Origin of the sequence: Cytobacillus sp. Hz8 (genome assembly GCF_042263505.1) — a bacterium.
In the GTDB taxonomy this organism is placed as follows: Bacteria; Bacillota; Bacilli; order Bacillales; family Cytobacillaceae; genus Bacillus_BE.
This window is the reverse complement of the sequence record NZ_JBHKFI010000019.1, coordinates 1-57,671: the sequence shown is the minus strand read 5'-3', so window position 1 is coordinate 57,671 and position 57,671 is coordinate 1. Positions and strand designations below refer to the sequence as shown.

56 protein-coding genes, 3 pseudogenes and 1 riboswitch (1 of these 60 running past the window's edge) are annotated in these 57,671 nt (G+C 37.5%); of the genes and pseudogenes, 46 read left to right on the top strand and 13 right to left on the bottom strand.

Annotation, left to right across the window (positions count from 1 at the left end; translation table 11 throughout):
* The 6 genes from ACE38V_RS18815 to ACE38V_RS18790 all read left to right on the top strand — a co-directional run.
* A protein-coding gene (locus tag ACE38V_RS18815) for an AAA family ATPase (RefSeq protein WP_375843668.1) crosses the window boundary here: on the top strand, positions 1-947 show its final stretch. 2,188 nt of this gene lie to the left of the window's left edge; only the last 947 of its 3,135 coding nucleotides appear in the window; its start codon lies beyond the left edge, outside the window; it ends in the stop codon at positions 945-947.
* 420 nt (positions 948-1,367) lie between these two features.
* Positions 1,368-1,715, top strand: a complete 348-nt coding sequence (locus tag ACE38V_RS18810; protein WP_375843666.1) for a PadR family transcriptional regulator — start codon at positions 1,368-1,370, stop codon at positions 1,713-1,715.
* Positions 1,702-2,697, top strand: coding sequence for an HAAS signaling domain-containing protein (locus tag ACE38V_RS18805; protein WP_375843664.1), 996 nt, complete (start codon positions 1,702-1,704; stop codon positions 2,695-2,697). The genes ACE38V_RS18810 and ACE38V_RS18805 overlap by 14 nt, the downstream gene beginning before the upstream one ends.
* A 1,458-nt stretch (positions 2,698-4,155) precedes the next feature.
* Complete coding sequence (locus tag ACE38V_RS18800; RefSeq protein ID WP_375843662.1) at positions 4,156-4,917, top strand: threonine/serine exporter family protein; 762 nt, start codon at positions 4,156-4,158, stop codon at positions 4,915-4,917.
* 15 nt (positions 4,918-4,932) lie between these two features.
* Positions 4,933-5,400, top strand: a complete 468-nt coding sequence (locus ACE38V_RS18795; protein WP_375843660.1) for a threonine/serine exporter family protein — start codon at positions 4,933-4,935, stop codon at positions 5,398-5,400.
* Between the two features lie 104 nt (positions 5,401-5,504).
* Positions 5,505-6,104: an undecaprenyl-diphosphatase gene (locus tag ACE38V_RS18790; protein WP_375843716.1), complete on the top strand. Its 600-nt coding sequence runs from the start codon at positions 5,505-5,507 to the stop codon at positions 6,102-6,104.
* 61 nt (positions 6,105-6,165) lie between these two features.
* Here ACE38V_RS18790 and ACE38V_RS18785 read toward each other — a convergent pair whose 3' ends face one another.
* A complete protein-coding gene (locus ACE38V_RS18785) occupies positions 6,166-6,417 on the bottom strand; it encodes a DUF3949 domain-containing protein (RefSeq protein WP_375843658.1) in 252 nt (83 codons plus the stop codon).
* An 89-nt stretch (positions 6,418-6,506) separates the two neighbouring features.
* Complete coding sequence (locus ACE38V_RS18780; protein ID WP_375843656.1) at positions 6,507-7,112, bottom strand: hypothetical protein; 606 nt, start codon at positions 7,110-7,112, stop codon at positions 6,507-6,509.
* Between the two features lie 104 nt (positions 7,113-7,216).
* On the opposite strand from ACE38V_RS18780, the gene ACE38V_RS18775 reads away from it, so the two are divergent.
* Positions 7,217-8,032, top strand: a complete 816-nt coding sequence (locus ACE38V_RS18775) for a lipid II flippase Amj family protein (RefSeq protein ID WP_375843655.1) — start codon at positions 7,217-7,219, stop codon at positions 8,030-8,032.
* A gap of 37 nt (positions 8,033-8,069) precedes the next feature.
* Here the strand turns inward: ACE38V_RS18775 and ACE38V_RS18770 are convergent, their stop codons facing one another.
* The gene (locus ACE38V_RS18770; RefSeq protein WP_375843653.1) at positions 8,070-8,342 is read right to left on the bottom strand and encodes a hypothetical protein; all 273 of its coding nucleotides are present in this window, start codon (positions 8,340-8,342) and stop codon (positions 8,070-8,072) included.
* A gap of 91 nt (positions 8,343-8,433) precedes the next feature.
* Entirely contained in the window at positions 8,434-8,706 is a 273-nt protein-coding gene (locus ACE38V_RS18765; protein ID WP_375843651.1) for a hypothetical protein, read from the bottom strand.
* 112 nt (positions 8,707-8,818) lie between these two features.
* On the opposite strand from ACE38V_RS18765, the gene ACE38V_RS18760 reads away from it, so the two are divergent.
* The 8 genes and pseudogenes from ACE38V_RS18760 to ACE38V_RS18725 all read left to right on the top strand — a co-directional run bounded on the left by ACE38V_RS18760 (position 8,819) and on the right by ACE38V_RS18725 (position 14,676).
* Positions 8,819-9,289, top strand: a complete 471-nt coding sequence (locus ACE38V_RS18760; protein WP_375843649.1) for a GNAT family N-acetyltransferase — start codon at positions 8,819-8,821, stop codon at positions 9,287-9,289.
* An 18-nt stretch (positions 9,290-9,307) separates the two neighbouring features.
* Entirely contained in the window at positions 9,308-9,850 is a 543-nt protein-coding gene (locus ACE38V_RS18755; protein WP_375843648.1) for a GNAT family N-acetyltransferase, read from the top strand.
* A gap of 388 nt (positions 9,851-10,238) precedes the next feature.
* A pseudogene (locus tag ACE38V_RS18750) lies at positions 10,239-10,694 on the top strand (AAA family ATPase).
* Positions 10,695-10,961: 267 nt separating this feature from the next.
* Positions 10,962-12,005, top strand: coding sequence for a LytTR family transcriptional regulator DNA-binding domain-containing protein (locus ACE38V_RS18745; RefSeq protein ID WP_375843646.1), 1,044 nt, complete (start codon positions 10,962-10,964; stop codon positions 12,003-12,005).
* Positions 12,006-12,146: 141 nt separating this feature from the next.
* Entirely contained in the window at positions 12,147-12,995 is an 849-nt protein-coding gene (locus ACE38V_RS18740; protein ID WP_375843644.1) for an ABC transporter ATP-binding protein, read from the top strand.
* Positions 12,992-13,702: an ABC transporter permease gene (locus ACE38V_RS18735; protein ID WP_375843642.1), complete on the top strand. Its 711-nt coding sequence runs from the start codon at positions 12,992-12,994 to the stop codon at positions 13,700-13,702. Before ACE38V_RS18740 ends, ACE38V_RS18735 begins: the two co-directional genes overlap by 4 nt.
* A gap of 186 nt (positions 13,703-13,888) precedes the next feature.
* Entirely contained in the window at positions 13,889-14,329 is a 441-nt protein-coding gene (locus ACE38V_RS18730; RefSeq protein WP_375843715.1) for a GNAT family N-acetyltransferase, read from the top strand.
* Between the two features lie 203 nt (positions 14,330-14,532).
* Positions 14,533-14,676: a hypothetical protein gene (locus ACE38V_RS18725; protein WP_375843640.1), complete on the top strand. Its 144-nt coding sequence runs from the start codon at positions 14,533-14,535 to the stop codon at positions 14,674-14,676.
* A 72-nt stretch (positions 14,677-14,748) separates the two neighbouring features.
* On the opposite strand, the pseudogene ACE38V_RS18720 reads toward ACE38V_RS18725, so the two are convergent.
* A pseudogene (locus tag ACE38V_RS18720) lies at positions 14,749-15,269 on the bottom strand (IS1595 family transposase); the annotation flags it as partial.
* Between the two features lie 450 nt (positions 15,270-15,719).
* Between ACE38V_RS18720 and ACE38V_RS18715 the strand changes: the two are divergent.
* From ACE38V_RS18715 to ACE38V_RS18670, 10 genes are all read left to right on the top strand, one after another.
* A complete protein-coding gene (locus ACE38V_RS18715) occupies positions 15,720-16,502 on the top strand; it encodes an ABC transporter ATP-binding protein (protein WP_375843638.1) in 783 nt (260 codons plus the stop codon).
* A 3-nt stretch (positions 16,503-16,505) separates the two neighbouring features.
* Positions 16,506-17,306 carry an ABC transporter permease gene (locus ACE38V_RS18710; protein ID WP_375843635.1) on the top strand — a complete coding sequence of 267 codons (801 nt, stop codon included), beginning with the start codon at positions 16,506-16,508 and terminating at the stop codon, positions 17,304-17,306.
* Positions 17,307-17,312: 6 nt separating this feature from the next.
* Positions 17,313-18,209 (top strand): ABC transporter permease, encoded by an 897-nt coding sequence (locus tag ACE38V_RS18705; RefSeq protein WP_375843634.1) that lies wholly within the window; start codon positions 17,313-17,315, stop codon positions 18,207-18,209.
* 84 nt (positions 18,210-18,293) lie between these two features.
* Positions 18,294-19,349: an ABC transporter substrate-binding protein gene (locus ACE38V_RS18700; RefSeq protein WP_375843633.1), complete on the top strand. Its 1,056-nt coding sequence runs from the start codon at positions 18,294-18,296 to the stop codon at positions 19,347-19,349.
* 250 nt (positions 19,350-19,599) lie between these two features.
* Positions 19,600-21,255, top strand: a complete 1,656-nt coding sequence (locus ACE38V_RS18695) for a PucR family transcriptional regulator (protein ID WP_375843632.1) — start codon at positions 19,600-19,602, stop codon at positions 21,253-21,255.
* A 283-nt stretch (positions 21,256-21,538) separates the two neighbouring features.
* Positions 21,539-22,915 carry an NAD(P)-dependent oxidoreductase gene (locus ACE38V_RS18690; RefSeq protein WP_375843630.1) on the top strand — a complete coding sequence of 459 codons (1,377 nt, stop codon included), beginning with the start codon at positions 21,539-21,541 and terminating at the stop codon, positions 22,913-22,915.
* 18 nt (positions 22,916-22,933) lie between these two features.
* Positions 22,934-24,214 (top strand): NAD-dependent dihydropyrimidine dehydrogenase subunit PreA, encoded by a 1,281-nt coding sequence (gene preA / locus ACE38V_RS18685; protein WP_375843628.1) that lies wholly within the window; start codon positions 22,934-22,936, stop codon positions 24,212-24,214.
* Positions 24,215-24,252: 38 nt separating this feature from the next.
* On the top strand, positions 24,253-25,671 hold the full coding sequence (gene hydA / locus ACE38V_RS18680; protein ID WP_375843626.1) for a dihydropyrimidinase: 1,419 nt from the start codon (positions 24,253-24,255) through the stop codon (positions 25,669-25,671).
* Positions 25,672-25,726: 55 nt separating this feature from the next.
* Positions 25,727-25,951, top strand: a complete 225-nt coding sequence (locus tag ACE38V_RS18675) for a hypothetical protein (RefSeq protein ID WP_375843624.1) — start codon at positions 25,727-25,729, stop codon at positions 25,949-25,951.
* Positions 25,952-26,018: 67 nt separating this feature from the next.
* Positions 26,019-27,242 carry a Zn-dependent hydrolase gene (locus ACE38V_RS18670; protein WP_375843622.1) on the top strand — a complete coding sequence of 408 codons (1,224 nt, stop codon included), beginning with the start codon at positions 26,019-26,021 and terminating at the stop codon, positions 27,240-27,242.
* A 136-nt stretch (positions 27,243-27,378) separates the two neighbouring features.
* On the opposite strand, the gene ACE38V_RS18665 is transcribed toward ACE38V_RS18670, so the two are convergent.
* Positions 27,379-27,936 (bottom strand): cysteine hydrolase family protein, encoded by a 558-nt coding sequence (locus ACE38V_RS18665; RefSeq protein WP_375843621.1) that lies wholly within the window; start codon positions 27,934-27,936, stop codon positions 27,379-27,381.
* Positions 27,937-28,054: 118 nt separating this feature from the next.
* On the opposite strand from ACE38V_RS18665, the gene ACE38V_RS18660 reads away from it, so the two are divergent.
* The 6 genes from ACE38V_RS18660 (at position 28,055) to ACE38V_RS18635 (ending at position 31,909) form a co-directional block, all read left to right on the top strand.
* Positions 28,055-28,495: an Lrp/AsnC family transcriptional regulator gene (locus ACE38V_RS18660; protein WP_375843619.1), complete on the top strand. Its 441-nt coding sequence runs from the start codon at positions 28,055-28,057 to the stop codon at positions 28,493-28,495.
* Positions 28,496-28,704: 209 nt separating this feature from the next.
* On the top strand, positions 28,705-29,151 hold the full coding sequence (locus tag ACE38V_RS18655; RefSeq protein ID WP_375843617.1) for a universal stress protein: 447 nt from the start codon (positions 28,705-28,707) through the stop codon (positions 29,149-29,151).
* Between the two features lie 216 nt (positions 29,152-29,367).
* A riboswitch (SAM riboswitch) is annotated at positions 29,368-29,459 on the top strand.
* Positions 29,460-29,555: 96 nt separating this feature from the next.
* A complete protein-coding gene (locus ACE38V_RS18650) occupies positions 29,556-29,819 on the top strand; it encodes a hypothetical protein (RefSeq protein ID WP_375843616.1) in 264 nt (87 codons plus the stop codon).
* Positions 29,820-29,955: 136 nt separating this feature from the next.
* The gene (locus tag ACE38V_RS18645; RefSeq protein WP_375843614.1) at positions 29,956-30,237 is read left to right on the top strand and encodes a hypothetical protein; all 282 of its coding nucleotides are present in this window, start codon (positions 29,956-29,958) and stop codon (positions 30,235-30,237) included.
* Positions 30,238-30,253: 16 nt separating this feature from the next.
* Positions 30,254-30,586, top strand: a complete 333-nt coding sequence (locus ACE38V_RS18640) for a phosphoribosyl-ATP pyrophosphohydrolase (RefSeq protein WP_375843613.1) — start codon at positions 30,254-30,256, stop codon at positions 30,584-30,586.
* A gap of 804 nt (positions 30,587-31,390) precedes the next feature.
* On the top strand, positions 31,391-31,909 hold the full coding sequence (locus ACE38V_RS18635) for a GNAT family N-acetyltransferase (protein ID WP_375843611.1): 519 nt from the start codon (positions 31,391-31,393) through the stop codon (positions 31,907-31,909).
* Between the two features lie 121 nt (positions 31,910-32,030).
* On the opposite strand, the gene ACE38V_RS18630 is transcribed toward ACE38V_RS18635, so the two are convergent.
* Positions 32,031-32,495, bottom strand: coding sequence for a rhomboid family intramembrane serine protease (locus ACE38V_RS18630; protein ID WP_375843609.1), 465 nt, complete (start codon positions 32,493-32,495; stop codon positions 32,031-32,033).
* 416 nt (positions 32,496-32,911) lie between these two features.
* Between ACE38V_RS18630 and ACE38V_RS18625 the strand changes: the two genes are divergently transcribed.
* On the top strand, positions 32,912-33,667 hold the full coding sequence (locus ACE38V_RS18625) for a class I SAM-dependent methyltransferase (protein ID WP_375843608.1): 756 nt from the start codon (positions 32,912-32,914) through the stop codon (positions 33,665-33,667).
* 1,926 nt (positions 33,668-35,593) lie between these two features.
* On the opposite strand, the pseudogene tnpA reads toward ACE38V_RS18625, so the two are convergent.
* A pseudogene (gene tnpA, locus ACE38V_RS18620) lies at positions 35,594-35,962 on the bottom strand (IS200/IS605 family transposase); the annotation flags it as partial.
* A gap of 274 nt (positions 35,963-36,236) precedes the next feature.
* Here tnpA and ACE38V_RS18615 point away from each other — a divergent pair.
* The 13 genes from ACE38V_RS18615 (at position 36,237) to ACE38V_RS18555 (ending at position 52,026) form a co-directional block, all read left to right on the top strand.
* Positions 36,237-37,346 (top strand): carbohydrate kinase, encoded by a 1,110-nt coding sequence (locus ACE38V_RS18615; RefSeq protein WP_375843607.1) that lies wholly within the window; start codon positions 36,237-36,239, stop codon positions 37,344-37,346.
* Positions 37,343-38,257: a pseudouridine-5'-phosphate glycosidase gene (locus ACE38V_RS18610; protein ID WP_375843606.1), complete on the top strand. Its 915-nt coding sequence runs from the start codon at positions 37,343-37,345 to the stop codon at positions 38,255-38,257. Before ACE38V_RS18615 ends, ACE38V_RS18610 begins: the two co-directional genes overlap by 4 nt.
* Positions 38,258-38,920: 663 nt before the next feature.
* Entirely contained in the window at positions 38,921-40,066 is a 1,146-nt protein-coding gene (locus ACE38V_RS18605; RefSeq protein ID WP_375843604.1) for an acyl-CoA dehydrogenase family protein, read from the top strand.
* Between the two features lie 141 nt (positions 40,067-40,207).
* On the top strand, positions 40,208-41,770 hold the full coding sequence (locus ACE38V_RS18600; protein ID WP_375843603.1) for a fatty acid--CoA ligase: 1,563 nt from the start codon (positions 40,208-40,210) through the stop codon (positions 41,768-41,770).
* 51 nt (positions 41,771-41,821) lie between these two features.
* The gene (locus ACE38V_RS18595; protein ID WP_375843601.1) at positions 41,822-43,441 is read left to right on the top strand and encodes a long-chain fatty acid--CoA ligase; all 1,620 of its coding nucleotides are present in this window, start codon (positions 41,822-41,824) and stop codon (positions 43,439-43,441) included.
* 606 nt (positions 43,442-44,047) lie between these two features.
* A complete protein-coding gene (locus tag ACE38V_RS18590) occupies positions 44,048-44,479 on the top strand; it encodes a MarR family winged helix-turn-helix transcriptional regulator (protein ID WP_375843598.1) in 432 nt (143 codons plus the stop codon).
* Complete coding sequence (locus ACE38V_RS18585) at positions 44,476-45,687, top strand: MFS transporter (RefSeq protein ID WP_375843597.1); 1,212 nt, start codon at positions 44,476-44,478, stop codon at positions 45,685-45,687. Before ACE38V_RS18590 ends, ACE38V_RS18585 begins: the two co-directional genes overlap by 4 nt.
* A 361-nt stretch (positions 45,688-46,048) precedes the next feature.
* Positions 46,049-48,481, top strand: a complete 2,433-nt coding sequence (gene nirB, locus ACE38V_RS18580; protein ID WP_375843595.1) for a nitrite reductase large subunit NirB — start codon at positions 46,049-46,051, stop codon at positions 48,479-48,481.
* Positions 48,482-48,500: 19 nt separating this feature from the next.
* Positions 48,501-48,821, top strand: coding sequence for a nitrite reductase (NAD(P)H) small subunit (locus tag ACE38V_RS18575; protein ID WP_375843593.1), 321 nt, complete (start codon positions 48,501-48,503; stop codon positions 48,819-48,821).
* A gap of 79 nt (positions 48,822-48,900) precedes the next feature.
* Positions 48,901-50,355 (top strand): uroporphyrinogen-III C-methyltransferase, encoded by a 1,455-nt coding sequence (gene cobA, locus ACE38V_RS18570; protein WP_375843591.1) that lies wholly within the window; start codon positions 48,901-48,903, stop codon positions 50,353-50,355.
* Positions 50,356-50,388: 33 nt separating this feature from the next.
* The gene (locus ACE38V_RS18565) at positions 50,389-51,180 is read left to right on the top strand and encodes a sirohydrochlorin chelatase (protein WP_375843589.1); all 792 of its coding nucleotides are present in this window, start codon (positions 50,389-50,391) and stop codon (positions 51,178-51,180) included.
* A complete protein-coding gene (locus ACE38V_RS18560) occupies positions 51,152-51,772 on the top strand; it encodes an NAD(P)-binding protein (protein WP_375843587.1) in 621 nt (206 codons plus the stop codon). Before ACE38V_RS18565 ends, ACE38V_RS18560 begins: the two co-directional genes overlap by 29 nt.
* Before the next feature lie 155 nt (positions 51,773-51,927).
* Positions 51,928-52,026: a putative holin-like toxin gene (locus ACE38V_RS18555; protein ID WP_375843586.1), complete on the top strand. Its 99-nt coding sequence runs from the start codon at positions 51,928-51,930 to the stop codon at positions 52,024-52,026.
* A 286-nt stretch (positions 52,027-52,312) separates the two neighbouring features.
* On the opposite strand, the gene ACE38V_RS18550 is transcribed toward ACE38V_RS18555, so the two are convergent.
* The 5 genes from ACE38V_RS18550 to ACE38V_RS18530 all read right to left on the bottom strand — a co-directional run bounded on the left by ACE38V_RS18550 (position 52,313) and on the right by ACE38V_RS18530 (position 55,852).
* Positions 52,313-52,600 carry a hypothetical protein gene (locus ACE38V_RS18550; protein WP_375843584.1) on the bottom strand — a complete coding sequence of 96 codons (288 nt, stop codon included), beginning with the start codon at positions 52,598-52,600 and terminating at the stop codon, positions 52,313-52,315.
* Between the two features lie 474 nt (positions 52,601-53,074).
* Positions 53,075-54,124, bottom strand: coding sequence for a M42 family metallopeptidase (locus ACE38V_RS18545; RefSeq protein WP_375843583.1), 1,050 nt, complete (start codon positions 54,122-54,124; stop codon positions 53,075-53,077).
* 156 nt (positions 54,125-54,280) lie between these two features.
* Positions 54,281-54,472, bottom strand: a complete 192-nt coding sequence (locus tag ACE38V_RS18540) for a hypothetical protein (RefSeq protein WP_375843581.1) — start codon at positions 54,470-54,472, stop codon at positions 54,281-54,283.
* A gap of 110 nt (positions 54,473-54,582) precedes the next feature.
* Positions 54,583-55,371, bottom strand: coding sequence for a GNAT family N-acetyltransferase (locus tag ACE38V_RS18535; RefSeq protein WP_375843579.1), 789 nt, complete (start codon positions 55,369-55,371; stop codon positions 54,583-54,585).
* Between the two features lie 52 nt (positions 55,372-55,423).
* On the bottom strand, positions 55,424-55,852 hold the full coding sequence (locus ACE38V_RS18530) for a GNAT family N-acetyltransferase (RefSeq protein WP_375843577.1): 429 nt from the start codon (positions 55,850-55,852) through the stop codon (positions 55,424-55,426).
* 131 nt (positions 55,853-55,983) lie between these two features.
* Here ACE38V_RS18530 and pdxR point away from each other — a divergent pair, with 131 nt between their 5' ends.
* On the top strand, positions 55,984-57,384 hold the full coding sequence (pdxR, locus tag ACE38V_RS18525) for a MocR-like pyridoxine biosynthesis transcription factor PdxR (RefSeq protein WP_375843575.1): 1,401 nt from the start codon (positions 55,984-55,986) through the stop codon (positions 57,382-57,384).
* Positions 57,385-57,671 lie beyond the last annotated feature (287 nt).

Genomic DNA, 57,671 nt, shown 5'->3' with positions numbered 1-57,671 from the left:
TCCAAACAGTGGAAATGCATACAGCAAATAAGAAAGAGGAACTCAAAAAGGAAAGAGAGATTTTTGTGAAAAATATGGCAGAACAAGGGTTTGCCAATTACAGTTCCTATGATCAAGCGAAAAAGTCGCGGGAAGCAATTGAGGGATTAGAACGTGTTACTCGTACTTATCGGGAGGAATTTCGTTCTGTCTCCGATCGCTTTAATGAGCATTCTGAAGCCATGAAAAATGTGAAAGTACCTAATATGGAAGAAATCAATCTTGAATACGAAAAGGTCAACGATCAATTCCGCACATTGATGGATAAAACTACGAATCTAAAAATGAAGAAACGAGATAATGAAGATATTCTTGATACCATCAATCGCATCAATTTGGAAATGAAGGCTGCGGAAGAGCGATATAAGATTCTGGGGCATTTAGCTGAGATGGCAAAGGGACAAAATACCCATCGGATTACCTTTGAACGATATGTACTGGCGGCATTCCTCGATGATATTCTTCAGGTTTCCAATGAAAGACTTGCCAAAATGACAAGTGGACGTTATCAATTGCTAAGAAAAACCGATCGATCTAAGGGCAATGTTCAGAGTGGATTAGAACTGCTTGTCTATGACCAGTACACGGGTGGAGAACGCCATGTCAAAACCTTATCAGGTGGAGAAAGCTTCAAGGCGGCTTTATCCCTTGCATTAGGTTTGGCAGACGTCGTACAGGAGTATGCAGGCGGTGTATCGCTTGAAACGATGTTTATTGATGAAGGGTTTGGCACACTTGACCCAGAATCATTAGATCAAGCGATCGAGTCCTTAATTGATATTCAAAGCAGCGGCCGTTTAGTTGGCATCATATCTCATGTTCCGGAATTAAAGGAACGAATGGATGCTCGGTTAGAAGTAATCGCCACCCAAACAGGTAGCGTTACCGAATTTCAGTTTTTGAATTAATCGAATATTGGACTGGACGGTGCGAAGATTGGCCTCTTTTGTGGCTTTGAAATAAAGTTGAACAGTTTATAAAAAATCGCACCGTTTTGAAAAAAAGAGGAACCGGAATTTCCCATCTCTTTAAAGAAGGGATTTCGGTTTTTCTTGTAAATTAAGAACCTGTGAAGTGATAATAAAGTTATTCCATTAAAGGGGAAGTTAATAGAACAAGTAAAAAAGAAATAAATAAACAAAATAATGAAATGACAGGAAAAACAACGTATGAAAACGTTGTTTTTTCTATGTACTTTACTTACTAATTTTCTTGTTATTTCTAAAAAGGCAGTTTAATTTCAATTGATGTTGTAACAATCATAGTGTATGATACATAGTATAAATCATATACTGTATGTCGTATAGTAATAAAAATGAGGTGGGTGAATGAATACTTTATTGAATTCATTAACGACAGAGCTTAGGAGAGGAACGCTAACATTAGCCGTTTTAAGTCAATTACGAACACCACAGTATGGATATTCACTTGTTCAATTATTGGAGGAATCGGGAATTTCCATTGACCAAAGTACCTTATATCCATTGCTTCGACGATTAGAAAAACAAGAATTGGTGTCGAGTAGTTGGGATACATCTGAGAGTAGACCCCGTAAGTACTATGTTTTAAGTGAATATGGGATAGAGATCTTTTTGCAGTTAAAAAAGGAATGGATGAAGAATTCGAAAGAGCTCTATGGCTTATTAAAGGGGGAGGAAGATGATGAATCTAATTGAGATTTATATCCATGAAGTTACTCGGAGGCTGCCTGAAAAAAATCGTGAGGACATTGCTCTCGAGTTACGGTCAACCATTGAGGATATGCTGCCGGATGATTATAACGAGGACGCTGTAAAGGCGGTTCTTGAAAAATTGGGGAATCCTGTAACATTAGCTAGTAGGTATCGGGATCAGCCAATGCACCTCATTGGTCCACGTTATTTTGATGTTTATATTGGGTTATTAAAAATGATTTTACCGATCGCCACGGTTATTTCTTTGATCTCAGTAATTGCTGTATATGTTACTGGTTTTAGTGGAGAGGATACGGTAATAAAGTTTTCGACGATTATTGGCAAAGGGATTGGGAGCATCTTTGAAGTAGGGATCCAAACATTTTTTTGGCTAACCATTGTTTTCGCCATATTGGAACGTTCAGATTTAAGGAAAGATAATCAGCCACTTACAACCAGGTTCACTAAGTGGACACCTGATGATTTGAAAAAAATTCCTAATATCCCTAAGAAAAAAGCTATTTCAAAGGTTGAAGTATTTGGAAGTTTAATGTGGACTGCGATTTGGGCAACTCTATATTTTAATGCGAATCATCTTGTAGGTATATATAAAGGCACTGTAGACGGAATTAAATTCGTGAATCCATCTTTAAATCAGGAAGTTTTACTGCGGTATTGGCCAATCGTTCTTGTTGTTATTGGTTTTGAAATAGCATTAGCTCTTTATAAATTTATCAAGGGACAGTGGACAAAAAGAATGGCTATTTTTAATGCTGTTCTCCAACTTATTGGAACGATTGTATTCATTGTTATTTTAAGAAATTCGAATTTAATGACCCAAGATTTTATAACGTATATGTCTGATATATTTACCATTACAGCTAATCAATTTAAAACATGGATAATTGGCAGTGGGATTTTCATCTTTATTTTATCTGCAGCAATCAGTGTATTTGATGGCTACCGCAAGGCTAAAATTCGTTAAGACGTATTTGCTTGGTTGAAAATTTAACAGGTTGTGTAATGCCAACACGTTTTGTATTGTTTTCGTTTAAGTAGAATTAAGTGATCTCAGGATTGAGATTATATTTTAATTATTCTATTAAAGGGTGCTAAATTTGAACAAGATCGTCTATGAGACTAACGGGTTCCGTAACTATCGCAAAACGTCAATTTACACAGGAAAATGCAAACCAAAATGTAATCCTTTTTGCACTAGAAAATGTAGGACAACTGGTAAGGTTAGAGAGATTAAAAAACATTAGAAATAGCAAGGGTTTATACCTTTGCTATTTCTGCTTTTAATGGCTAATTCTTCGGATTGCGAATTATGCTCATTAAGAAGTTTACAAACCATTTTCGCCTTCTCCTTATCGATTTCGTGTAGGTATGAATACTCATAGGCGGAGAATTTCCGGCTAATGTATATAAAGGAAGCTTAAGAAGCCAATATAAGCGGAGATATTCCGCTTAACTGCTCTAAATAAGACAAAATACAAAGATTTGGATCATATAAACGGAAAAACTCCCCTTATTTTTAAGGAAATATGGGTATTTCCCAATTTAGACGGAATTTCTCCGCTTATCCCACTCTTAACGAACAGTAAGACTCCCACCTTAAGATTCTGAGAATACGAAGAAGATAAGTGGGAGATCAACTGTCCGTAAAGGTCCGATAAGTTCAGCTAACCATCAGTGGGGGATGAACGAAAACCCCACTGATGGAAGTTTCACTTTATTTTTCATACACAGTAAAATCAACATTCAGTTTTAACAGAGGCTAACCTTAAATTTAAAATAAACAATATTTTTCTGTAGATCCATTTGCAAGTAAAAATGTCGTGTATTTTGGCGCGGTACACAGGATTGTACCCCTACATTTTCTTATACAAATTGCCCTATAAATTCTCCAAAAATAATGATCGTACTCCCCTTATATCAACAAAAATAGCCCTATAATTTGAAGGCGATTTTTCATTACCCGAATTCAAAAACTACAAATCGAATAGTTGTCAAAAATACCTTATAATAGGAAATTAAAAAACAGGCTTCCAAGGTGTTCTTATTAAAAAGAGCCGCTGATTTGAAATAAATAAGCCTATCATTTTCCGCTAAATTCTAAAAAGTCATTTTTTTTTTTGGTTAGAATCTTGATATCAGATATTTTTGTGAATAATTCAGGATTAAGTTAATTTAATCAAATTTTATTCCAAGGCTACATCTGTCCTTTTCTTTTTTCACTCAACTTTTTGGCTTTATCTTCCTTATTAATGGATATGAGAAAATAGTTGAAAATTTCTTTTATTTAACAAAATTCTCTTAAGTCATTGAAAGCAAATAATTTATCAACTACAATGACTTCAGCATGGTTGTTTGTTGGAACATTGTTTTTTTCATATATGTAGGGAAAAGTAATAGCAGTATTTTGTATGGAGAGATGTAAATGGAAGATCAAGAGAAATATACATATGATGTGATGGAGGTCTGCCTTTTAGCTGGAAAGATTATGTTACAGAGTGGGGCGGAAACCTATCGCGTGGAAGATACAATGATGTGGATGGCAAGGGCCTTTGGCATAGCCCAGTCTCATAGTTATGTAACACCAACAGCGATTATTTTTTCAATCGAAGGGATCGGACAAACAAAAACGAGACTAGTTCGAATTACGAATCGAACGACGGATTTAGAAAAGGTAACGATTGTTAATAGCATCTCAAGAAGCATCCATAGTGGCAGCTTAAATGTTCACGAGGCTTATGAATCACTGAAAAAGGTTGAAAAGGCGAAGCTGCAATTTCCTCTTTATGTGCAAATCCTATCAGCAGCGATTTCGAGTGGCTGTTTTGTGATTATGTTTCAGGGCGGTTGGTATGATTTTATTCCAGCCTTTTTTAGTGGAGGGGTTGGATTGTTCAGTCAATTGTATTTTCATCGTTTGGTTCCGATTAAATTCTTTTCTGAATTTCTTTCGGCCTTTGTGATTGGTTTTCTCGCCTATATCTTTGTTAAAATCGGTTTAGGAACGGAATTAGATAAGATTATTATCGGCTCTGTGATGCCGCTAGTACCAGGGTTATTGATTACGAATGCCGTGAGAGATTTGATGGCAGGTCATTTTGTCTCAGGCTTATCGAAAGGGGCAGAAGCCTTTTTGACTGCTTTTGCAATTGGAGCGGGAATTGCCGTAATCTTAACCTTTGTTTAAATAGGAGTGTTCGTGATGATGATACTGGAACAATTAATAACAAGTTTTATCGCAACAAGCTGTTTTGGCGTAATTTTTAATACGCCGAAGTCATCTCTCATTAAATGTGGCTTTGTCGGGATGTTCGGCTGGTTGATCTATATTGTCATGGTGACTAGCGGAATGGACTCAGTTGTCGCTACCTTGGCCGCTTCTTTTTTTGTTGCCGTGATAAGTCAAGTATTTGCGAAAATGTATCGAACACCGGTTATCATTTTTAGTGTTGCAGGAGTTATTCCTTTAGTTCCAGGAGGACTTGCTTATGATGCTATGAGGAATTTCGTTGAAAATGATTACAGTGCAGCTATCAATTTAGCTGCGAAAGCCTTTATGATATCAGGTGCAATCGCCATTGGACTTGTCTTTTCTGAGGCGGTCAATCAAACCATTCGACAATCAAAATTTAGAAATCCAATGAACGGACGAAGAAAGGATCGCTGGTAGTTGTTTGATTTCCTTACAGAAATGTAAGGTGGTTGTAAGATGAATCGATTTTTTTCATTAAAAACATTTAGTATATTCTCCTTATGATGTTGTTTAAGGAGGATATTTTTATGAGCAGCTGGAATCAGATTTGGTTTCGAGCCATAAATGATCTTGGGAAAGAGTATACATACTTGAATCCTATCTTTATCTTTTTGGCTGAATATATGGTGTATGTTTTCGCTTTTTGTTTGGTGGTCATCTGGTTTTCACGCCGCGAAAAAAATAGAATGATGGTTATTCAAGCAGGGTTTGCTTTTATAGTCGCGGAGATTCTGGGGAAAGTAGCAGGCCTGCTTCATTCTAATTCTCAGCCCTTTGCTGAACTTCAGCATGTCAATCAATTGATTGAAAAAGCGGTTGATAATTCTTTTCCAAGTGATCATACGATTCTTTTCTTTTCGATTTGTTTTACATTTTGGCTAGTTCAGAGAAGGTCAGGGCTCATTTGGATGCTTCTTGCTATTAGTGTGGCTATTTCGAGAATTTGGGTTGGGGTGCATTATCCTTTTGATGTTTTGGCAGGTGCTGCTATCGGAGTGATTTCCGCCTATATCGCTTATTTGGTTGTACCAAGGCTTCATTTTATAAGAAAGACACTTGCGATTTATGAAAGAGTGGAGGAGAAGATTATTCCGACAAAACACCATTCAAGGAATCTGTAGTATTTCAAATAGATATAAACTCTAAGGATCCTGTTAACAATCACGACAGGATCCTTTTCTACTAAACCTGACGATGGCGAATTTTGTAAATGAGATTGGCAATAATTGCTGATGGCCAATTGATGATGTTGCCCTGCATATTAACATGCAGCTGCTGTTTTTCAAAACTCATATCATCAAGGATTTGTTCATTCGTTTGATTTTTCTTCTTTTTCAAATCCTTCATTTCTGAAATGTATTGATATTGAAGTGGTATCATGGCAAGGATATAGAGAGCAATAACAGAACCAACAATCCAATAAAGGGTTTGCATAACTATCCATCCTTTAATAATAGATTTATAATACAAATACGAATGGATAATATGAAAGGTTTCAGAATTTTCCATAATATTTTAAAATATTAAAGATGGTTTAGAATTCTGACTCCATTTGGGTCCGAACAATCGGCGGACATCAGTCCGGGAATGATGGCTTCTTGAATAGTGACTTTCTGGCTTAACTTCGCGATTATTTGATGGTTACGATGTTGAAATAATGTTGCTAAGTCGTTTTCTAATCCTTTTCTTCTAATAAGAAGTGTTAATTGCTGTAAATGGATGTTAGACTCTAATTCGTCGACCACTTCAATATGTGTTTGTAGTTCAATTCGAAATCCATACGGTGTTGTAATAAAGGTCCTGCGTTCCCCGCGATTGACCATCCAGTTCATGGCTTTTGCTTTGTCACAAATATGTCCTAACTCATCATCAGATACGATGTAACCTATGTGATCAAACATTATCTTCTTGCCATAGCCAAAGGTAATATTCACGGCTCCTTTTCGCATTTCGACGATCCGAAAAAGAATGTTTTGCTTGCGAAAATCTTCCCACTGTAATGGAGGGTTAAAGGTTTGAAATTCGCCGTTATATTTTCCTACCCGAAGAGAGATACGAAATCCGTTTTCTAAATAGAATCGTTCTGTTTCTTCGACATAAGGAGTCCAAAAATGATAGTGGAATAGCAAAAATCATACCTCCTTTTCATAGTCTCCTTAATACTTCGTTAAATATCCCTTTTCTACTTCTTTGATATATAATGTAATTACAATTTTGCTAAAGAGGTATATATATGGAATTAATAACTGGAAAACTAATACTAAGCTCTTTATTCTTGTTAATCATCACAATGATTGAAACATTGGCTTATTCAACAAGAATCTCAGGGGCAAGGGTAAAATTAATTGCGACTGCTATTTCATTATTTAGTTCACTTGTCATTATTTCAAGATTTTCGACAATGATTCAGCAGCCCTTAACGGGGAAATTGATTGGAGAGGCACCAGAATCTCATAAATATTTGTTTATCGAAGAGCAATACCGCATTCTTATTGGAATGACCACTGTTGGAACATTATTAGGAATTTTACTCTTCCCCACTTTTATTCAAATTTTTTCAAGAGCAATTGTGCATCTTTCGCAGGAAAGAGGTTCGATCATTGGTTTATTCAAAAAGCAATTTCATTTTGCCACTTGGAAGAAAATATTCAAATGCTTTCGTTTTCCGCGATTATCGTATTTAAATGGAATTACATTGCAAACCATTCCAAAGCGATTATTTGTGATTAATGTTATGGTGACGGCTATTCTAACTGTAGGGGTTCTTTCTTCTATCTATGCCTCTATGATTGTTCCGGAAAAATACATGCAAGCTGCGACACTCTCCTCCGGTATTATTAATGGAATCGCCACTATTTTATTGACCTTGTTCATTGATCCAAAGGCGTCGGTTCTTGCTGATCGCGTTGTCAAAAATGAGGGGATGTATATATACCTTAAAAGCTATTCTCTCACCATGGTTGGCTCAAAATTATTGGGAACCGTCGTCGGGCAATTCATTTTTCTCCCAGCTGCTTATTATGTGGCCTGGTTTGCTAAGATTATTTAAGAAAAAAGGGGAAAGAGCATGCTCTTTCCCCACACCATTAGTATCCATTCTCTTTAAAAGGATAAGGGGAACCAGTGGAAGTATGCTGATTTATCCAGTTAAGAGATGTCTCAGAAACAGAATTCCAATCGGGAATTTCTGATTTATGCTGCTCCACCCAGCTCATACAAAATTGGGGATCAATCTGATTCTCTAGGCACTCTTGCAAGAATGATTGAATGTTTGAAGATGTACAATTTTGAAAGGATTGGCATGTATTATCCCAAATTCTTTCTATTTTTGATTCGATAGATGATTCAAAGTCATTCATTAATAACCTTCCTCCTTAAGTTGTGATGTTTTCTTCCTCATAAGTATTTCCAAAGGAAAAAATATCATGACCTAAGGATTTATATATTTGATCAATTAGATTTTCTTTTAAGCTTTAAGTAAGTATAAGCAACCGTGATAAGTCCAGAACATAAAAGGATGCTGCCTAAAACTAAATAAGTATTTATATAGCCTTTCATCACAATATGGTAGATCGCAGGATCCGCACCACCTCGTTTTATTAACCAGGACTTTGCCATAGACAATCCGATATGAACATTCAAAAGTAAAATGATCAATCCAATAATTCCAAAAACGATTCCGAAAGTTAGAAATCTTGCATAATCCAACTTATTTATCTCCATTTCCGACCTCCATTTGAAAGTTATCTCCTAATTTTACCATATATGAAGATATTAATTCTTAACTTTTTTCTATATTCAGAATATATTAAGATAAGGGAAAAGAGGTGGTTATTTGAATGGGCAGGTTGAATTAATCAAGGTTGATCTACAGAAAAAGGAAAAATATAAAGATTTTTTATTAATGGCGGATGAAAGCGAGGAAGTAGTTAACCAATACATATCGAGAGGTGAAATGTTTTCCTTGCAATTTGAAAAGAAAATAGTTGGTGTCATCCTTTTTATGGAGGAATCTCCTGAAATCATTGAATTAAAGAATATCGCAATATTACCAAGTTATCGAGGCAAAGGATTTGGAAAAGAGGCAATAAAGTCCGCGTGTTTGTTTTATAGAAAGAAATCATATAGGAAAATGCTGGTTGGTACGGCAAATTCAAGCATTGATAATATTGCCTTCTATCAAAAATGTGGCTTTAGAATCGTGGGAATAAGAAAGGATTTCTTTATTAGCTATCCTGAACCTATTTTTGAAAATGGAATTCAAGCGATAGATATGCTGATGTTTGAGAAAAAATTATTTATTTAGAATGAGGGGAGTTAAAGGATGATTAAACTAGAATATTTTGAGAAGGTTAATTTTGCTCAGTTGATCAATTGGATAGATTCTCCTGAATTTTTACTTCAATGGTCAGGCTCAACATTCGAGTATCCATTAACGAAAGAACAACTCAAGAATTACATCAATAGTGCGAATCAGGAGAATTCTGATACATATGCCTATAAGGTTATTTTTGAAAAAACAGGTCAAATAATTGGACATATTTCTTTAGGAAGAATTGACAGAAGGAACCAAGCCGCAAGAATTGGCAAGGTCTTAGTGGGGGAGAAAGAAGTAAGGGGTCAGGGAATTGGTCAAAAAATGTTGGAAACGGTCTTAAAAATAGCTTTTGACGAATTACATTTACATCGGGTGAGCCTTGGTGTATTTGATTTTAATCATTCAGCGATTGCCTGCTATGAAAGGGTTGGGTTTAAAAAGGAAGGCCTTCTTCGTGATTCAAGTAAAATAGGAGATTCATATTGGAATATGTGGGAAATGAGCATATTAGAGGATGAATGGAAGAGCCGAAATCAAATGAAAGAGTGAATGTTGAAGTCAACACGATGGTGTTGGCTTTTTATTATGTTTGAACGAAACAATCTGTGAAGCAGAAAGGACGGAGGCAGTTGCAATCTCGGATGTTAATAAGGGATGCTCTTTTCTTATAGAAGTAAACTAGTGATTTCACGAAATAAATATTATATCTAGAGCTGATGATTGTTGTGATTGTGAAGGGCAACACTTCAACTAACGCTGCAAGACCTAAAGATACTGCAATCATTGTTGGTAGCTTTTTTAATGTCATGAACGAAGCATGCTAGTGGAAGAAGGAATAATTAATTTCTATATCGAATGCATTAAAAGTAAGAAAATGTTGTTATAACCAATGGAAGATTATATAGATATAAGACAATTATGATGGGTAGATGAGAATATGGAATCTAAGCTAATAATCATTCGAGGAAATTCAGGGAGTGGAAAAACAACTACTGCGAATAGTCTTCAAAATCATTTTGAACATGGAATGCTCTTGGTTTCTCAGGATGTCGTTCGCCGTGACATGTTGAAGGTGCAAGATAGAGAAGGCATCCTTTCAATTGATTTGATTCGCCGAATCGCAGAATATGGTAAAGATAAATGTGAATTTGTTGTTGTGAAAGGAATTTTAAATTAAAGCCGCTATAGTGAAATGCTGAATAACTTAATAGAGTTCTATAACCAAAAGACATATACTTATTATTTTGATTTATCCTTTGAGGAAATAGTCATACGTCACAATTCTCGTTCGAAAAAGATGGAATTCGGAGAAGATTCTTTACGTGCTTGGTGGAATCCAAACGATTATCTTGGAGGTGATGGAGAAACAATATTGACTAATACTATGTCATAGCACGATGTATTGAAACTGATTTTAAATCAACTGCAAGAGTAATTAGCCGATTGGTATGTTTTATACATTTTCTTCTTCAACTATCGGATCCGGTTAGTTCTAGAAGAAATGAATAAACTTTATTACAAAAAATTGAAATTTATTTAAATAGTAAAACGACATTTTGATCAAACATTTTTAAAAATAGTGGTTTTCTATTTGTTGTTATAAAAACGTAGAGATTAAAATGCAACTTGTTTTCAGTATTGATACGAAGAAGGGGATTTTATGGGGGTATTAAAAATTAACGATTTTGAAAAACAAAGCGAGGATACTGTAATTTTTCCTATGTTTAACTTAGAGATTTCAGAAGGTCAATCTGTTTCAATTTATTCGAATACCAATGTACGAAATGTACTATTAAATACATTTTTGGGTAAAATGTCGGTTACCTATGGAGATATAAGTGTTAATGGAGAAAAAGTGGATATACATAATAGAGCTTACTACATGCAAATTGGAATCTCATTTTTGAATGAAGGGATTTATGAACGATTAAGTGTAAAAGATAATTTTAAATTTTATAAAGGATTATACGGATCGAACTATCATATCGAAGAAGTATTACAACTTGTACAACTTGGGGAAAAGGAGCATAAAAAAGTAAAGAGATTATCATACTCAGAGAAAAAAAGAGTGCATTTGGCACGTATTATTTTTCAAAGTCCAGCTTTATTTATATTTGAAGAGCCTGATCAAAACGTGGATATAGAAACAAAAAACATCTTTATTAAGATACTCAAAGAATTACAACAACAAGGTAAAAGTATTTTAGTGCTGACAGGAAACATGGAAAGTGCCATTACGTTAACTGATCAGGCTTATAGTTTAGACGAAAATGGTTTACAAATTTTAGAGGTTGAAAGCGAAAAAAATCCGAATGATCTAGCTGTATCCCAAGAAAAACATGTATCTAAAGAACAATTAACTCATTCCATTCGATTCGAAAAAATCCCTACAAAATCAAACAATAAAATCATCTTGTTTGATCCAACGGAAATTGATTATATAGAGAGTTCTGTGGGGCATGTAAACATACATATTAAAGGAGAAGAGTTTCTGGGTTTATTCACTTTGAATGAGTTTGAGGAGAGGTTAGTACAATTTGGTTTTTTCCGTTGCCATCGTTCGTATATTGTCAATTTACAAAAAGTTTGTGAAGTCATTACTTGGACAAGAAACAGTTATTGCTTGATTTTAGATGACCAAACAGAAATTCCGTTATCAAAAACAAAAATGGCTGAATTAAAGGAATTAGTTGGGATGAAATAAACTTCATTTAACCTAAAAAAGACTTCATTCACCCCTAATATAACTCTTTTGAATGTAAAAATAATGTTTTAAACTGTTATTTCCCTTATTCTGAGTTTAAAGTAAAAAACAAAAAAGAGTTTATAAGGAGGATATTACCCATTGGAAAATGTCATTGAAGTTAGTTCCTTAATGAAAATTTTTTCAAACCAGGTTGCGTTAAATAAAGTGGATTTCACTGTAAAAGAAATGGAAATATTTGGGTTTCTTGGACCAAGTGGATCTGGAAAAACAACTACAATTAAAATCTTAACTGATCAACTATCTCCAACAGATGGAAATGCAAAGGTGTTTGGAATTCCTTCTACAATGCTAAGAAAAAAAGGTTATCATAAAAAAATTGGAGTTCTTACAGACAACAGTGGTTTATACAATCGGCTAACCATCTATGATAATTTAAAGTTATATTGCAAACTTTATAATGTCCCTTTAAAGCGAATTGAAGAAGTGCTTCATATCGTAAACCTAGAAGATGAAATGAAGATGATTGTATCAAATCTGTCAAAAGGGATGTTACAGCGAGCTATACTTGCACGCTCTTTTTTACATAAACCAGACTTATTATTTTTGGATGAACCAACCTCAGCGCTTGATCCCGTTAATTCACAACGTATTTACAAAGGTTTGCGTGAACTAAATAAAAAAGGCACTACTATATTTTTGACTACACACGATATGAGTGAAGCAGAATTACTGTGTAATCGGGTAGCCTTCTTAAATAAGGGACAAATTCAACTTTTAGATGAACCCAAAAAACTACGACATCAGTTTTCGGACTCTACCATGACCGTGGAATTGGCTGATGGAAGAAAAATAGTGATGAAGAATGGTCCTGAAGATGCTAAAAAAATGTATGAGTACATGGCAAGTAGTCAGGTAGTATCTATTTATTCGAATGAACCCACACTAGGAGATATTTTTGTAAAAATAACAGGGAGAGAATTGTTATGACCTTTTCATTCAAGCGTGTGTATGCCATTTTCCAAAAAGATTTAAAAGATTTAACGAAAAATATATTTGTTGGAACCACTCTACTGATACCCGTTCTATTGGCTGTTCTATATGTTAAATTTGGCGAACAATCAATTGAAATACATTTTTTAGTGATTAATTTGACATTTACGACTGTAGCAGCATTCATTCAATGTACGCTTATTGCAGAAGAAAAAGAGAAAAATACACTGCGTAGTCTTATGCTTTCTCCAGCAACAACCTTTGAGATTCTTGGAGGGAAGAGTCTATTGAGTTTTATCTTTACAATTGTTACTGTTTTTATTTGTGCTCTTATAACAGGTTATGAATCAAAAAATATCTTTATCATCTCTCTTGCTATTTTCATTTCAAGCTTGTTCTATTTAGAGTTAGGGACATTACTAGGTCTTCTAACAAAGTCGGTGATGGAAGCATCTGTGGTGATTCTTCCTGTCATGTTTCTATTTGGATTCGGAACAATGTTTCAAGTGTTAATAGAAAAGTATTCCCAATTATCATTTTTAGAGTACCTTCCGAATATTCAACTACTAGAGTTAGCTAAAAGCGTGGAAAGTGGAGTAGGACTGCTTGATGTATGGATAAAGTTCGCTGTTATTTCTGGATGGGTAGTGGCAGGTGGAATCCTCGTTGTTATTGTGTATAAAAATCGTGCAATGGATGATTGATAGAAATAGTGGTTAACTCAATATATTTTTATACTGATTGAAAGAGGATACTTAGATAATTTAATTCAAAAGGAGAAATGTGTTTTGCAATGAAAAAATTTGTGCTGTGTTGAATGGAAATTATTGGGGTATTCTTATTATTATCATAATGCAAAAGATAATATAGACTTTTAGGATTAACGAAATATCTACACACAAGGAAAAATTTCATTATGTTTTTTCTATAAAGTAGTTAGGAAAGAAAAAAATGATGATTATTTTGATTCCCCTAGAAAGGTTGGTAAAGAGAGAATTGGACATATTTCTTTAGGAAGAATTGACAGAAGGAACCAAGCCGCAAGAATTGGCAAGGTTTTAGTGGGTGAGAAAGAAGTAAGGGGTCAGGGAATTGGTCAAAAAATGTTGGAAGCGGTCTTAAAAATTGCTTTTGACGAACTACATCTACATCGGGTAAGTCTCGGTGTATTTGATTTTAATTATCCTGCCATTGCCTGCTATGAAAGGGTTGGATTTAAAAAAGAAGGACTCCTTCGTGATTCAAGTAAAATAGGAGATTCATATTGGAATATGTGGGAAATGAGCATATTGGAGGATGAATGGAAGAGCCGAAATCAAATGAAAGAGTGAATGTTGAAGTCAACATGATGGTGTTGGCTATTTATTAGGCTATTTTCGTAAGGCTTGTTGCTAATAGCATATAAAAGGGATCTATTTACTATTTTATGGTATCATTGTATGCAGATTTCTTCTTTAACTAACGAGGCAGAAGAGTTGGGGAATAAAATAAATTTAGAGTTATATCTTAAAGTTTTAAATTAGGGGGGGATTATGTGGAAGTTTTCGGAATTATGGGGTTCACATTCGGAACTATGGGATTTACTTTCGGACTTATTGCTTTTACGACAGCATTGACTAGTAGTAATAAACTAAAACAACTTGAAAAGAGAATTGATGATTTAGAGGGAAAATCGTGAACAATGTCTCAAGCAAACGGGTGTGCTATTGGAATAACGAGTACATCCGCTTTCGTTTGGGAGTGGCTGTTTTTAGACCTTACACAAAAATTTGACAGTAATCAAATTGGATTTCTGACACGCACTTAAAAGCATTTGGTTTACTCTTTCTTCGATCGCCATTTTCTTGCTCTGTTAAAGAAAGTTAAACCAATAGAGGTAGTTGCCTAAATATTTTGTTGATATGCCCTGGAACCGTTGCATCCAGTCCTTCAATCGCTTATGGTAGCTGTTAACGTAACGTGCTGTAGATGATATAATGCCTTTTTTGACATATCCCTCTTTGCTAAGGTATCTTTACATAACAAAGAAGATGGGTCTATACAATCCCCAATAACGGCATCAATTTCTTCTGCTCTAACACGTCCAGTGCCTGCCTTTTTAGCAATCACTTGTCCATTGCGGTCTTGTGCCACCACCACAGCGATTTTGAGGTTGCTAATCCCTCACTTCTCATCTTTACCTCCACGCTTCTTTGGCTTTCTATAAACCATTTCACGCCCTTTTAAAGACTCCCTAAAGAAGGTCTCGTCACTCTTCCCACATCCTGAAACCCCTCTTATGGCAGTATTTTAGTAACTAATAGGAGTTTGGTCAAAAAAGCAACAATCTATACGAAAACAGCCTTTTATTATGTTTGAACGAAACAATTTGTGAAGCACATCTTAAAAAATACGGGAAATAAGCAAGAAATAAAATCACGTGAATCAGCGCATTAGGGATTAATCAGAATGGTATAATAATCTGCCAAATTACCAATATTATGTTGCAAATCACTCTCCTATTATATAGATCCCCAATTTAATACATCTCCATTCTTGATAACACTCCATTATTATGTCTTCTGCCTATATTTTTTACACAGTGTCTAATGCAAATCTATACTAAAAGAATTAGAATGTAATGAAATATAACAAGTGAAGAAGCAAAATCTTACAAACAATATTTTAATGACCGTTTATCGAACAAAGTTGCAAAATCGGATGGTGAGGAGGAGATGTCGAATGACGGCAACATTAGATGCAAATCCGGAAATTGTGCTCAAATCTGTAGGTATGTGTTATCAGACAGATAAGACGGAGGTGGTTGCACTATCGGATGTAAGTGTGGAGATTAAAAAAGGAGAATTTGTTTCCTTGCTTGGACCTTCTGGATGCGGGAAGACCACTTTGCTTCGAATAATGGCTGATTTGATTCAGCCTACAAGTGGGGAGGTTGAAATTGGGGGTGAATCCGCGAAGAATGCGCGATTGGCTCAGAAATATGGGATTGTCTTTCAGAGTCCGGTTTTATTTGACTGGAGGAAGGTTAAACAAAATATTCTTCTTCCACTAGAAATGTTGGGAATCAAAAAGATGGAAAGGGAAGACCGAGTGTCAAAGCTTTTAGAATTAGTGGGCTTAACTCAATTCAAAGATAAATACCCTTGGCAGCTAAGTGGCGGAATGCAGCAACGTGTAGCGATTGCACGTGCGCTTGCAATGGAACCTGAAATTTTATTAATGGATGAGCCATTTTCAGCTTTGGATGAATTTAGTCGCGAACGTCTTAATGAAGAATTGCTTTCGATTTGGAGCAACGTTGGGAATACGGTTGTTTTTGTTACTCATAGTATTCCTGAAGCAATCTTCCTATCAGATCGCGTGTTTGTTTTATCTCCACATCCTGGGAGATTATCTTCCGTTGTTGACATTCCGTTACCTCGACCAAGAACGCAAGAGATAAGAAATAGTCCTGAGTTTTACCAGCTTATCTCTCATATTCGCGAACGTTTTGAGGGGGTGTAGCACATGAGAAATCACGCACTTTCCAGTCGTTTGCTCCCAATCTTAATTTGGATTATTGGGTTCTTAATTGTATGGGAAATGTCTTCCTTTCTATTATTACGTGTTTTTGAAGTTCCTTTGGCACAGTCGAAAATCCCTTATATTCATGAGTTAGTTTATACCGTTGGATCGTATGGATCAACGCTATTGACGGAAGGAATGGTGACATTTTCTAATGCAGCGATGGGGTTTATTTTTGGTGTATTGGCAGGTGTGATTTTAGCCATTTTGATGAGTGCTTCCAAATGGATGGAGCAGCTTGCATTTCCATATGCAGTTGCTTCCCAAATGATTCCGATATTAGGCTTAGCTCCAATTGTTTATGGAATTGTTCATGATGAACAGGTTTCACGTGTCCTGATAGCTGCCTATATTACTTTTTTTCCAGTTTCCTTGAATATGCTTCGTGGTTTAAGAAGTGCGGAACCATCAGCCGTAGAACTGATGTATTCGTACGCAGCCAAACCTTGGGTTGTTTATTGGAAGCTTCGGTTCCCGACAGCATTGCCCGGACTTTTTAGCGGCTTAAAGATTGCTGCTCCACTTGCCGTGACAGGTGCCATTTTAGTCGAGCTAATGGGCGCACAAAAGGGGATAGGGGTTTTGATGCTCCGTAATCTCTATTATGGTCCTTCTCATAATTACATGTTCTGGCTCACTGTGATTACGGGTGCCTTACTGGGAATAGTAAGCTATCTCATCATAGGGATGATTGAGCGGATGGTTACGCCATGGCAGCCGGAATTCCGCTCAAATAGGAGGTGAAGATCAATGGAAGGAAAACAAGTGGAAAAAGGCTTTAACTTTCAGGAACAAAAGATCATTGCCAAAAGAAGTTTAAGCACTCAGGCTGTGGTGATACCCATTGAAAGTTTGCGGAAAAGAAAAAGAAAGATGATGAGGCTCCGTCAAATTTTGCTTCCGCTTTTCGCAGGAATCATTGCTCTTCTTTTATGGGAAACTCAAGTTTTTCATCGGATTTTTGGACTGCAAACCTATCAGCTTCCGTTGCCATCGGGAATTTTTGAAGCAATCAAGGAAAATAGCGAAATTCTCTTCTCTTATACAGGTTATACATTGCTTGAAGCCGTCTTTGGTATGTTACTTGGCTCCCTTATTGGCTATTTCGTCGCTTTAATGGCAACCGCTTGGCCGAAATGGGGAAGCGGCGCCTTAACATTAGTTGCTGCTTTAAATGCTGTTCCTATTGTTGCCTTAGCTCCCATTATGAATTTATGGTTTGGTGATGGAATCGGTTCGAGAGTAGCGATTGTTACGATGATAACCATGGCGGCAATGGCGATCAATGCACATAAAGGAATGACGATGGTTGACCCGTTAGCACTTGATTTAATGCATTCTTATGCTGCGAGTGGTGGGGAGGTATTTCGCTATTTAAGAGTAGTTAATAGTTTGCCTTTTGTTTTTACTGCTTTAAAAATAAATACTACATCAAGTATGATCGGGGCGATTGTGGGAGAGTTCTTCTATTCATCTAAGGGTCTTGGGTATTTGTTATCGAACTCCATTAAGGTCGCCAAAATGCCGCTTGGATGGGCGTGTATCGTCATGGCGGCGATCGTGGGTGTGTGCTTTTATCTACTTGTTGAAGGTCTTGAAAAGATTTTTATCAAATGGCATGCATCGGAAAGAGGAAAAGGTGCTTAGCAATTGTGCATGACAAAACCATGTTAAGTACAATGCTTTTATGATAAAGACAAAGTATTTATGAATGAAAAGGGAGATGAATAAATGGAGAGAAAAGTGTTTCGAGGGAAACGGTTTATCTTTTTACCGATGCTGATATTGATTTTAATACTGGCGGCTTGCGGGAAGGAGACGACTTCGGAAACAGCAGAAGATGGCGGTTCTAAAAAAGAATTAAAAACGGTGAAATTACAGTTAAAATGGGTGCCGCAAGCTCAATTTGCCGGCTACTTTGTGGCATTAGAAAAAGGGTATTATCAAGATGAGGGATTAGATGTGCAGATTGTGCCGGGCGGTCCGGATATTGTTCCGGAGCAGCAAGTGGCCAATGGTGCAGCAGATATTGGCATTGACTGGGTAGCAAGTCTTCTTCCGCACCAGGAGGAAGGATTGCCGCTTGTAGAAATTGCGCAAATCTATCAAAAAAGTGGACTGCTCCTTGTGTCTAAAAAAGATGCAGGAATCTCAACTCCTAAGGATTTAAAGGGGAAAAAGGCCGGAAACTGGATGGGTGGAAATGAGTTTGAAATATTAGCGTTATTTGATAAGTATAAATTGGATCAAAATAAAGACTTATCATTTGTTAAGCAAGGATTTACAATGGATCAATTCTTATCTGGTGAAATAGACGCAGCGTCTGCCATGACCTACAATGAATTTCAGGTTGTTCTGGAAGAAGGGGTACCGGAAAGTGATTTATCGGTCATTGATATGAATGAGGAAGGGGTAGCAATGTTAGAAGATAACCTTTTTGCCAATAAAAATTGGTTAGCTGATAACAAAGAGGTTGCTGCGAAATTTGTTCGTGCTTCCATTAAGGGCTGGCAAGATGCGATTAATGATCCTGAAGCTGCTGTTGATGCAGTAATGAAGAAGGCTGAAGCTGGAAGTACCTCTAAGGAGCATCAGTTAAAAATGATGGAGGAAGTAGCTAAGCTCGTCGTTCCAGAAGGATTTGGCCCGGCAAAAATCGGATTGATAGATGATGCGATGTTTAAACAAACGGCTGATATTGCGCATAAATTCGGAGTGATTAAGAAACCGGCCAATTTAGATGAGGCCTATACGCATGAAATTATGGATATGGTATTAGGAAAATAGGATGATAAGCCTTCACCTTTATGAGGTGAAGGTTTTAATTCTGTTTGGCGTACATAAACTTGAATATTGAAAGGAAAATAAGTGGTTTAATTTTCCTTTTATGTTATAAAATATGACATAAATATAGAAGTGGTGAAATATATATGTTACATTAACTCACATAATCGGATGAATGGGGAAAAGTCATCATTAAAAAAGAGTATTTATTTTGGCAGACGGTCTAACAGCTAAACAAAAGGAGGAAAGTGGATTGAATTGTTTGCAATTGACAGTACGCGAAGTTCTAAAACATAAGTGTTTTGCAACTGCAGAGGTCATCGCAGGTCATTTAGGACTTGAGAGAAATGTAAGATGGATCCATGTGATGGAGGTAACTGAAATCGGCCAATTATTAAGTGGAAACGAATTGATTTTGTCTACTGGAATAGGCTGGAGTGGTGATCAGAAAGAAAGAAGCCTTCGATATCTTAAACAGCTAATGGATGCTGGAGCCGCTGGGCTTTGTGTCGAATTAGGGAAATATGCGCAAAAGCTGTCACAAGAAATGCTTGATCTTGCCGATAAATTCCAGTTTCCTATCATCGTGTTTCACGAAGAAGTTCGGTTTATTGATATTACACAGATGATTAATACAAAATTAATGAATATTCAGGCTCGGGTTCTTTCTGATTTAGAGGAGTTTTCTAGTATATTAAAGGATGCTTTGCTTCAGACTGATGCCCTCCATGCAGTATTAAACCTATTATCCTCATATATAGATGCAGACGTATTATACCTCGCAAAAAACAGGGAAAAATTGATTTTTAGGCCAATGCAAACGAAACAAGAACAAAAAAGGCTTCTAGAGTTGGTTATAAAGGAACAAAAAGCAAGGGAATTGGTTGGAAAACAGCCGTTTCTTGAAGAAACTGGCAGTTACGCTAGTCAAACCATTCAAGTCCTTGGGTTTACATATGCTGAATTATTTATTTTTGCGAAGGAAGGGTGGATTGGAAAATGGGAATTACTCCTGCTTGAACAGTGTACGAGAGCCATTTCACAAAATTTATTGAAGCATTTCTATATCGAAGAGCAAAAGAAAAGTAAAGAGAAACAGTTCCTTCATGAATGGCTAACAGGAGAACGGCATGAGAAGGAAATTCTTCAATACTTGACCACAGCGGCTCCTTTTTTAAAACCCAATGGAGCAGTTGTTTGCACATGTGTGATGGACGAAAAATTAAGAGATTCGACCTTTGACTCCTATTATCTTCCTTTTTTTAAAAACATTTTTCAAAATCAAAATCTGTATTTATTTTCTATGTTTGAACGAGAACATTTGATTTTTATCATCGTTAATTTAAGAGAGGATGATTGGAAGGTACGGGTTAAAAATGCTTTAAATCAAATACGGCAAACTGACCTTTTCCAGCATCGATCAAAAAAACTTCCAATTTTCGGGGTAGGAAAGTATCTTACCCTTCCCTCTATTGCAAAGCTATCTGAAAGCTTTTTAACCGCAAAGGAATCGCTTAAAATCCAAAGCAGAGTGAATATGCCGTCTGAATATTTTTTTGAAAATCTTCATATCTATCGATTGGTTTCAATGTTCAATCAGAACGAGGATTTACTAGATTATATTCACGAATATATTGGTCCAATTGTCCAGTATGATCAAAAACATAATAGCGAACTGCTCCATACCTTATCGGTTCTCTTAGAATCTAATGGTTCAAAAAAAGATGCTGCCAAACGTTTATTCATTGTTCGGCAAACTCTGTATCATCGCTTAGAAAAGTTAAAGGATCTCTTAGGTGAAGACTATATGGAACCAACCAAAAGGGCCGCAATTGAATTTTCCCTTTATGCTTATCGTTATCTAAACTCTACTTACGAAAAAGAAGCAGAAATAAGGGCGATTCAATGAGAAATTAATTCATAATAGTTTAGTTATAGGATTTGACATTATGTCTATTGAGTCATCATTTTTGTATCTAATATAATATTATTAATCTAAAAAACTTCTTATATTAATGTAAACTTCTTATCTCATCAATCTATCTCTTCTTTATTCTCATCTCAAGTTTCATCAATTGGTATTTATGACATTCATGAAAAACTGAAGCAAATAATAGTTTAAAAATTGGCATTCTTTATTTTGAGTTTTACTCCATTGCCCTAAACACTTTTATTCGAAGGAGGTTGTCTATTTGAGGACAGCTTATGACACTAGGATTTCATTCGAGAATTTACAAAGGAATTTTCAAGAAGTCGAAACCGGTATGTCCAAACAGGAAGCGCTTGAAGAAGCGAATCGCTGTCTTTATTGTTATGATGCCCCTTGCATTAAGGCTTGTCCAACGGGCATTCAAATCCCAGCCTTTATCAAAAAGATTGCATCAGGTAACTTGAAAGGATCTGCAAAAACGATTATGTCAGCTAATCCTATGGGTGCTAGCTGCTCACGTGTATGTCCAACGGAAGAGCTTTGCGAAGGGGCTTGTGTTTTGAATGATTCAACTAAACCCATCATGATCGGTCATCTGCAACGTTATGTAACCGATTGGGCCATCAAAAATCATCAAGCATTATTTGAAAAAGAAAAGACTAATGGAAAAACAGTAGCCATTATTGGAGGGGGGCCTGCCGGGTTATCCGCTGCTCGTGAGTTGGCTCTACTTGGTTATGAAGTAACGATTTATGAAGCACAGGAGCGGGCTGGAGGATTAAATATGTATGGAATTGTTTCCTTCCGGCTTCCACAGGAGATTGTCTCTTGGGAGGTTCAACAGGTTGAAAAATTAGGCGTACAAATCATCACAAATACGCGAGTCGGAGAAGATGTACAGGTGCAAGATATCATACAGAAGTATGATGCGATTCTCCTTGCTGTTGGAATGTCCGTTGTTCCGAGTTTAGGGATTCCAGGTGAAGAGCTTCAAGGTGTATATGATGCGATTGAATTTGTGAAAGAGACAAAGACAAAACCAGTTATCCATGAATGGCTTTGCAAAAAGGTGGCAGTCATTGGTGCAGGCAATACCGCTATTGATGCCGCAACATGCTCAGCCCGCTTAGGTGCATCAAATGTGAAGATTTTATATCGGAGAACGCAAAAGGAAATGACCGCCTATGAGTTTGAATATGAATTTGCGAAACAGGATGGGGTGGAATTCAGATGGCTCACAGCCCCAACGAAAATTATTGGTGATGAAGAGGGAAAGGTTACGGGGATTGAATGCATCAAGATGAAGCTGGGAGATAAGGAAAAGGATGGGAGACAACGACCCGTACCAATTGAAGGCTCTGAATTTATTTTAGAAATAGATGCAGTGATAAAAGCAATCGGGCAAACAAGATATGTGGATGTAATTGAACAGTTTGGCCTAAAGCATGAAGGCGGAGTGGTTATCGTGAATCCAACTACTTATCAAACCTCTAATGAAAAAATCTTTGCCTGTGGAGATGTGATTTTTGGAAAAGGGGTTGGAGAAGCCATGGTTGTGACCGCTGCGAAGCAAGGAATAGAGAGTGCCCAAAGGATTCATCAATTATTTGAAAAATCAGTACAGGAAACAGCACAATAACTTGAAGGAGGTAAGAGAATGGCAGATTTACAAATAAATTTAGCCGGGATTAGGTCTCCCAATCCTTTTTGGTTAGCTTCTGCGCCTCCCACGAACTCAGGCTATCAGGTCCAACGTGCTTTCGAGGCAGGTTGGGGCGGGGCTGTGTGGAAGACACTTGGCGAACCTATTATCAATACTTCATCCCGATTTGCGGCAGTGAGTTTTAATGGCCAAAGGGTTGCTGGTTTTAACAATATCGAACTGATAACGGATCGGCCATTAGAAGTGAACTTAAAAGAAATCTATGAAACTAAGAAACGATTTCCTAACCATGTGATCGTCGCCTCCTTAATGGTAGAGCCAAAGCAGGAAAAGTGGCATGAGATTGTCAAGCGTGTCGAGGATGTTGGAGTGGATGGACTTGAACTGAATTTCGGCTGTCCCCATGGAATGGCGGAAAGAGGGATGGGAGCCGCCTCTGGTCAGGTTCCTGAACTGGTCGAAAAACAAACCCATTGGGTGAAAGAAGTTGCAAAAACACCCGTCATCGTGAAATTAACACCTAATATAACAGATATCACAGTAACGGCAGAAGCAGCGGCTAATGGTGGAGCAGATGCCATCAGTATGATTAATACAATTAACAGTTTGGCGGCAGTTGATTTAGAGACATGGAATACGGTTCCGCATGTTGGCGGGTTAGGTGCCCATGGCGGATATTGCGGACCTGCCGTGAAGCCTATTGCGTTACATATGGTTGGGGAATGTGCCAGAAATCCAAGAATCCATATTCCAATCTCCGGGATAGGAGGGATTTCTAATTGGCAAAATGCTGTGGAATTTATGCTGATGGGAGCAACAGGCGTGCAGGTATGTACCGCCGCGATGCACCATGGCTTCCGGATTGTCGAGGATATGATTGAAGGCATGAATCATTATCTCGATGAAAAAGGAATCGCTTCTGCTATGGATTTAGTCGGAAAATCTGTTCCTAAGTATGCGGATTGGGGTGATTTGGATCTTAATTATCGGATCATCGCAAGAATTAACCAAGAAAATTGTATTAAATGTAATAGATGCCATATATCATGTGAAGACACCTCTCATCAATGCATTGATCGGTTAATGGATGAAAAGGACGAAGGCTACTTAAAGGTTAGGGAAGAAGATTGTGTAGGCTGTAATTTATGCTCGATTGTTTGTCCAGTTGAGGGGGCTATTGACATGGTGGAATTAGCGCATGAAGTAGCACCGATGACATGGAATGAAAGGCAAACGGTTTTAAAGACATTATCTACAGGTGTAATGACTCCTTAATATGAAGTCCATATAAATGAATAAATGAGGTGAAAGAGATGAAAAAAATCATTAAAAATGGAATCATCGTGACTGCAACTGATATTTACAGGGCGGACCTTTGTATCGAAAATGGCATTATTACGCAAATTGGCGCTGATTTTTCCGAACAAGGGGCAGAAGTAACAGATGCCAAGGGCTGTTATCTTTTTCCTGGAGGGATTGACCCCCATACTCACTTAGATATGCCATTTGGTGGAACGGTGACAAAGGATAATTTTGAAACAGGTACAATGGCGGCGGCCTTTGGCGGAACGACTACTGTGATTGATTTTTGCTTAACACAAAAAGGAAAGTCACTTCAAAGTGCAGTAGAAACGTGGCATGCTAAATCGAAGAATAAAGCGGTGATTGATTACGGTTTCCATTTACAAATTGTTGAAATGAATGAAACGGTATTAAAGGAATTGCCAAAGGTGATGGAGGAAGAAGGAATAACATCTTTAAAAGTATTCATGGCTTATAAAAATCAGTTTCAAGCGGATGATGAAACCCTTTTTCAAACCCTTATTTCAGCTAAAGAACACGGGGCTCTTGTAATGGTTCACGCTGAAAATGGAGACGTGATTGATTATTTAGTTAAAAAAGCGTTAGCAGAAGGGAACACGGATCCCATCTATCATGCCCTCACAAGACCTCCGGAGGCGGAAGGAGAGGCAACGGGACGTGCGGCTACCCTAACAGAGCTTGCTAAATCACAGCTTTATGTTGTTCATGTGACTTGTGCGGAGGCTACGAGAAAAATTGCCGAAGCGAGAAATAAAGGTATCGATATTTGGGGAGAAACTTGTCCACAGTATTTAGTGCTCGATCAAACATACTTAGAAAAACCAGATTTTGAAGGAGCCAAATATGTTTGGTCGCCGCCGCTGCGAGAAAAATGGAATCAGGAAGTTCTTTGGAATGCCTTAAAAACCGGACAGCTTCAAACCTTAGGATCCGACCAATGTTCATTTGATTTTGTGGGTCAGAAGGATTTAGGAAAGGATGATTTTTCAAAAATTCCGAACGGCGGACCAATTATTGAGGATCGGGTGTGTATTCTCTTCTCTGAAGGAGTCAAAAAAGGGCGAATCACTTTAAATCAATTTGTTGATCTTACCTCAACAAGAGCGGCTAAGCTTTTTGGATTATATCCTAAAAAAGGAACGATCGCCATCGGAGGAGATGCGGATATTGTTATATTTGACCCAACAGTTGAGCGCATCATTTCAGCTGAAACCCATCATATGGCGGTAGACTATAATGCCTTTGAAGGGATGAAGATAATCGGTGAGCCTGTTTCCGTTTTATCTCGCGGGGAATTTGTGATTCGAGATAAACAATTCGTTGGCTCACCTGGCAAAGGCCAATACTTGAAGCGTGCCAAATATGGAACCTTCAAAGAGAACAAAGAAAGTAAACCTTTAACTATTTAATGCGGCGTTGGAGTTTCTGCTCATTCATTGACCAAATAGAGAAGGAGGAATGAATTTGAAGGAATACCAGCAATATTTACAGGAAAGAGACAAAATCGATTACTTTATTCAGAAAGGCTACCGAATCAAAATGATTACCGAAAACTTAAGCGGCGCGTTTGTAGAATTTGAAAAAAGAGAAATAAATCAGGAAAACAGTGTCTCTGAAATCCTCCATATTTTGACTGCAGATGCGCGAAAATATTTTAGTGTCAAACTTATGGAGCAACAGAAAACATAGAAATAATAGTAGATTTTAAAGAATCGGATTTTTCTAGCTGACTTATAACAGAAGGGAGCGGATTATCATGGAAAAGCAGCAGGTGTTAATCAATGGGGAACGATTGAAAAATACGCTCGAAAAATTTGCGGATTTCGGGCGGACAAAGAAGAATGGAGTCACAAGATTAGCTTTATCAGAGGAAGATCGCCAAGCAAGAGATTATTACTGTACATGTTGTAAGGAACTAGGGATGTCAATTGAAATCGATGATATGGGGAATATTTACGCAACATTGGAAGGGAAAGAGGATCATCCCCCAATCGTAATTGGTTCCCATTTGGATTCAGTGAAAAAAGGCGGAAGGTTTGATGGGGTTTTAGGAGTGGTAGCTGGACTAGAAGTGGCAAGAACTCTCGTTGAGAATAAAATTTCCCCACGAGTTCCCTTGACGATTGCGAACATCACGAATGAGGAAGGGGCAAGATTTGAACCCTCAATGATGGCATCTGGTGTCCTTTCTAGAAAATTCGATAAAGCCACGATGCTGCAAAAAAAGGATGTCGATGGAATCACATTCGAAGAGGCACTGCACTCGATCGGATATGCAGGTAAAGAAAATGCCCGATTAAAAGAGGCATCAGCTTTCTTGGAGCTCCATATTGAACAAGGCCCGATTTTAGAGCGAGAGGAATTATCGATTGGAATTGTTGAATGCGTCCTTGGGATGGTCTGCTATGAGATTGAAATAAATGGGGAGTCCGATCATGCGGGCACGACTCCAATGGATATGAGAAAGGATGCGCTATTCGCAGCGAACAATATCATCTCAATCGCAAGAGAAAAACTGAGTGTGCTGGATCCTCAATTAGTTTTTACAATGGGGAGAATGAATGTCTATCCTAATGTTCATACGGTGATCCCAAATAAAGTCGTCTTTACATTGGAGGCAAGGCATAAAAATCCCATTGTGATGAAGCAGGTAGAAGAAATTATCCAGGGCTTCACACAGATCCCAGATCATGAGGGATGTACAATCCAGGTGCAAAAGCAATGGGATCGGCAGACAGTTTGGTTTGATGAGAATATCGTCCAAAAATTGGAGCAATCAGCGCAAACTTTAGGATATCCCTACAAAAAGATGGATAGCGGCGCAGGTCACGACGCCCAATTTCTCGCAAGCTACATTCCAACCGCGATGGTATTTGCGAAAAGCATTAATGGCAAAAGCCATTGCGAGGAAGAATTAACGACCTGGGAGGATTGTGAGAAGGGGGTAAATGTTCTTTTAGAAACGGTATTATCTTATTAAAATTGCAAAAAAAAATCTACTATTTTTGAAATGAAATAGTAGATTTTTTTTGGAGTTTAATAGAAAAGGAAAATAAATTGATTGAGGTACATAATGGCATTTCCTATAGGGATAGATGCACATGGCATCTAGTGATTCAAATGGTCGTGTTAGAAAGAAAATCTTCGGTTGAAACTACATTGGCATATATACCGTTAAGTGCACTAACAAAGGCATAATGAACCTGTTCAGCTGGTACGAACTTATCATGATAAGATAAGGCGGTTGTGGTGCATGCGTCTTCAATAAGTGTAGTTACAAAGCCTAGTTCCTTCGCTGCTCTGACGGTGGCATCAACGCACATATGCGTCATCATTCCTACTATTATAAGGTTTGTTACTCCTTTTTCTTTTAATTTGCTTTCTAATTCGGTCTTGAAAAAACTGTTAGGTGTATGTTTTATGATAACATTTTCGTGCTCTAAAGGAAGGACGGCTTTATTTATTTTAGCTCCCTCTGTATTTGGCAGAAAGAAGCTTGCCCCTTTATTAATGGAGATATGCTGAATATGAAAAATATTATTTTTGTCATTCTGTCTAAACCATTCAAGTATTTTTCTAGCATTGGCAGAAGCGGCAACAGGGTTGCTTAATTCCATCTTTCCATTTGGAAAATAGTCATTTTGAATATCAATAATGATTAAAGCTAAAGTCATTTTCTTCACCTCATTGAAATATTTATTATAATAAAATGATAAAGATGATCTTGAATTTTATCGATACTTTGGTGAAACACTTTTAGATTAAATCATTTCATGGTGAAAGGAATTTATTATGGAACTTGATAACATTGATTTTCAAATTTTGCGGTTACTAACCAAAAACTCACGCATACAATGGAAGGACTTAGGGGAACAAATTCATATGACGGGACAAGCAGTTGGGAACCGTATTAAAAAACTGGAGGATAGCGGCGTCATAAAATCCTACTCCTTAATCATCGATGAAATGAAATTGGGGCTTCCTTTTACAGCGTTTGTCATTATTCATATGAAAACAACTAATCATGATTCGTTTATTCGCTTTATTCAGGAACGAAATGAGGTTGTTGAAGCTCATCGAATTTCGGGGGGAGGCTGTTATCATTTAAAATTAAAAGTTAAATCACAAGAACAGTTGAATCTTATTCTTAATAACATTCTCGATTATGGGAATTATAGCTTAAATCTATCAATCCAAGAGATTAAACAGAATAATCCGTTGGGGGCCATATAACCCAGAAAGAGCATTCCATGATTACTTGATAATTTATGGTGCAGGCTTCTTTTTCGTTATGGAGATTGGGGGCAGGTGCTCATAAGATGATTTAACCTTAAAACAGATTTTGAAAAAAGTCTGAATGACATAGGAAATAGGGTGGGGATTGCAGAATTAGTAATATAACAAAGAAAAACGGTTTTTTTACGGGAAAGGATGATCTCCTAATGAACGAAGAAGCGACAAAAGTGAAGGCACAAATTATTGTTCCAATTGATGATTCTACTTATTCCCATCAAGCACTTGAATTTGCCATATCTTATGCAAAACAAATAGATGGGGAGCTTATTCTTACGAATGTGCAACCAACCTATTCATCTCCAAATTTGCATCGCTTTATATCTAAGCAAGAAATTCAGGAGTATATACATGATACAGCAGAAGAAATTTTGGAGAGAGCACTGCAATCGATTTCAACCGAAAACGTCCATATTGAAAAGGTAATCCGTATAGGGATTCCAAAAGTGGAAATTACTAAGCTGGCGGAAGAAAGGAAAGCTTATTGTATAGTGATGGGTACTCGCGGCATGGGTGCTGTGAAGAGTGCCTTAATAGGAAGTGTAAGCCTAGGGGTTCTACAGTTATCTCCATGTCCAGTCACCGTTGTTCCTTAGAAGGATTTCTGAAAAGAAGTAGCAAGAGACTATCTTTAACATGATTAAAATGGCTAACATGGATATTAACTTGAGATTAGCCATCTCCTAAAACGTGAGTTGAATAATCGAAAAACATGAAAAAAGAGTATAAATATTTTCATCATTTCCGGTAAGACAGATAGGATGATCAATATTTTTTTCAAACAATCCTCATATAATGATACTAAGTTAATAAGGTTATCAAGAGTGAACGAGAGTACTGGCTCAACGACTTCACAGCAACCTGCCAAGCACGGTAAGGAGCTTCAACCAGTGAATGATAACGTCGGACTAAAAAGGTTCCTTGTTGCATTTACGCTTGCAACGAGGAGCCTTTTTTCTTGATGCTTTATTAAAAATAAGGATAAGGGAGAGGTTTGAATATGATTGTCAACGGAGTAATCAGAAGTTATATTTCAAAATCAATGAAAGCGGAAAGATTCATTTTTTTAGTGGCGGAATTAATCGAAAGCCAGTTACAGGAGTGGGATAGGGCATATGAACTGATTCTTATGAAGCAAGCGGATTACACAATAGTTGTAAAAAATAAAGTTGACTCCTATGAAGTTACCATAGCAGAAAATGAACTGGCTACCCTTCAAAAAAGGAGCCCGTACTCTCTGACAGAAAAATGTGGGAGGAATTAGAGAAACAAGGACTAGAAGTCAAGAAGGAGTATGGGAATTATATCGAATATGTATTTATCGATCGATTCATAGAAAACGGAAAAAACGAACGGGCCTTTTGAGATGATAAATCCATGAACCAAAGGGAGTTGATTATATGAACAAAATGAACAAATGGAATCGATTATTTATTCGTCAAGGGTTTATGGTGGAAGAGAAGAGCTTTAATGTGTTTGATTGTACAAGTAAAACAAATGAGAATATGGAATTTCTCCTTGATGGTTTAAGAAAGCTTTCCATTATTTTTACCTACGAGAATAGTATTTTAACAATAAGCAATGAACCAATATCTGAAGACCTCTGTCTAAAATGTTTTGATCTCAAAGATCGAGGTCGTGGAGAAGGGCTATGGTTTCGACATTTGGTTGAATATTCATAAAGGAGGAGGAAGAAAAATGCCTGTGTATAATAAATTAGTACGTGACAAAATCCCTGATATTATCAAGAATAGTGGAAAAGAAGCCTTTACAAAAATTCTTTCTGACTATGAATACAAAACAGAGCTAAGAAAAAAAGCTCAAGAGGAATTATCGGAGTATTTAGAAGCCGATACTGATCGAGATAGTATAGAAGAATTAGCTGATTTACTTGAAATTATTCATTCATTAGCTAGTATTCATGGAGCAACGTATGAAGAATTAGAAGATGTGCGTCAGAAAAAGGCAGATGAACGTGGTGGATTTAATAATAGGATTTTTTTAACTGTGGTTAGTAATGAAGAAAATTGAATTAGTTACAGAGAATATCATTGAAAAAATAATGGAGGGTTTAATCTCAGTAAAAATGACAAAAAAATCTTGTTTTATTTAACAAAGGAAATTTGTAAATTCCGGTTGCATGAGTATTTCGAGAGAAGAGAAGGTAGAAAATAAATAATATCCAATTATTTCCTGATTTCTATGGAGTTGCCTGTAAATAGGTGGTTCCATTTTCTCTCTCACTTTTAACTTGAAAGAAAGAGTTATTTATTAGTGATTGAATACAAATAAATAATTAGTACAAAATTTTATCTATATGAAATCATTAGCAATAAGCTGAATTAATAAAAAATAGGAATAAACAAATTTTCAAACTTTTTAAAGCTGCAAGGGAAAGATTCATTCAATTAATAATGCTGGTGGTTAGTCGAATATGATGAATAAAGGAGTTATATGAATCTATAGAGAATGATATATCATCCTATAGATTGCTGGGAGGAAACAAGATAAAGTTGATTATCCTTGGTTTGCTAATTGCAATAATCTTGATTGGAGTGATAAAAACCATCGCCAATCGAAATTGGACCCTAATTGCCACTACGATTGGAAACGATGAGTATTTTAAAATAGTTCATCCCTGCAAAGAGAAGGAATTAAGTATAAAAGCGTGTCCCCAACAAGAAGTTTTGGTGTCAATCAGGAAAGATATTTAGAGCAGACGGTGTATGACATTTATGTGAAAAAGGAAGATGGGCATCTAGCCAGTAAGGCAATACATGAGCATCACTAGAGATAATAGGCGATTTTTTTAGCTGAATAAGGGAGGAATAGCACTTGCACATTAGATTATTAGATTCAAAGGATGCGAGAGATTATCGCAGAATCCGACTGGAAGCTTTACAATTTCATCCTGCAGCATTTGGATCGAGCTTTGAAGAGGAAAAAGAATATTCATTTGAAACTATTGCCCAACGATTGAGCAGTGATTTCGCTTTTACTTTTGGTGCATTTAAGGATGACAAATTGATAGGAGTTGTCACATTAGTTTTTGAACAAAAAATAAAGCTAAGGCATCGGGCAACAATTGTAGCTATGTATGTTGTACCTGAACAAAGAAGAACTAAAGCGGGCAAACAATTAATGCAAGAGACAATCCTTCATGCTCAAAAAAGCGGAGTAATTGAACAAATCTATTTAGCTGTTGTAACCACGAATCAACCTGCTAAAAAAATGTATCAATCCCTTGGTTTTAAAACATATGGAATCGATCAAAATGCCTTGAAATTGGATCAAGCTTATTTTGATGAGGAGTTAATGGTGTTAAGATTGGATAACCAGAATGCTTCTATTTAATATTAGTCAGAACACAATTAGGGAGTTGTGAAACGAACCAAAGTAATGTTGTATAGTCTAACAGGATTAGGTGCCCAATTTGTTAGTTGAATCAAGGCAGCTGCTTAACTGAGGAAGAATTTTATCCTTGAACATTAAAGGGTCTAAAACTGTTAGTACAAATAAAAATAATCCCCATTATAATTCCAGAAATGAAGCCGCCAAAATGCCCGGCAATACTAATATTCTTATATAAAAATGTTATGATCCAACCGGAACTAATGAAAAAAATGATAACTATTTTTGATTGGTTATCGAACACATCCTTTTTTAATATGATCATTGACAAATAGATTCCAAAAAGACCAAATTCGAATCCTGATGATCCAACTCCTGCTTCGCTGTTCGGTAATAATATGGTAAGTGCACTACCTAATGTGGTAAAGAAAAATAATTCCATAAATCTTATTTTACCTAAACTTTTTTCAAGTGGAGGGCTAAATAGAAGAATTATGACCATATTCATAAACAGGTGCTTAAATCCACCATGTATAAAGGCATAGCTAATAAGTCTGTAAAACTCTCTCTTTTGCTGGATCCATTCCAATGCTATGCCACCTAATCTATATAAAATATCATCATTTGATAAGCCACCAATAAACGATGTATATAAAAATACGAGAATATTCAGTAGTACTATAATAGATGTAATACTATAGGCGGACAAATATTGTCTAAAAGTTTCATTCCTAATAAATATCATGGGAAGAATACCTTCTTTCTGTTTAACAACTTAACATCGAATATTTAAAAATAAATGTTCATAGCGATAATGAAATCTTTGAATTAAATATATATAAATAATTTTAACATATTTTTCCTGCTATTATCTTTTCTAATACAAATGTTAGATTCTATAAAAAATTGAAAAATATCACTAAATAGATATGGTAAAAGCCACTTAAATATGGCAAAGTTTGAATGAACGGATTTTGGATATTTAGTTTTAAAGGAGAGTCTCACATGGATAAAAAATATACAGAATTAAACTCAAAAACTTTTGATAAGTGGGTGAAGGAAGGTTGGGAGTGGGGGCAACCGATTCATCACGAAATTTTTGAAAAGGCCAAAAATAATGATTGGTTTGTCCTATTAACCCCAACAAAACCCGTACCGAAGGAATGGTTTTGCGAAATGAAAGATGCCCAAATACTCGGGTTAGCTTCTGGCGGTGGTCAGCAGATGCCGATATTTACTGCATTGGGATCAAAATGCACAGTTTTGGATTATTCAGAAAGGCAATTATTAAGTGAAAAGGAAGTTGCCAAAAGAGAGAATTATGAGATTGAAACTGTACAAGCAGATATGACCCAACCATTGCCTTTCGAGGATGAATCCTTCGATTTGATTTTTCATCCTGTTTCCAATTGCTATGTTGAAGATGTACTTCCAATATGGAAGGAATGTTACAGGGTGTTGAAAAAAGGAGGGATTCTACTTTCAGGACTAGACAATGGGCTCAATTTTCTCTTTAATGAGGAGGAAACAACGATAACCTATAAGCTTCCGTTCAATCCATTGAAAGACGAGCAGCTTTACGAGGAATCGATCAAAAATGACTGGGGAATCCAATTTTCCCACACCATCGAAGAGCAAATAGGAGGACAATTACAGGCAGGATTTATGCTTACAGATATCTATCAAGACACAAATGGCTCTGGAAAACTGCATGAGTGCAATGTCCCAACCTTTTATGCTACAAGAGCAATCAAAAGGTGAATATAGCCTAACGTTATACTATTTTTCTAGTTTGATTAATAAAAAACCTGTATCTTTGATTACCTGGTAATTTAAGAAACAGGTTTTTTTATAATGAATGGTATTAATATCAATTCATAAGAAAATTTGTCATCACGAAATTGAAATTCGTGTTAGTTCTGACAACTCCCACCGCTAAAGCAGTGGGGTTCTAGGGTATAATGGCAAATTGTTGCCTTGTTCACTTTTCAACGATATCCTTATCTTTCCTTTGCGGATAGAGTTTCTACCGAAGCACTAGTGTACGTTCTCCTAGAACATTAACGGACGTATTGCAGATTGCAAGACACTTCGCCAAGCAAGCCCTTGAGGACTCCTCGTGTGTTTATCGTTCCGACTTCTCCTGGGCGTTGTCACGACCAATCAAGTTTGTGTTTATGCGACAAACCAACGCAGTGTTTTATTGGATAATTGCTTTAAACGGTTCATTTCATTATCATGCAGTTCAACAAAGTTATCCCAATGTGCGTTACATAAGTCCACGTCAACGGAATTGAGCGTTTCAGTTGTGTGTTCAATTAAGAAAGCACTATATAAATCACGTTGGATACGAAATTCTCCAAAATCATTCCAACGTTCCGAAAGTTGCTTCTTCGTATATTCGCCAGTCAAATGATTGAACTGACTGGCCTTTGTTGCATAGGTATCTATTTTCTTGATTGAACGTCCTTGATAACCAAGTTTTCGGTCTATAATCATTAATAGCAGAGCAGGAGCATGATTTGCAATTGATTTTCCAAACCGTTTCTTATGGTTTATCTTACCGTTCTTCTTATTTCGAGTCGTTTTTTTTACTCGCTTTTGCAGCGATTGAAATCGCATGGTTTCCACTCGTACATCAGAACCAAGTTCTAAGATTTCGTTCGCTAACTTCTCATGTGATTGTTTTCGTTGGACAGCAAATTTACGATAAAGTTCTTTTCGCTCACGGCGAAGTTTGAGATAACGGTTGGAACAGTTCCACATCTTTTTCCCTTTTTTAGTAGTACCATTCTCATGATAGTTCTGAGGGTTGGTGGCCCGTTTTGATCGGTCCATAGCTCGCTGGATACGTCGAAGTTTTTTCTCATCAGTCTTGCATTCTGGAGCCAGTTCTCGAAGCTGCACGTTTTTTTCACTACTAATTGCCATTGTAGATGGACCAATGTCGATGCCTACACGTTTAGTTTCATCATCAGCTATCTTACGATTTTGTTTTGTTGGCGGATAGCCTTCTTGAATAAGCTGAACAAAAAAGCGTACCTTGCCACGCACTTCACGCTTCAAGATACGCACGTACTTTGTCCTATCCATTAAGGCCAGGTGTGCATATTCATCATTTGCGTTTGGTGCAACAGGGATACAAAGCCAGTTCTTAGGATTAGGATCCTTCTTTGTTGGTTTGTCTCCCCAAAGAACGTTGCCATTTGCATACCGCAAACCAGTATTGTTTGATTTGTTTTCAACAGAAATTGGATCATTAAACACTTTGAAATATACTTTTTTTGCTTTCCCAAAATGTAGTTTCCCTACTGCTTGAAAAGCCCTTGTAGCCAGTTTTTGTGCTTCAAAGCTGCCGATATTTTCCTTGAATTTGCGCTGAACAGGTTTCACAAAATCGTGCAAACCATATTCAGAAAAACCGTAGGTTAAACGAATCATTGAAAGCTGTTTATCACGTTCTTTAGACTTAGGTTCACACAGTAAAGCGCGATATTCTTTATCTGCTTTCACTTGCCTATGCCGTTTGAGAGCTTCTCCTAGACAAGAATTGTAGACGTTCCGAGCTATTTTCAATTTCTTATCCAAACGGTGTTGTTGCCAAACAGGAACATTTAATGGAAGTTCGATTGTATAAGTCGGCGTGCTCTTTCTTGCCACGGGTGCTAGCTCCTTTCTAGTTACGTATTTTTGATTTTCAACGTATTGCTTTATCGCTTTACTCAATACATTTCCAGCAGTTAAAACAAAATAAGAACGTGCCCAAAGGCTTAGCAAGGGTTGAAAATGAGGAAATTTAGAGGTCACTTCTTTGATTGTTGCCATAATATCAGCAGGACTAAGCGTTGGTAGTGTGTTCAAAATATGAGTATGATCTTTGTCGCACTCTAAAGCAACGACGACAATTTTCAATTCTTCACGTATTTCATGCACGAACGGTTTTTAGCGTTCCTCCAAATCTGAGTGAAGGAGTATTTTCCTTCGGTATCAAGGACAAAAAACGAAATGATAGTTAATCAATGATACGGTTGTCTTTGTTCGTCTGAATTCCTTCATATACCAATTATATCAGTTTTGGTAATAAACTGGAAAGATCGCATAATAAAAAAAGTAGAATTTTCGGATAATTAAAGCGCTGCAAAACCCTACGGCTATTTGTGGTGCTTCGTATCCGACCTCACTCTCATCCCATGTCTAAAGACGGGCTATCCCCTGCATGGGCTTTCTCGTTCGGGAAATCTGTAAAAAATAAAAGTAGACGAATTCCCAAAAAAGGAGTATGTTATAAACATAAGTTTAATTTTCAAACTTTTGTTCAGGAGGTGATCATATGTTTGAAGATTTGACGGAAAAAGAACAAGCACTTTATCAAATGATTCGAAAAAATCCATACATTTCGCAGCAAGAGTTAGCAGAATTGTTAGGGCTTTCAAGACCCTCGATTGCCAATATGATTTCCGGACTTACAAAGAAAGGATATATCGTTGGTCGAGCGTATGTCTTAAGAGAATCAGAGCAAATTGTTTGTATTGGAGGAGCAAATGTCGATCGAAAGTTTTATATGAAGGAGAAGTCTCAGCTTGGAACATCTAATCCGGTCAAGTCCACGCAAAGTGTGGGCGGAGTAGCAAGAAATATTGCTGAAAATCTTGGAAGACTTGGCATGGACGCTGTTCTCATAACCGCATGTGGGGAAGATTCAGATTGGAAGTTAATTAAGGATTCATCCTCGTTATATATGAATTTGGATCATGTTACCACCATGCCGGGAATGACAACAGGCTCTTATTCAGCGGTTCTCGATTTAAGTGGGGATCTAATCATCGCACTGGCTGATATGGAGGTGTATGATTCTATCTCGGTTGATATCCTTTTAAGAAATGATGCCTTACTTAGCCGAGCAAAGTGCATGGTTGCCGATTTGAATTGTCCGAAAGAAACTTTACAATTTTTATGCCATTTTGCAAAAACGCATCACCGACCGCTTGTTTTAATTCCGGTTTCTTCTCCGAAAATGAGTCATTTGCCGGATGATCTGTCAGGTGTCAGTTGGCTCATTACCAATCTGGATGAAACTGAAAACTTTTTTGGCTGTAAAATAAAGTCCAAAGAAGAATGGGAACAGGCGCTTGTCAATTGGCTCGCTCTTGGAATTGAGAATGTTGTCATCACAAACGGAAAACAAGGTGCCATGATTGGAAATAAGGAGGAGGGAATGTTTCATGTTCCTTCCATTAAAACAGAGGAAATTGCCGATGTGACAGGAGCAGGGGATGCTTTTAGCTCAGCGGTAATTTATAAATGGTTAGAAGGAAATCGCTTGCTTGAGATAGCTCAAGCAGGATCAGTCAATGCATCTAAAACATTGCAATCTAATTATACGGTTCGCCAAGATTTAACAGCGAATCAATTACAACAAGATTTGGAGGAATTAACATGAAACAATATCTTTCTTTTTCAGAAGAAGTGCTTGCAGCAAAGGAACAAGGAAAACCAATCGTCGCTTTAGAATCAACGATTATTTCTCACGGGATGCCTTATCCTCAGAATGTACAAACAGCTCGCGAGGTGGAGCAAATTGTTCGTGATCATGGAGCAGTTCCTGCCACCATTGCAATTCTTGATGGAAAAATTAAAATTGGTTTATCGGATGACGAACTTGAGATGTTTGGAAAAAGTTCAGACGTGGCAAAAGCTTCTCGCCGTGATTTGGCTTATCTCTTGGCAACAAAGAAAAAGGGAGCAACAACCGTAGCTGCGACAATGATCTGTGCGGAACTAGCCGGAATTCATGTTTTTGTGACCGGTGGAATTGGTGGAGTTCATCGTGGGGCAGAGGTTTCTATGGATATTTCTGCAGACCTGGAAGAATTGGCGCAAACAGATGTTGCGGTGATTTGTGCAGGTGCTAAATCGATTTTAGATTTGAAATTGACGATGGAATACTTAGAAACGAAAGGAGTCCCTGTCATGGGATATCAGACGGATGTCTTGCCTGCTTTTTACACAAGAACCAGTGATATTCCAGTAAACTTCCGGGCCGATGATGTTGAAACGGTGGCCGCCACTTTAAAAACAAAATGGGATTTACAGCTTAAAGGTGGAGCCGTTATCGCTAATCCGATTCCTGTCGAATATGCGATGAATGAAAAAGAAATTTCTACCGTGATTGAATCAGCTTTGAAGGAAGCAAATGAAAAAAATATTACAGGGAAAGAAGTTACTCCATTTTTATTAGGAAAAGTGAAAGAGTTAACGGATGGAAAAAGCTTGGAGTCCAATATTGCATTAGTTAAAAATAACGCAGTAGTTGGGACACAAATTGCTGTAAGCTTGCATGGAATGAAGTAAAAAATTGCAAAAAAAAAAGTGGCAAAAGCGATCGTCGTTTTGCCACTTTTTTTTTGGTAATGGCAATCCGTTTATTAATTTATCTTGTGAAAAAGAGCTATTTTTATGGAAAAAATTATCAATTTCAATAATGAGATGGAATCAATTATTTGTTGAAAATAAATTTGGAGGACAAGTTACTTTTTGTCGTCAGAAGGAAAAAAGGTGTAATAGAAAATGGTGCTAAAGGAAATCAGAACATACGTAAGGAAAAGGGAATTAAGGAAGGTTTGCATTCTTTCACCTCCAAAATAATTTAATTTCAAATGACCCGACTGTGTATGAACTGAATAATGTTAACTTGCTTATATTTATTGTAACCCTAAAATGATAAGGATTGGTAAAGGCAGTGTAAATCTTTTATTAATTAAAGAGTACCATTTTTTTTGAAAATTCGTAGGAGGAATCTATTAACAAAGCAGGAAAAAATCTGTTAGTTAGCGAACTATAAGGAAGGTACGAAACTAGGTACGAAGTCGGAAAAATATCAACTTTTTCGTCATGGAACAAGCAAATTTTGAAATAAGAATATAGGGAGTGAAATGACTTGCTTAAAAGGAATTTGACACAAGGTTGAAAGCGCTTACATGAAATTCAAATAACTTATGAGGGGAGATACTGAATTTGAGTCACCCATATTTACAAGAAGAGCATGATATTTTTCGAAAATCTTTAAAAAGGTTTTTAGAAAAGGAAGCTTACCCATTTTATGAAAAATGGGAGGAGGAGCGGATGATTCCTCGTTCCTTTTGGAGAAAGATGGGAACTCAGGGCTATTTATGCCCAGATATTGATGAAGCTTATGGGGGAAGCGGGGTCGATTGGGGCTATTCAGTTGTGATTAATGAAGAGCTTGAAAGAGTAGGGTCAAGCTTAGTTGGAATTGGTCTTCATAATGATATTGTGGTTCCCTATATTTCTTCGTTTGGAACGGAAGAACAGAAGAAAAGATGGCTGTCAAAATGTGCGACAGGAGAAATCATCACTGCTATTGCAATGACCGAACCAGGAACGGGATCCGATTTAGCAAACATTCAAACAACGGCTAAGCTTATAGATGATTATTATCTTTTAAACGGACAAAAAACCTTTATTACAAATGGAATTCAATCTGACTTGGTAATAGTTGCTTGTAAAACCCGTCCCGAAGCTATTCCAAAGCATAAAGGAATAAGTCTACTTGTCGTGGAGCGAGATACCCCTGGCTTCAAAAGAGGAAGAAAGCTGAATAAGGTAGGGCTTCATTCCCAGGATACAGCAGAATTAATTTTTGAGGATTGTAAGGTCCCGAAAGAGAATCTTCTTGGGGAAGAAGGGAAAGGATTCCTCTATTTAATGGATAAATTACAGCAGGAACGACTTTTAGTCGCCATTGCTGCACAGACCTCTTCAGAAAAAATGCTGCAAATGACCATCGATTATGTGAAAAGCCGCGAAGCATTTGGTAAATCTATCAGTCAATTTCAAAACACCCAGTTTAAGATCGTCGAGATGGCAACAGAAATAGAAATGGGAAGAGTTTTTCTTGATCATTTAATTGAAGACCATATCGCCGGGAAAAACATTGTTACTAAGGTTTCAATGGCAAAATGGAAGCTAACGGAGAATGCGAGAAAAATCGCAACAGAATGCATGCAATTGCATGGCGGATATGGATATATGGAAGAATACGAGATTGCCAGACGCTTCCGTGATATTCCTGTTTCAAGCATTTATGCCGGTACCAATGAAATTATGAAAACCATCATTGCAAAAAATTTAGGCCTCTAAAATTATTTCTTTTTGCTACACTCTTAAAAATGGTTTTGCGGATAAAGGGATGATTCGCTCTAAATTATTATCCCTTTATCTTTCTATATCATCATGGGTTTTGCTTAACCCACCAATATCAATGAAATGGGAGGAAAAGGAATGGGTGTAACACTCGGAAATATTTTCGATCTAACCGTAAGGAAGTACCCTCAAAAAGAAGCCCTCTATGATGTTCGCAAAAATCTTCGCTATACGTATAAACAATGGAATGAGCAAGTGCTTAAGCTTGCCAACGCCCTGTTTGATGAGGGAGTAAGAAAGGGTGATCGTGTTTCTACCTTTATATTTAATACAGAAGAGTTAGCGACCACCTTTTTTGCCTGTGCCAAAATAGGAGCTGTCTTTAATCCCATTAATTTTCGCTTAATGGCTGAAGAAGTTTCCTATATATTAAGTGATGCTGAGCCAAAGATTGTCCTATTTGAAAAAGCTCTTGAATCGAGTATTTCCATCATTGAAAATCGTTTTCCTCACATTTCCTTCTGGTCCATAGATGACCCAGCTCCATCCTATGCAGCAAGCTATCATGAAAAGGTTGCTTCTGCTCCAAACACAGCAATTGAAATGGAAATTGATGAAGAGGACCTCTATGCCATTATGTATACGAGTGGGACGACAGGGAGACCAAAGGGTGTTTTACATCGTCATCGGGATATGGCAGAGCAAAGTTTAATTTGTATTCATGGGACAAGGCTTTCATCTAATGATAACGGATTGGTGATGGCACCGATGTTCCACTGCGCAGAGCTGCATTGTGCTTTCCTTCCAAGAGTACAGATTGGCGCCAAAAGCACCATCATCCACCACTTTGAACCAAAGCTCGTCCTTCAGCTGATCGAACAGGAAAAAATCACAAAGTTTTTTGCGGCTCCCACCATGTGGAATATGCTCCTTCAAGAGGACCTAACACAATATGATGTATCGAGCTTGAAATTTGGGTTATATGGAGCTGCTCCAATGGCGCCAACGCTTGTATATGCATGTCAAGAAAGACTCGGAGTTCAGCTCGTTCAAGCCTATGGCATGACCGAAATGGGGCCAGCAATTACCTTTTTAACAGAGGAGGATCAAATTCGCAAGGCAGGATCTGCAGGCCAAGCCCTTATTAATCATGAAATACGGATTGTGCGTCCGAATGAAGAGGGGCCATCTGACCCCGATGATATTTTGCCATCTGGTGTGCCTGGAGAAATCATTGTCAAAGGGCCTTGTATGATGAGCGGTTATTTTAACCAAGAGGAGGCAACGGAAAAAGCCAAGTATAAGGGATGGTATCATTCCGGGGATATTGGCTATTTGGATGAGGAAGGGTACTTATGGGTCAAGGACCGCGTTGATGACATGATTATTAGCGGAGGAGAAAATATCTATCCTCGAGAAGTGGAAGATCTTCTGTATGAGCATGACGGTATCTTAGATGTTGCCATAATTGGAGAACCAGATAACCATTGGGGTGAGAGAGTCATAGCCTTCGTTGTGAAAAAGGACGCTGTTTTAACAGAACAAGAATTAGATGAATGGATGAAGAGCAGTGCGAAATTGGCCCGCTATAAAAGGCCAAGAAAATACATTTTCTGTGATGAACTGCCCCGAAATGCGAGTGGAAAAATTCAAAAATTTATTTTGCGAAAACAATTAGAAGAACTTTTGAGTGGAGAATAGGTCTTTAGAAATCAGAAAATTAAAATAACTTTCAATGGAGGAAAGAGCAATATGATGAATACCCCACTTTTAATTGGAGCTTTATTAGAAAGAGCGGAACAATTTTTTCCGAAAAAAGAGGTTGTATCAAGAACCCTATCTGGAATTCACCGCTTAACATATCGTGAAATTGGAAAAAGAACGAGAAGACTTGCAAGTGCACTGGAAAAATTGGGAGTCCAGCGGGGAGACAGAGTAGGAACCTTTGCTTGGAACCATCATCGTCATCTTGAAGCTTATTTCGCTGCACCAGGAATGGGAGCAGTTCTTCATACCGTCAATATTCGTTTATCACCTGAGCATATCTCTTATATCGTTAATCATGCGGAGGATAAGGTTCTCCTGATTGACGAAGACCTTCTTCCTTTAATTGAACGAGTAAAGGATGAGCTAACAAATGTGGAAGCCTTCATTATTATGACGGATCAGGAGGAGCTCCCCGCAACAACGCTTTCACCCGTTTTTTCTTATGAAGATTTACTGGAGATGGGAAATGAAAATTATTCCTTTGTTACGGATTTGGATGAAAATGATCCGGCTATTATGTGTTATACTTCTGCAACAACCGGGAATCCAAAAGGTGTTATCTATTCACATCGCGGTCTCGTTCTTCATAGCTTTGCCCTTGGATTGTCTGACACAATGGCCATTTCTGAAAAGGATATCGCGATGGCGATTGTCCCCATGTTTCATGTAAATGCCTGGGGGCTTCCATTTGCTGCCACTTGGTTTGGAACGACTCAGGTTATGCCTGGACCACAGTTTACACCAAAGCTGCTTCTTGATTTAATCGAACAAGAAAAGGTCACATTCTCAGCAGGTGTACCAACCGTCTGGTTAGGTGTCTTACAGGTGCTCGAGCAGCAGAAATATGATTTATCGTCGCTTCGAGCACTGATATGCGGAGGTTCAGCTGCACCGAAAGGAATGATAAAAACCTTTGAAAAAAAATACAATATTCCATTCCTGCATGCCTATGGAATGACGGAAACGACACCAATGGTTACCGTTTCGCGTCTGAAAAGCTATCAAGTGGATTTGGACGAAGAGAATATTTTAGAAATTCGTTCAAAGCAAGGCTTACTCGTTCCTGGTGTGGAAATGAAAGTCATTTCTGGGGAGGGGGAAGTGGCTTGGGATGGCAAAGAAATGGGCGAGTTGTGTTTGCGCGGAAATTGGATTGCAGATGAATATTATAAGGATGCCCGGACGAGTGAAGCGTTTATCGATGGTTGGCTTCACACAGGTGATGTAGCTACGATTGATGAGGAAGGGGTCATTAAACTTGTAGACCGAACGAAGGATTTAATCAAAAGTGGAGGTGAATGGATTTCTTCAGTGGATATTGAAAATGCCCTGATGGCACATGAGGCTGTATTCGAAGCAAGTGTAGTGGCGGTCCCTCATGAAAAGTGGCAGGAACGTCCGATAGCCTGTGTCGTTCTGAAAGATACCTACCGCGCGAAAGTAACGAAGGAAGAATTATTAGAATTTCTCCGTCCACAGTTTGCCAAATGGTGGCTTCCAGACGACATTGTGTTTATGAAAGAAATTCCAAAAACATCGGTCGGGAAATTTTTGAAGCGGGCTTTAAGAGATCAGCTTCAGAATCATTTGTTGGGTAAATTGTGAGACAATTGAGATTGGTTCCTCATCTCCAAAATCATCAATAAAGTGAATTGGTGATTAACTTTATGAAGAAAGCTCTGCGGAGAGTATCTCTGTAGGGCTTTTCTTTATCGATAGAATAAGGGGGTTCTGCCCTTTACTCTGATACAAAAGCCTGTGGTTACAGACCATTTTTTTGGGGAGTATTCTTGTAAATATGCCCCAAAGCTTTATGGAAATTCAATCAAACGTTTGATTGAGAAGTTTAATCCAATTATTTTGAAGCCAATCCCATGATTTTTCATTCGTGGCATTTTAAATATTTGTGCATCCTTTTTTTTAGTCAGCGTGGGTTTAATGCTTGGATTGCAGATGGATGTTGAACTATACATTTTTTTACTGGAAAAATATGTCCAAATCAACTCTATAAGTAGATGGATTTAATCATATAAAAATGAAAAGGCTATTGATCATGAATCTATTTTTGGATTTATCTTTGGAGACTGTGTTTCTTTGAAGCAAAGAACCGTCCCCATGCTTTCGAGACTTGACAAATAGCGTGTTTATACTTTAATATAGTTACCTATGATAACTATTACTTTTGGTAACTATTTTTAGAAAGAGGTAAGAATGGAAAATTATCGTCAGTTTTTTTATGAGTTTATGATGACGTACCGGTTATTTTTGAATGAAACAAATGCGCTTCTTGCACAATATGACTTGCATCGAGCTCAATGGGCAATTATGGATATTCTAGAATATTCCCAATCAGCAACGCTTGTTGAAATCTCGAAGCATCAAAGAGTGGAGAAGCCAACTGTGACAAGGACCATCAATCGCCTGGAGGAGATGGAATTCGTTGAACATATTCCTGGAAAAGACAAGCGAGAAAAAAGAATGCAGCTTACAGCAAAAGGAAAGAAAGTATTTGCTGAAGTTCGGAGCAAGCTTGATCAAATGGAAGTGAAATATTTAGAAGGACTTTCTGAAGAAGATGTTCTTTCTGGATTACGAATTTTAGGGGAAATACGGGAGAATTTGAATAAGGGGAAAGATGTATGAGTCATTTAAATCCGAGACTATGGACGAAGGATTTTATTATCGTTTCGTCCATCAACTTTTTTTTAACACTAGTATTTTATTTATTAATGGTCACCATTTCCGTTTTCGCAGTGGATGAATTTCATGCATCTACAAGTGAAGCTGGACTGGTTACCGGAATCTTTATTATTGGGGCACTTGTCGGAAGACTTGCTACTGGGAGAATCATCGATTCTGTCGGCAGAAAAAAGATCCTCATAGTTGGCTTGATTCTTTTTACATTGGCAACTCTCTTATACTTTGGCATTAATAGCCTTTCGTTTCTGCTTGCGAATCGTTTTGTCCACGGGATTGCCCTGGGGATAGGAAGCACTGCAACTGGAACGATTGTAGCACAGGTCATACCGGAAGCTAGACGCGGGGAAGGTGTTGGCTATTACAGCTTGAGTGCAACATTAGCGACAGCGATTGGTCCATTTGTTGGTTTGTACTTGAGTCAGCACACCAACTTTCATGTGATTTTTATATTTTGTGTGGCCTTAGGAATCATTAGTCTATTGACCTCCTTCATTCTTCAAGTGCCGAATCTCTCATTTACAGAGGAGAAAACCGGAGAATCGAAAGGCTTCAAGTTTACTAATTTTGTAGAAACAAAAGCTCTCCCCATTGCTTTTGTTACTTTAGTTGCCGGTTTTTGTTACTCAAGTGTGATGTCGTTTATTACATTCTATGCAATGGAAATCCATTTAGTGGATGCCGCTAGTTTCTTCTTTTTAGTTTATGCCGTTGCAATTTTGGTATCGCGCCCTTTCACAGGACGATTGTTTGATCTGAAGGGGGCCAATATGATTATGTATCCTGCCCTTTTTATTTTTGCGATTGGAATGCTCTTGTTAAGTACTGCAAATCATGGAATTATCCTTTTAATTGCTGGTGCTGTAATCGGGTTTGGCTTTGGTAATTTCCAGTCAAGCGCCCAAGCCGTTGCAATCAAGGTGACACCAGCGCATCGAATGGGATTAGCAACGTCCACCTTCTTTATCTTTATCGATGTAGGATATGGCATTGGTCCGTATCTTCTTGGATTTATGATTCCGTTAACTGGATACCGCGGCATGTATGTTACAATGGGAATCTGTGCATTAGCAACCATTATTTTATATCATTTCATGCATGGGAAGAAAGAAACAGCGGAAAAAAGAAGCAGAAATGTTTCTGTTTCTCTATAAACAATATTATCATTGTGACATAGATGTTTTATTAGTATAAAGAATAACCTAGTGAGTGATGCTGCTTGCTAGGTTTTTTCTATGAATCTCTGACATACATACTTAATCATTAAAATGAAGGATGTTTTATGGTTATATATTTAGCCACTGAAATCATTTCGTTAATCAATACATACTTATTGTTCAATTTACCATAGTGATGAAGTGAAATTTTGTGAAGATTTTATGAATAAAATTGAATTTCACATCGATATGTGACCTACTTCACAAATTTTTAAAAGTAAAACGAATAAAATGGGTACATAAATAACATATGTGAAGTGTTGAACATATAAAAGTACATCAGGGGAGGGCCTAATCAATGAATAAAAAGAAATTAGTCATGATTGGAAATGGAATGGCTGGCATTCGGACGATTGAGGAAATTTTAAAAATAAATGCGGATGCATTTGATATAACTGTTTTTGGAAATGAACCTCATCCCAATTATAACCGCATTCAATTATCAACCGTTCTTCAGGGAGATACGACGATTGAAGATATTATTATGAATGATTGGAATTGGTATAAGGAAAATCATATTGAGTTATTTACAGGAGAAGCAATTACAAAGATTGATCCCAATAATAAGATCGTCACATCAGAAAATGGAAGAGTGGTACATTATGACGAATTAATTATCGCTACTGGCTCAAACTCATTTATTTTGCCGATTCCAGGTGCTGATAAAGAGGGTGTGACAGGATTTCGTGATATCCAAGATTGTGAAACAATGATCAAAACAGCTAAAGATTATAAAAAAGCGGTTGTCATCGGTGGTGGACTTCTAGGATTGGAAGCTGCCAGAGGATTATTGAATTTGGGAATGACGGTTGATGTGGTTCACTTAATGCCAAACTTAATGGAAAGACAACTTGATGAGACGGCATCTCAAATGTTAAAAGAAGAATTAGAATCCCAAGGGATGAATTTCCTTATGGAAAAGGAAACAGTTGCAATTTTGGGCGATACAAGGGTTACGGGAGTTAAATTTAAAGATGGATCGATTGCTGATGCTGATTTAGTGGTTATGGCAGTTGGCATTAAACCAAATGTTCAATTAGCAAAAGATGGTGGAATTCCCGTCAATCGCGGGATTGTCGTTAATGATTTCATGGAAACGAAAGTAGCAAATGTTTATGCTGTTGGCGAATGTGCAGAACACCGAGAAATCGTCTATGGAATGGTCGCTCCATTATATGAGCAAGGGAAGATCCTAGCAGAAAAGTTATGTAGTAATATACCAAATCCATATGAAGGATCTGTTGTCGGAACAGGTTTAAAAATTTCCGGAATTGATCTCTACTCTGCTGGTGAAATTTTTGACGATGCCACCACAAAATCCATTAAAGTTCATAATGAATTTGAGGGTGTCTATAAAAAGGTTCTTATTCGAGATAAGTCTATCGTTGGCATCGTGCTTTATGGTGACACGAAAGATAGCACAAGATTATTTAGAATGCTATCGAAGAAGGAAGATGTGAGTGGTTTAAATAGCGGCTCTATTCTGCAATCCGATGCATGCGGTAGTGCTGAAGCAAGTGATGTATCAGCAATGCCTGATGATGAACTGGTTTGTGGGTGTAATGGCGTAACGAAGGGTTCCATCGTTGAAGCCATCCGTACCAATGGCTTAACTACAGTAGATGAAGTTGGTGGATGCACCAATGCAGGTCGTTCATGCGGACGCTGTAAACCAATTATTGCGGATATTTTGGCCTATACTTTAGGAGATGAATTTGATTCTGCTGCAGCAACAAAAGCAACTCTATGTGGATGTACGACTTTAAGTCGAGATGAGGTAGTCGCTGAAATTAAAGAAAAAGGTCTTATGAGCGTAAAAGAAGTGATGAATGTTCTTGGATGGAAGGAAGAAGAAGGCTGTTCAAAATGTCGTCCGGCATTGAACTATTTTCTTGGAATGATTTATCCAGCAGAATACGCGGATGATCGTGACTCCCGTCTTGTCAATGAAAAAATGCATGCCAATATTCAGAAGGATGGTTCTTATACGGTTGTTCCTAGAATGTACGGTGGGGTTACGACAGCAGAGGACTTGAAGAAAATCGCCGATGTTGCAGAGAAATATGAAGTTCCGCTTGTGAAGATGACAGGTGGACAACGGATTGCCTTAATGGGAATTTCAAAGGAAAACCTTCCTAATGTTTGGGAAGATCTCGGAATGAAATCTGGTTATGCTTATGGAAAAACGCTTCGTACGGTGAAAACTTGTGTTGGCTCAAAATTCTGCCGCTATGGCACACAGGATTCAATGGACTTAGGAATTGAATTAGAGAAAAAATTTGAAAGACTGGATACCCCTCATAAGGTGAAAATGGGTGTTTCCGGCTGTCCAAGAAACTGTTCAGAGGCCGGAATTAAAGATATTGGCTTTGTTGGCATCGACGGTGGCTGGGAGATTTATGTCGGCGGAAATGGCGGAGTTGATCTCCGAGCAGGTGATTTATTAGGTACGGTTAAAACGAAAGAAGAAGTAATGGGGTTAACAGGAGCTTATCTTCAATACTATCGTGAAACAGCGAATTACTTAGAAAGGACTTCTAAGTGGTTAGAACGTGTTGGCCTTGATCATATTAAAGAAGTTTTAGCGGATGAACAAACAAGAAAAGAGCTTAATGAACGAATTGATAAAACACTTGAAAGATATGTTGAGCCATGGAAGGAAGTACTAGAGAATAAAGACCTTCGGGAAAAATACTATGAAACTCGTTCAATTCCTGTTACAGTAAATTAATTATGGAGGGTGAAAGTCAATGGAAAAAACAATACAAACAATAGAATTAGCTAGTTATTCTTCTTTGCCGGAGCGAATGGGACAAGTGGTTCGTGTAAATAGAGAAGAAATTGTTCTATTTCGCCTCTCCAATGGACATGTCAGAGCAATTGAAAATCGAAGTCCATCACCTAAAGGGGGAACTTTGGCAGATGGGTTAGTTTCTGGAGAATATATTTACTGTCCAATTTCTGATTGGAAAATTTCATTACTGGATGGTACGGTTGAATCACCTGGTTACGGGAAAGTAAAAACCTATCCTATTGAAGTGGTTGAGGATTCTGTCCTCTTAAAAATGTAATAGAAGAAAGGAGGCGACGAGAGTCCTGCCTCCTTTTTGAACAAAAAGATCATGAGACAACTTGGAGGATGACGAAATAATGAGCAAAGGGAAAGTTTATTTAGTGGGGGCAGGTCCTGGAGATATTGGACTCATCACGGTTAAAGGGAAAGAAGCAATCCAAAAAGCAGAAGTAATTCTTTATGATCGACTTGCGAATCCAAAGCTGCTTGAATTCGCGCAAGCAAACTGTGAATTCATCTATTGCGGAAAATTACCAAATCGCCATGTTTTACGCCAAGAAGTGATTAATGAGCTTCTTGTGAAGAAAGCATTAGAAGGGAAGAGCGTCGTACGCCTAAAAGGGGGAGACCCTGGTGTTTTTGGCAGAGTAGGGGAAGAGGCAGAGGTTTTGCATCACCATCAGATCCCATTTGAAATTGTTCCAGGTATATCCTCAGGCATTGCCGCTCCTCTTTACGCTGGGATTCCCGTAACTCATAGGAAATTCGGAGAGTCATTCGCAGTTGTCACCGCACATGATCAAACGAAAGAAGGAAAGTCGCGGCTGGAATGGCAAGGACTTGCCCATGGAATTGAGACGATTGCCTTTTACATGGGGATTGCGAATCTGCCATATATATGTGAAAATCTGATAAATAATGGAAAGTCGGCGGATACTCCCGTGATCCTTATTCAATGGGGAACCTTTGGCAGACAAAAAACATTAGAAGGAACCCTTGCCACTATTACAAAAAAGGTGGAAGCGGAAAAGTTTACGAATCCAGCCATCACATTAGTTGGTAATATTGTATCTTTAAGAGAAAAAATCAGTTGGTTTGAAAAAAAGCCTTTATATGGTCGTCAAATAATATTGGCACGGACTGGTATAAAATCAAGCAATCTTGCAAAAAGTTTAATGGATCAAGGGGCAGATGTGATTGAGTTTCCAAAATGGAAGAAAAACACCTTTGCCATCGATCAAAATATTTTATCCATGATCGATACGTACGATCGCATCCTTTTTACTTCAGATGAAGCAGTGGAAGAATTTTTTGAACAATTATTTGAAGTTGGAATGGATGTTCGTAAAATTAAAGCAGTCTTTTACGGGTGCTCTTCGAAATCAATCAAAGCTTTGAAACAAAAAGGATTTGCCGCTGCACATGAACAGCAAATGCAACCGGATGGATCATTATTAATTGTTGGCCCTGAAGGTGTGAATCCGAGTTTCGATGACAAATATGGGAATTTCGACTTCTTGCAAACAAGTGAAAAATGGATAGATGAGCAATTTATTCCCATTTTTCAAAGAATGGTTAGTGAAGCAGAATTGAATACCGTTATTTTTCCAAGCAGTGCTTCAGTGGAAATTTTTTATCAAACAGTTTTAAGTCAAGGTTTAATATCAGAAGACAAATTTGCAGAACTTGAAGTGGTATGTATGGGTGAGAAGACCTGGGAAACAGCTGTTCGATTTGGTCTTAATCCGGGAAGAATGCCAGTAAGACCTACAAATGACGCCATTGTAGAATCTTTAAGCAGTTCATTTTAAAAGAAATAAGAAGGATTTAGGGGAGTGATTAAAATGAAAGCTGTTATCTTAGTTGGACATGGAAGCCGCACTGAAAAGGGGAATCAAGATTTTATCTGGTTTGCTATGAAAGTAAAGAAGGCAATTAACGTACCGATTCATGGTCTTGCATTTCTCGAAAAAGCCTCTCCATCAATTCCTGAAGCAATCAATAAGTGTGTCAATCAAGGTGCGACAGCTATTACGATACTCCCAATTCTTTTACTCCCGGGTATACATGCGAATGTGGATATTCCATTTGAAATGGAACAGGCAAAACGACAGTTTCCTCAAGTTTCATTTCATTATGCTAACCCTATTGGCGTAGATGAAGTTATGGTAAAAATAATCAAAAAAAGGCTAACTGAAAAGAAATTTGAAAATCAAGTGGATGAGCAAGTTCTATTAATTGGTCATGGAAGTCGTGAAGGACAAGCAGCAATAGAATTTGAACAAATAGCGGTTTTAACAAGGAAATCGATTCAAAGCAAAGTTGAAATCGGATATCTTAAGGGGAATCCTTCCTATCGGGAAGTATTACAAAATCAAGTAAAAGCAAGTACTAATAAATTATATATTGTTCCTTATTTGCTGTTGTCAGGAGGATTTACCGTTCAAATCGAACAATTTGTATGTAAAAAAAGCCTTCAATATTCGAACATAGACATGATATTATGTAATCCAATAGGCTTTGATGACGCTTTAATCGAATTGCTTTGTAAAAGAATGAAGGAAGTCAATCATTCTCAATCATTCTATTGGAAGGGAACGGACGTTCATGAAAGAGTATTATCCGCTTCATATTGATTTAGCAAACAAAAAAATTGTTATTGTTGGTGGGGGAGCAGTGGCAACCCGTAAAGTGAAGGGCTTCCTTGCCTCACATGCACAAATTCAGGTCATAAGTCCCGAAATTACTGGGGAGCTATCACGACTTGCTCAAGCTGGGGAAATTATCTGGAAAGAAAAGGGGTTCAATCCTGCTGATCTTCAGGATGCTTTTCTTATTATTGCTGCAACCAACGATTACGAGACAAACGAACTTGTTCGAGCTTCCGCAGAAAAAAATCAGCTCATCAATGCAGCGGATGAATTTGAAAAATCGAATTGCATTGTCCCTTCCATAATAAAAAGAGGAAAGCTGACCCTTTCAATTTCTACATCAGGCGCAAGTCCCATTCTTACTAAAAAGCTTCGTCAAAACTTGGAGGAGACCTTTGATGAACGATATGAAGATTATATTGATTTTTTAGCTGAGTGCAGAAAAACGATTGCGAAGCTTGTTCAAGATCCCGGAAAAAAGCGGGAAATTCTAAAGGCCATTGTGGAAGATCCGCGGTTTTTAGATAGTGAAAATCGGGATCATCTTTTTCGTCAATTGTTGAAAGAGAAAACCTAAGCTAATGATTAACAATAATAATTTTATGTAAACTAAAAATAGGAATAATTATCCATCAAAAGTAAGATGTAAAATAGTCCAAATTTTGCTATAATTTACTAACACAGCTAAGGCAGAGTGGGTAGCGGCACACTTCCGAGAAGGGAGGTGTCGCGTTGATAACAATTTATGAAGCGTTAACGTTAATGGTAACGTTTTCATCTTTGATAGTTTCAGTGATTGCAGTAGTAATCTCTACTCAAAAAAAGAAATAACCCACTCCGCTATGGCTAGTTGTTAGGGCAAAGGTTATTTCTTTCCTTATACTGGCCGCTACACTACTTGTAGTCAGCTGTGTAAGAGCCTTCGGTGCCAGCCGAAGGTTCTTTTATATTCTATTTCTTAAACCTAATATAATACATTTAATCTTCATATTTCAAGCATTTTGAGAGAATAATCACAATTTCAAAATTTATCCACATTTCACATTTCTTTGTTTAAAATTAGGCAGAAAAAGAAAACAAGGAAGGAAAAAAGACTCAATCCTTCATTGCTTTTTGCCTAATCTTCATGATGCTCTTGGCTGCTTGATTCCTCTGTTTGCTCTTGTTCATTAAAGCCAAAGAATGGACCTCGTCGTCCGAAAACAATACGGAATAAAGCGACAATTAAAGCAATTCGAATGGCAATTCTGGTTTCACGACCTCTTATTCTTGATTCCAATACAAGATGATCGCTATGGACAGAAATGAGCGTACCTGTGAAGGTTCCATCACTTGTAACAACTTCTACTTCTTGATGGATATGATCACGGGCAAAATCAATAAAATTCTGTTCTCTTCTTGACATTTTTTCATCTCCCTTCTTATTTAATTAATGCCATGCAAATAAGAAAGGTTTAGGCTTTTAACTAGAAAACACGTTTTTTCTCATTATTTATTTATCCCACTCTTAACGGACATTTTGACTCCCACTTTAAGATTCTGAGAATACGAAGAAGATAAGTGGGAGATCAACTGTCCGTAAAGGTCCGACGAGGGATTAAGGTCCTAGTCAGGCGAAGCCACAGGACGTGGCGTTATGAGCTTGATAAGTGAAATAAGATTTTTCTTTGGGCTTCAGCCCTTAGAAAAATTAATCAGGCTTTGCGTGACTAACCATCAGTGGGGGAGGAATGGCAGACTAAAAGCGCGACGTCAATCGCGACGTCTGCACACTTCACGTCCTGTGCTTCGAAAACCCCCACTGATGGAAGTTTCACTTTATGTAGGTAATAAAAAAATGAGAACCAGTTTATGGCTCTCATTCATTCATATTGATTGATTAAACTTCCATTTCCGATTGGATGTAATGGAAGAGCAATTTATATGTATTTTTAATCGAAGACTTATGCGTGCGTTCATAGGCATGGGATGAATCGATTCCAGGTCCAATCAGCCCATGGACGATATCATGACCCGAACGAATTGCAGCGGATGCATCTGATCCGTAATAAGGATAAATATCCAGTTTATAGTCAATCCCATTGTCTATGGCAAGATGCGTTAATTTTTTTCGAAGTGAGTAGTGATACGGACCGCTTGCATCCTTTACACAGATGGAAACGGTATATTCATCGGTTTGTTGTCCATCCCCGATTGCCCCCATATCAACAGCTAAATATTCCACCGTTTCAGGGGGAATATTGGAATTTCCGCCATAGCCAATTTCCTCATTGTTCGAGATGAGAATGTGAGTGGTATAAGGAAGTTGAATATTTTCTTGTATGATTTGTTTGATTAATTGCAGTAAGATGGCTACGCTTGCTTTGTCATCAAGGTGACGAGATTTAATAAAACCACTCTCAAGAATTTGAACACGCGGATCGAATGATACAAAATCTCCAACTTCTATTCCTAATTGACGGACATCCTCTGCATTATGAACTACTTCATCAATTCTAACTTCGATATTCTTTTGATTGCGTTCCTGCTTTCCGGCATCCTTATATACATGGACAGAGGTTTGATGCATGAGAATCGTTCCTGTGTAGACTTTTCCGGCGTTGGTTTGAATTTGACAATATTCGCCTTCAATCGAATTGTATGTAAATCCGCCTATCTGGTCGATTGTTAATCTGCCAGATGGTTTAATCTCTTTTACGATCGCTCCTAATGTATCGACATGGGCAGTTAACATTCGATGGTTTAATGAATCCTTACCTGGTAATGTAGCAATAAGCGCACCTTTATGGTTCCTCTGAGTTGTAACGTCCAGTTCAGATAGAAAGGACTCAACAAATGTAATTACTTCAGACGTATTGCCAGATGGACTCGGGATGGATACTAATTTTCGTAGTAGTTCCAATGTTTCATTCACATTTGGGATATTCATTATTTTTGCTCCTTTCAAGCCAATTCCACTATTGATGTAAAACCTATCTTCTATTATAACGTTCCCACTTTTAATAACCAATAAGAACACATATTATATAAAAATGATTCTTACGAAAAAAGGCTGATATAATATCAGCCCTAAGGAACTTCATGATTATAGCCCTTGTGAAAACAAAGCTTTAAAGCCAAGGTATAAAAGTGCTAATGAGAAGATGATGATGACAATAACTCCGACTACTTTAAGGAATACAAGGAAGCTGCCTGCAAATATCCAAACAGCTGGTATTTTTATTAAACCAAAACCAGCTAAAATACAAGCAAAAAACACTAAAGCAACTTGATACATATTGATCCCTCCTTCTCTATATATTTATGAAAAAAAGAGATCGAAGCATGGATGAATAACTATGTTTAAAAAATAAAAACAAAGCTGTGGCAGCCTTGTTTTTGAGTCCATTAAGATTCCCTAATTTCTTTAATCCCTTTCCCTCTTAAAAAGGCATGCCCTGTTTTTATTTTCGCTATGGTTTGAAAGCCGTAACGATTATAAACCTTTTCGACTCGTTCATTGATGGGAAATACCCAAAAAATCCTGATTCCTTTTTCCTTCACAATTTGTTGAAGAGAATAGATCAGTTGGCCAATTAGGCCTTGACCACGATATGTCTCCAATGTCGCAACACTTTCAAGCCTTGCTTGCTGACCATCAAAAAAAATGCAGGCTGTGCAACAGGCGACTCCCATCTTTCTTAGCAAGTAGTAGGTAAAGGCAGGATGAGCAAATTCGGATTGAAATGCTGATTTTCGAATTTCCCTTCCTCCAAATTCTGTAATGGAGCATTCAATATTTAAGACTTCTTGATAATTGTGTTGATCAACAAGTTCAAATGAAATTTGCGGATCCTGATTTACTTCTGAAATCTGGCCATTCCACTGCTGTACCGATTGAGAAAAATCTTCATAGCCAAAACCACTTGCTTTAAGTTTAGCTATGAAATCCTGTAAATTATCAGCCTGATAAAGGTAAAAACGCGGAGTTAGCCGTTTCTGTTCGTAAAACTGAATGACTTCATTAATTACTTCCTCTGGTTTTTCAGGAGCATTGAGGAGTTGAGCGTGATTGGCATCATAGTAGTTTGGTTGAGCTTCATTAAAAAACATGTGGCCCCAACTGGTCTTTTTATGATTAGCAAATGTTTGAATATAAGCAGTATCTAATTCTTCTACTAAATCTGTGATGTTCATATTTCCCCTCCGTTTCTTATAGAAAAAATTATATCATGAAAATTCAGGAAAATTATTTAATCATTTTTTTAAATGCGAAACTCGTGCGGGCGAAGTTCATTTTTTTCTCATAAAAACGATGGGCGTCCATTCTTTGCAGACCAGACGTTAATTCAATTATCGATGCTCCATGATTTGCTCCATATTCTTCTATGAAATGTAGCAGTTCAGCCCCATAGCCTTTTGAGCGCATTCCCGCTTTGGTCACTAAATCATAAACAAAGACATGTTTTCCGTTATAGAAGTTGGTTCGTAAACAAATCCCTGTAACTGCCCTGATTTCACCCTTATCATAAAGTGCAAACATTTGATAGCCTTCCTTTTTCATTTCTTGAAGAAGGGTACTATATTCTCGTAAATTTAAATGGGTCCTTAATTCTTTCATGATCGAAAAACCATCCATGAATTCTTCCTCTGTTTGCAGCTCTTTGATAATTCTCATATGAAAAATCCTCCTCATTTTCTCTTTACATTTTCTATTTTTTTTTACAAAATGAGTGTAGTTTAGTTTTGAACCCATCAAAAGTACCAGTTAAGAAAAATTTAATGGGGTCAGGAATGAGGAGGAGCGAGATGGATATTTCTCCATTTTTAAATGAAAACAGTCCAAAGCCATTATATGTACAGTTATATGAGTATTTGAAGGAGCAAATAGAAATAAAGAAGCTTAAGGAAGGCGGGCGTTTGCCACCTAAACGAAAATTAGCTGAGCATTTGCAACTTAGTATAAATACAGTGGAAAATGCCTATGCTCAATTGATGGCGGAGGGTTATCTAATTAGTAAGCCTCGAGTAGGGCTATTTGTTGCTGAGTTGGAAGGTTCCTTATCCAATCAAGTTCCATTTAAAGTGAGTTCAGGAGAAAAACTAAAGGAAGAAAGTGCTGGAAAAATTCAATATGATTATAATCAGGGATTCGTCGATACAGAGCATTTTCCTTTTTCTATTTGGAGGAGATTAACAGATGAATGCTTAAGGCCGGAGTATCGAGAGCTTCTATTAGGAGGGCATCCTCAAGGAGAGAAGGGGCTGAGGGAGGAGATTGCTTCCTATCTTTATTATTCTCGAGGAGTAAGATGTGAGGCAAATCAAATTGTGATCGGTGCAGGAACACAAATTTTGCTCAGCAATCTTTGTCGAATAATGGGGCAGAATTGGAAGGTGGCAATGGAAGAACCTGGATTTCACCGTTCAAGAGAGATGTTTCTTTCTTATGATTTAGGTGTATCTCCCGTTCATATTGAAGAAGATGGTTTAAATATGATTGAATTAGAAAAAAGTAAAAGTAATCTTGTATATGTAACTCCTTCTCATCAATTCCCAACTGGATCGGTTATGTCGATCCAAAAGCGCCGAAAGTTATTGAAATGGGCTAATGAACAGAATTCGTACATATTAGAAGACGATTATGATGGGGAGTTTCGCTATCGAGGAAAACCCATTCCTTCTCTTCAAGGATTAGATCAAGCAGGAAGAGTGATCTATCTAGGGACGTTCTCGAAATCACTCATTCCCTCGATGCGCCTAAGTTATCTTGTATTTCCAACTCAGTTAATGGAAAAATACCAACAGGAAATTAACTTTCAAAAGCAAACGGTTTCCCGAATTCATCAAAAAACCCTGGAGCTTTTTATGAAGCAAGGTCACTGGGATAGACATTTAAATAAAATGAGGACACTGTACCGAAAAAAACAAAAGGTGCTTGTCCAAGCAATCCGTGAATATTTTCAGGATCAAGTGAGGATTATTGGAGATCAATCAGGGTTACATCTCTTGTTAGAAATTCAGAAAAAGGACAGTGAGGAAGCGCTGATTGAAAAAGCTGCACGGGTAGAGGTGAAAGTGTATCCGACTTCGATTTATTATCAAGATCTCCCAATGCTTGATAAACCGCAAATCATGTTAGGGTTCGGGGGATTAAGTGAAGCGGAAATCAAGGAAGGAATCCGTCTTCTCTATGAAGCATGGAGATAGGGCAAATTCGGACGACTAAAAAAAGGATGCCTCATTTTCGCGAGCAACCTAAATATTTCGCGAGTATTTCATGAAAGTCGCGAGCATTATTTCAAAATCGCGAATAAAAAAGGCATTCGCGAATAAAATGCCTGTTTTCGCGAATAAATTTAAAAAAGTCGGTTGTGTCAAGAAGTTTGTGTATGAAGAATATACTCTCAGTAATCCACTATTTATATTATTTTATTGAGGGGGAGTATGAGGGAAGCTTCCCTCATACTCCCCTTTGCGCTGAATTTATTCCTAAA

What these genes read in the sequence shown, in the direction of transcription:
- ACE38V_RS18655 (WP_375843617.1), top strand. Translation starts at nt 28,705, where the DNA reads ATGAACGAAGAAGCGACAAAAGTGAAGGCACAAATTATTGTTCCAATT.
- ACE38V_RS18670 (WP_375843622.1), top strand. Translation starts at nt 26,019, where the DNA reads ATGGAAAAGCAGCAGGTGTTAATCAATGGGGAACGATTGAAAAATACG.
- ACE38V_RS18535 (WP_375843579.1), bottom strand. Translation starts at nt 55,371, where the DNA reads ATGAACATCACAGATTTAGTAGAAGAATTAGATACTGCTTATATTCAA.
- ACE38V_RS18565 (WP_375843589.1), top strand. Translation starts at nt 50,389, where the DNA reads ATGAAAGCTGTTATCTTAGTTGGACATGGAAGCCGCACTGAAAAGGGG.
- ACE38V_RS18805 (WP_375843664.1), top strand. Translation starts at nt 1,702, where the DNA reads ATGAATCTAATTGAGATTTATATCCATGAAGTTACTCGGAGGCTGCCT.
- ACE38V_RS18775 (WP_375843655.1), top strand. Translation starts at nt 7,217, where the DNA reads ATGGAATTAATAACTGGAAAACTAATACTAAGCTCTTTATTCTTGTTA.
- ACE38V_RS18540 (WP_375843581.1), bottom strand. Translation starts at nt 54,472, where the DNA reads ATGTATCAAGTTGCTTTAGTGTTTTTTGCTTGTATTTTAGCTGGTTTT.
- ACE38V_RS18660 (WP_375843619.1), top strand. Translation starts at nt 28,055, where the DNA reads ATGGAACTTGATAACATTGATTTTCAAATTTTGCGGTTACTAACCAAA.
- ACE38V_RS18785 (WP_375843658.1), bottom strand. Translation starts at nt 6,417, where the DNA reads ATGCAAACCCTTTATTGGATTGTTGGTTCTGTTATTGCTCTCTATATC.
- hydA (WP_375843626.1), top strand. Translation starts at nt 24,253, where the DNA reads ATGAAAAAAATCATTAAAAATGGAATCATCGTGACTGCAACTGATATT.
- ACE38V_RS18795 (WP_375843660.1), top strand. Translation starts at nt 4,933, where the DNA reads ATGATGATACTGGAACAATTAATAACAAGTTTTATCGCAACAAGCTGT.
- ACE38V_RS18810 (WP_375843666.1), top strand. Translation starts at nt 1,368, where the DNA reads ATGAATACTTTATTGAATTCATTAACGACAGAGCTTAGGAGAGGAACG.
- ACE38V_RS18615 (WP_375843607.1), top strand. Translation starts at nt 36,237, where the DNA reads ATGTTTGAAGATTTGACGGAAAAAGAACAAGCACTTTATCAAATGATT.
- ACE38V_RS18755 (WP_375843648.1), top strand. Translation starts at nt 9,308, where the DNA reads ATGATTAAACTAGAATATTTTGAGAAGGTTAATTTTGCTCAGTTGATC.
- ACE38V_RS18650 (WP_375843616.1), top strand. Translation starts at nt 29,556, where the DNA reads ATGATTGTCAACGGAGTAATCAGAAGTTATATTTCAAAATCAATGAAA.
- ACE38V_RS18595 (WP_375843601.1), top strand. Translation starts at nt 41,822, where the DNA reads ATGATGAATACCCCACTTTTAATTGGAGCTTTATTAGAAAGAGCGGAA.
- ACE38V_RS18705 (WP_375843634.1), top strand. Translation starts at nt 17,313, where the DNA reads ATGGAAGGAAAACAAGTGGAAAAAGGCTTTAACTTTCAGGAACAAAAG.
- ACE38V_RS18710 (WP_375843635.1), top strand. Translation starts at nt 16,506, where the DNA reads ATGAGAAATCACGCACTTTCCAGTCGTTTGCTCCCAATCTTAATTTGG.
- ACE38V_RS18765 (WP_375843651.1), bottom strand. Translation starts at nt 8,706, where the DNA reads ATGGAGATAAATAAGTTGGATTATGCAAGATTTCTAACTTTCGGAATC.
- ACE38V_RS18800 (WP_375843662.1), top strand. Translation starts at nt 4,156, where the DNA reads ATGGAAGATCAAGAGAAATATACATATGATGTGATGGAGGTCTGCCTT.
- ACE38V_RS18550 (WP_375843584.1), bottom strand. Translation starts at nt 52,600, where the DNA reads ATGTCAAGAAGAGAACAGAATTTTATTGATTTTGCCCGTGATCATATC.
- ACE38V_RS18715 (WP_375843638.1), top strand. Translation starts at nt 15,720, where the DNA reads ATGACGGCAACATTAGATGCAAATCCGGAAATTGTGCTCAAATCTGTA.
- ACE38V_RS18590 (WP_375843598.1), top strand. Translation starts at nt 44,048, where the DNA reads ATGGAAAATTATCGTCAGTTTTTTTATGAGTTTATGATGACGTACCGG.
- ACE38V_RS18640 (WP_375843613.1), top strand. Translation starts at nt 30,254, where the DNA reads ATGCCTGTGTATAATAAATTAGTACGTGACAAAATCCCTGATATTATC.
- ACE38V_RS18770 (WP_375843653.1), bottom strand. Translation starts at nt 8,342, where the DNA reads ATGAATGACTTTGAATCATCTATCGAATCAAAAATAGAAAGAATTTGG.
- ACE38V_RS18530 (WP_375843577.1), bottom strand. Translation starts at nt 55,852, where the DNA reads ATGAGAATTATCAAAGAGCTGCAAACAGAGGAAGAATTCATGGATGGT.
- pdxR (WP_375843575.1), top strand. Translation starts at nt 55,984, where the DNA reads ATGGATATTTCTCCATTTTTAAATGAAAACAGTCCAAAGCCATTATAT.
- ACE38V_RS18545 (WP_375843583.1), bottom strand. Translation starts at nt 54,124, where the DNA reads ATGAATATCCCAAATGTGAATGAAACATTGGAACTACTACGAAAATTA.
- ACE38V_RS18645 (WP_375843614.1), top strand. Translation starts at nt 29,956, where the DNA reads ATGAACAAAATGAACAAATGGAATCGATTATTTATTCGTCAAGGGTTT.
- ACE38V_RS18600 (WP_375843603.1), top strand. Translation starts at nt 40,208, where the DNA reads ATGGGTGTAACACTCGGAAATATTTTCGATCTAACCGTAAGGAAGTAC.
- ACE38V_RS18700 (WP_375843633.1), top strand. Translation starts at nt 18,294, where the DNA reads ATGGAGAGAAAAGTGTTTCGAGGGAAACGGTTTATCTTTTTACCGATG.
- ACE38V_RS18560 (WP_375843587.1), top strand. Translation starts at nt 51,152, where the DNA reads ATGAAAGAGTATTATCCGCTTCATATTGATTTAGCAAACAAAAAAATT.
- ACE38V_RS18575 (WP_375843593.1), top strand. Translation starts at nt 48,501, where the DNA reads ATGGAAAAAACAATACAAACAATAGAATTAGCTAGTTATTCTTCTTTG.
- ACE38V_RS18625 (WP_375843608.1), top strand. Translation starts at nt 32,912, where the DNA reads ATGGATAAAAAATATACAGAATTAAACTCAAAAACTTTTGATAAGTGG.
- ACE38V_RS18735 (WP_375843642.1), top strand. Translation starts at nt 12,992, where the DNA reads ATGACCTTTTCATTCAAGCGTGTGTATGCCATTTTCCAAAAAGATTTA.
- ACE38V_RS18665 (WP_375843621.1), bottom strand. Translation starts at nt 27,936, where the DNA reads ATGACTTTAGCTTTAATCATTATTGATATTCAAAATGACTATTTTCCA.
- ACE38V_RS18610 (WP_375843606.1), top strand. Translation starts at nt 37,343, where the DNA reads ATGAAACAATATCTTTCTTTTTCAGAAGAAGTGCTTGCAGCAAAGGAA.
- ACE38V_RS18585 (WP_375843597.1), top strand. Translation starts at nt 44,476, where the DNA reads ATGAGTCATTTAAATCCGAGACTATGGACGAAGGATTTTATTATCGTT.
- cobA (WP_375843591.1), top strand. Translation starts at nt 48,901, where the DNA reads ATGAGCAAAGGGAAAGTTTATTTAGTGGGGGCAGGTCCTGGAGATATT.
- nirB (WP_375843595.1), top strand. Translation starts at nt 46,049, where the DNA reads ATGAATAAAAAGAAATTAGTCATGATTGGAAATGGAATGGCTGGCATT.
- preA (WP_375843628.1), top strand. Translation starts at nt 22,934, where the DNA reads ATGGCAGATTTACAAATAAATTTAGCCGGGATTAGGTCTCCCAATCCT.
- ACE38V_RS18745 (WP_375843646.1), top strand. Translation starts at nt 10,962, where the DNA reads ATGGGGGTATTAAAAATTAACGATTTTGAAAAACAAAGCGAGGATACT.